The sequence below is a fragment of the Variovorax sp. P4_B10 genome (assembly GCF_056402375.1).
Window position 1 is genome coordinate 57,672 of the sequence record NZ_JBFUHN010000030.1, and the last position, 54,221, is coordinate 111,892.

Annotated in this window: 60 protein-coding genes and 1 pseudogene (1 of these 61 only partly in view); 34 read left to right on the top strand and 27 right to left on the bottom strand. The window is 67.0% G+C overall.

Going from position 1 to position 54,221, the window contains the following annotated elements; translation table 11 throughout:
* Positions 1-31 precede the first annotated feature (31 nt).
* From AC1DXX_RS15750 to tnpB, 4 genes and pseudogenes are all read right to left on the bottom strand, one after another.
* Positions 32-2,101 (bottom strand): hypothetical protein, encoded by a 2,070-nt coding sequence (locus AC1DXX_RS15750; protein WP_478135137.1) that lies wholly within the window; start codon positions 2,099-2,101, stop codon positions 32-34.
* Positions 2,102-2,306: 205 nt separating this feature from the next.
* Positions 2,307-2,921: a hypothetical protein gene (locus AC1DXX_RS15755; protein ID WP_478135211.1), complete on the bottom strand. Its 615-nt coding sequence runs from the start codon at positions 2,919-2,921 to the stop codon at positions 2,307-2,309.
* 190 nt (positions 2,922-3,111) lie between these two features.
* Positions 3,112-3,558, bottom strand: a pseudogene (locus AC1DXX_RS15760) (transposase domain-containing protein); the annotation flags it as partial.
* A 57-nt stretch (positions 3,559-3,615) separates the two neighbouring features.
* Positions 3,616-3,846: an IS66 family insertion sequence element accessory protein TnpB gene (gene tnpB / locus AC1DXX_RS15765; protein WP_478135210.1), complete on the bottom strand. Its 231-nt coding sequence runs from the start codon at positions 3,844-3,846 to the stop codon at positions 3,616-3,618.
* A 449-nt stretch (positions 3,847-4,295) separates the two neighbouring features.
* Between tnpB and AC1DXX_RS15770 the strand changes: the two genes are divergently transcribed.
* Together AC1DXX_RS15770 and AC1DXX_RS15775 are read left to right on the top strand one after the other, a co-directional pair.
* Complete coding sequence (locus tag AC1DXX_RS15770) at positions 4,296-5,135, top strand: intradiol ring-cleavage dioxygenase (RefSeq protein WP_478135138.1); 840 nt, start codon at positions 4,296-4,298, stop codon at positions 5,133-5,135.
* Between the two features lie 107 nt (positions 5,136-5,242).
* Positions 5,243-6,001 carry a sulfite exporter TauE/SafE family protein gene (locus AC1DXX_RS15775; RefSeq protein WP_478135139.1) on the top strand — a complete coding sequence of 253 codons (759 nt, stop codon included), beginning with the start codon at positions 5,243-5,245 and terminating at the stop codon, positions 5,999-6,001.
* A gap of 81 nt (positions 6,002-6,082) precedes the next feature.
* Here AC1DXX_RS15775 and AC1DXX_RS15780 read toward each other — a convergent pair whose 3' ends face one another.
* The 5 genes from AC1DXX_RS15780 to AC1DXX_RS15800 form a co-directional block, all read right to left on the bottom strand.
* The gene (locus AC1DXX_RS15780) at positions 6,083-6,442 is read right to left on the bottom strand and encodes a DUF1428 domain-containing protein (RefSeq protein WP_478135140.1); all 360 of its coding nucleotides are present in this window, start codon (positions 6,440-6,442) and stop codon (positions 6,083-6,085) included.
* A 67-nt stretch (positions 6,443-6,509) separates the two neighbouring features.
* Positions 6,510-7,982: a DHA2 family efflux MFS transporter permease subunit gene (locus tag AC1DXX_RS15785; RefSeq protein WP_478135141.1), complete on the bottom strand. Its 1,473-nt coding sequence runs from the start codon at positions 7,980-7,982 to the stop codon at positions 6,510-6,512.
* A 34-nt stretch (positions 7,983-8,016) separates the two neighbouring features.
* A complete protein-coding gene (locus tag AC1DXX_RS15790) occupies positions 8,017-8,436 on the bottom strand; it encodes a VOC family protein (protein ID WP_478135142.1) in 420 nt (139 codons plus the stop codon).
* A gap of 13 nt (positions 8,437-8,449) precedes the next feature.
* The gene (locus tag AC1DXX_RS15795; RefSeq protein ID WP_478135143.1) at positions 8,450-8,977 is read right to left on the bottom strand and encodes an SRPBCC family protein; all 528 of its coding nucleotides are present in this window, start codon (positions 8,975-8,977) and stop codon (positions 8,450-8,452) included.
* A gap of 46 nt (positions 8,978-9,023) precedes the next feature.
* Positions 9,024-9,458, bottom strand: coding sequence for a VOC family protein (locus tag AC1DXX_RS15800; RefSeq protein ID WP_478135144.1), 435 nt, complete (start codon positions 9,456-9,458; stop codon positions 9,024-9,026).
* A 130-nt stretch (positions 9,459-9,588) separates the two neighbouring features.
* Here AC1DXX_RS15800 and AC1DXX_RS15805 point away from each other — a divergent pair, with 130 nt between their 5' ends.
* Positions 9,589-10,242: a TetR/AcrR family transcriptional regulator gene (locus tag AC1DXX_RS15805; RefSeq protein WP_478135145.1), complete on the top strand. Its 654-nt coding sequence runs from the start codon at positions 9,589-9,591 to the stop codon at positions 10,240-10,242.
* A 15-nt stretch (positions 10,243-10,257) separates the two neighbouring features.
* On the opposite strand, the gene AC1DXX_RS15810 is transcribed toward AC1DXX_RS15805, so the two are convergent.
* Genes AC1DXX_RS15810 through AC1DXX_RS15835 form a run of 6 tightly spaced genes read right to left on the bottom strand, consistent with a single transcriptional unit; the run spans position 10,258 to position 17,024 of the window.
* Positions 10,258-10,749, bottom strand: a complete 492-nt coding sequence (locus AC1DXX_RS15810) for a MarR family winged helix-turn-helix transcriptional regulator (RefSeq protein WP_478135146.1) — start codon at positions 10,747-10,749, stop codon at positions 10,258-10,260.
* 37 nt (positions 10,750-10,786) lie between these two features.
* A complete protein-coding gene (locus AC1DXX_RS15815) occupies positions 10,787-12,553 on the bottom strand; it encodes an acyl-CoA dehydrogenase family protein (protein ID WP_478135147.1) in 1,767 nt (588 codons plus the stop codon).
* 37 nt (positions 12,554-12,590) lie between these two features.
* A complete protein-coding gene (locus tag AC1DXX_RS15820) occupies positions 12,591-13,583 on the bottom strand; it encodes a Bug family tripartite tricarboxylate transporter substrate binding protein (protein WP_478135148.1) in 993 nt (330 codons plus the stop codon).
* A gap of 30 nt (positions 13,584-13,613) precedes the next feature.
* Positions 13,614-14,378, bottom strand: a complete 765-nt coding sequence (locus AC1DXX_RS15825; protein WP_478135149.1) for an SDR family NAD(P)-dependent oxidoreductase — start codon at positions 14,376-14,378, stop codon at positions 13,614-13,616.
* Between the two features lie 22 nt (positions 14,379-14,400).
* A complete protein-coding gene (locus AC1DXX_RS15830; protein WP_478135150.1) occupies positions 14,401-16,254 on the bottom strand; it encodes a feruloyl-CoA synthase in 1,854 nt (617 codons plus the stop codon).
* Complete coding sequence (locus tag AC1DXX_RS15835) at positions 16,251-17,024, bottom strand: crotonase/enoyl-CoA hydratase family protein (protein WP_478135151.1); 774 nt, start codon at positions 17,022-17,024, stop codon at positions 16,251-16,253. The genes AC1DXX_RS15830 and AC1DXX_RS15835 overlap by 4 nt, the downstream gene beginning before the upstream one ends.
* Positions 17,025-17,127: 103 nt before the next feature.
* Between AC1DXX_RS15835 and AC1DXX_RS15840 the strand changes: the two genes are divergently transcribed.
* Positions 17,128-17,994 carry an amidohydrolase family protein gene (locus AC1DXX_RS15840; protein WP_478135152.1) on the top strand — a complete coding sequence of 289 codons (867 nt, stop codon included), beginning with the start codon at positions 17,128-17,130 and terminating at the stop codon, positions 17,992-17,994.
* A gap of 17 nt (positions 17,995-18,011) precedes the next feature.
* On the opposite strand, the gene kefC is transcribed toward AC1DXX_RS15840, so the two are convergent.
* On the bottom strand, positions 18,012-19,862 hold the full coding sequence (kefC, locus tag AC1DXX_RS15845; RefSeq protein WP_478135153.1) for a glutathione-regulated potassium-efflux system protein KefC: 1,851 nt from the start codon (positions 19,860-19,862) through the stop codon (positions 18,012-18,014).
* Positions 19,863-19,864: 2 nt separating this feature from the next.
* Positions 19,865-20,614 carry a glutathione-regulated potassium-efflux system oxidoreductase KefF gene (kefF, locus tag AC1DXX_RS15850; protein WP_478135154.1) on the bottom strand — a complete coding sequence of 250 codons (750 nt, stop codon included), beginning with the start codon at positions 20,612-20,614 and terminating at the stop codon, positions 19,865-19,867.
* A 65-nt stretch (positions 20,615-20,679) separates the two neighbouring features.
* Between kefF and AC1DXX_RS15855 the strand changes: the two genes are divergently transcribed.
* Both AC1DXX_RS15855 and AC1DXX_RS15860 read left to right on the top strand, forming a co-directional pair.
* On the top strand, positions 20,680-21,300 hold the full coding sequence (locus AC1DXX_RS15855; protein WP_478135155.1) for a ParA family protein: 621 nt from the start codon (positions 20,680-20,682) through the stop codon (positions 21,298-21,300).
* Positions 21,301-21,482: 182 nt separating this feature from the next.
* On the top strand, positions 21,483-21,953 hold the full coding sequence (locus AC1DXX_RS15860) for a MaoC family dehydratase (RefSeq protein ID WP_478135156.1): 471 nt from the start codon (positions 21,483-21,485) through the stop codon (positions 21,951-21,953).
* 162 nt (positions 21,954-22,115) lie between these two features.
* On the opposite strand, the gene trmL is transcribed toward AC1DXX_RS15860, so the two are convergent.
* On the bottom strand, positions 22,116-22,577 hold the full coding sequence (trmL, locus tag AC1DXX_RS15865) for a tRNA (uridine(34)/cytosine(34)/5-carboxymethylaminomethyluridine(34)-2'-O)-methyltransferase TrmL (protein WP_478135157.1): 462 nt from the start codon (positions 22,575-22,577) through the stop codon (positions 22,116-22,118).
* A 152-nt stretch (positions 22,578-22,729) separates the two neighbouring features.
* Complete coding sequence (locus AC1DXX_RS15870) at positions 22,730-23,443, bottom strand: ComF family protein (protein WP_478135158.1); 714 nt, start codon at positions 23,441-23,443, stop codon at positions 22,730-22,732.
* Positions 23,444-23,466: 23 nt separating this feature from the next.
* Between AC1DXX_RS15870 and AC1DXX_RS15875 the strand changes: the two genes are divergently transcribed.
* The 8 genes from AC1DXX_RS15875 to AC1DXX_RS15910 all read left to right on the top strand — a co-directional run bounded on the left by AC1DXX_RS15875 (position 23,467) and on the right by AC1DXX_RS15910 (position 29,898).
* Positions 23,467-24,381: a biotin synthase gene (locus tag AC1DXX_RS15875; RefSeq protein WP_478135159.1), complete on the top strand. Its 915-nt coding sequence runs from the start codon at positions 23,467-23,469 to the stop codon at positions 24,379-24,381.
* 180 nt (positions 24,382-24,561) lie between these two features.
* Positions 24,562-25,038, top strand: coding sequence for a DUF2244 domain-containing protein (locus tag AC1DXX_RS15880; protein WP_206179726.1), 477 nt, complete (start codon positions 24,562-24,564; stop codon positions 25,036-25,038).
* A gap of 59 nt (positions 25,039-25,097) precedes the next feature.
* Positions 25,098-26,276, top strand: a complete 1,179-nt coding sequence (gene coxB, locus AC1DXX_RS15885; protein WP_478135160.1) for a cytochrome c oxidase subunit II — start codon at positions 25,098-25,100, stop codon at positions 26,274-26,276.
* A gap of 43 nt (positions 26,277-26,319) precedes the next feature.
* Positions 26,320-27,960: a cytochrome c oxidase subunit I gene (ctaD, locus tag AC1DXX_RS15890; RefSeq protein WP_478135161.1), complete on the top strand. Its 1,641-nt coding sequence runs from the start codon at positions 26,320-26,322 to the stop codon at positions 27,958-27,960.
* A gap of 14 nt (positions 27,961-27,974) precedes the next feature.
* Complete coding sequence (locus AC1DXX_RS15895) at positions 27,975-28,091, top strand: cytochrome oxidase small assembly protein (protein WP_007836360.1); 117 nt, start codon at positions 27,975-27,977, stop codon at positions 28,089-28,091.
* A gap of 29 nt (positions 28,092-28,120) precedes the next feature.
* Positions 28,121-28,747 (top strand): cytochrome c oxidase assembly protein, encoded by a 627-nt coding sequence (locus tag AC1DXX_RS15900; RefSeq protein ID WP_478135162.1) that lies wholly within the window; start codon positions 28,121-28,123, stop codon positions 28,745-28,747.
* Positions 28,744-28,956 carry a DUF2970 domain-containing protein gene (locus AC1DXX_RS15905; RefSeq protein WP_478135163.1) on the top strand — a complete coding sequence of 71 codons (213 nt, stop codon included), beginning with the start codon at positions 28,744-28,746 and terminating at the stop codon, positions 28,954-28,956. Before AC1DXX_RS15900 ends, AC1DXX_RS15905 begins: the two co-directional genes overlap by 4 nt.
* A gap of 60 nt (positions 28,957-29,016) precedes the next feature.
* Entirely contained in the window at positions 29,017-29,898 is an 882-nt protein-coding gene (locus AC1DXX_RS15910) for a cytochrome c oxidase subunit 3 (RefSeq protein WP_478135164.1), read from the top strand.
* Positions 29,899-29,972: 74 nt separating this feature from the next.
* Here the strand turns inward: AC1DXX_RS15910 and AC1DXX_RS15915 are convergent, their stop codons facing one another.
* Positions 29,973-30,203, bottom strand: a complete 231-nt coding sequence (locus AC1DXX_RS15915; RefSeq protein ID WP_042582813.1) for a twin transmembrane helix small protein — start codon at positions 30,201-30,203, stop codon at positions 29,973-29,975.
* 27 nt (positions 30,204-30,230) lie between these two features.
* On the opposite strand from AC1DXX_RS15915, the gene AC1DXX_RS15920 reads away from it, so the two are divergent.
* From AC1DXX_RS15920 to AC1DXX_RS15945, 6 genes are read left to right on the top strand one after another with little or no spacing between them, the layout of a single operon-like run.
* Positions 30,231-31,073, top strand: a complete 843-nt coding sequence (locus tag AC1DXX_RS15920) for an SURF1 family protein (RefSeq protein WP_478135165.1) — start codon at positions 30,231-30,233, stop codon at positions 31,071-31,073.
* On the top strand, positions 31,057-31,740 hold the full coding sequence (locus AC1DXX_RS15925) for a hypothetical protein (RefSeq protein ID WP_478135166.1): 684 nt from the start codon (positions 31,057-31,059) through the stop codon (positions 31,738-31,740). Before AC1DXX_RS15920 ends, AC1DXX_RS15925 begins: the two co-directional genes overlap by 17 nt.
* 7 nt (positions 31,741-31,747) lie before the next feature.
* Positions 31,748-32,962, top strand: coding sequence for a COX15/CtaA family protein (locus AC1DXX_RS15930; protein ID WP_478135167.1), 1,215 nt, complete (start codon positions 31,748-31,750; stop codon positions 32,960-32,962).
* A complete protein-coding gene (gene cyoE / locus AC1DXX_RS15935; RefSeq protein ID WP_478135168.1) occupies positions 32,959-33,864 on the top strand; it encodes a heme o synthase in 906 nt (301 codons plus the stop codon). Before AC1DXX_RS15930 ends, cyoE begins: the two co-directional genes overlap by 4 nt.
* An 11-nt stretch (positions 33,865-33,875) precedes the next feature.
* Positions 33,876-34,493: an SCO family protein gene (locus AC1DXX_RS15940; protein ID WP_478135169.1), complete on the top strand. Its 618-nt coding sequence runs from the start codon at positions 33,876-33,878 to the stop codon at positions 34,491-34,493.
* Between the two features lie 13 nt (positions 34,494-34,506).
* Positions 34,507-35,349, top strand: a complete 843-nt coding sequence (locus tag AC1DXX_RS15945; protein ID WP_478135170.1) for a DNA alkylation repair protein — start codon at positions 34,507-34,509, stop codon at positions 35,347-35,349.
* Between the two features lie 43 nt (positions 35,350-35,392).
* On the opposite strand, the gene rpoH is transcribed toward AC1DXX_RS15945, so the two are convergent.
* Positions 35,393-36,334: an RNA polymerase sigma factor RpoH gene (gene rpoH / locus AC1DXX_RS15950; RefSeq protein ID WP_478135171.1), complete on the bottom strand. Its 942-nt coding sequence runs from the start codon at positions 36,332-36,334 to the stop codon at positions 35,393-35,395.
* A 281-nt stretch (positions 36,335-36,615) separates the two neighbouring features.
* Between rpoH and AC1DXX_RS15955 the strand changes: the two genes are divergently transcribed.
* Positions 36,616-37,194, top strand: a complete 579-nt coding sequence (locus AC1DXX_RS15955) for a DUF1003 domain-containing protein (RefSeq protein ID WP_478135172.1) — start codon at positions 36,616-36,618, stop codon at positions 37,192-37,194.
* Between the two features lie 78 nt (positions 37,195-37,272).
* Here the strand turns inward: AC1DXX_RS15955 and AC1DXX_RS15960 are convergent, their stop codons facing one another.
* Together AC1DXX_RS15960 and AC1DXX_RS15965 are read right to left on the bottom strand one after the other, a co-directional pair.
* Complete coding sequence (locus AC1DXX_RS15960; protein ID WP_478135173.1) at positions 37,273-38,397, bottom strand: sensor histidine kinase; 1,125 nt, start codon at positions 38,395-38,397, stop codon at positions 37,273-37,275.
* A gap of 195 nt (positions 38,398-38,592) precedes the next feature.
* Entirely contained in the window at positions 38,593-39,057 is a 465-nt protein-coding gene (locus AC1DXX_RS15965) for an Mpo1 family 2-hydroxy fatty acid dioxygenase (RefSeq protein ID WP_478135174.1), read from the bottom strand.
* Between the two features lie 189 nt (positions 39,058-39,246).
* Here AC1DXX_RS15965 and AC1DXX_RS15970 point away from each other — a divergent pair, with 189 nt between their 5' ends.
* On the top strand, positions 39,247-39,933 hold the full coding sequence (locus AC1DXX_RS15970; protein WP_478135175.1) for a response regulator transcription factor: 687 nt from the start codon (positions 39,247-39,249) through the stop codon (positions 39,931-39,933).
* A gap of 11 nt (positions 39,934-39,944) precedes the next feature.
* A complete protein-coding gene (locus AC1DXX_RS15975; protein ID WP_478135176.1) occupies positions 39,945-41,774 on the top strand; it encodes an ATP-binding response regulator in 1,830 nt (609 codons plus the stop codon).
* On the opposite strand, the gene ftsY is transcribed toward AC1DXX_RS15975, so the two are convergent.
* On the bottom strand, positions 41,737-42,957 hold the full coding sequence (gene ftsY / locus AC1DXX_RS15980; RefSeq protein WP_478135177.1) for a signal recognition particle-docking protein FtsY: 1,221 nt from the start codon (positions 42,955-42,957) through the stop codon (positions 41,737-41,739). The genes AC1DXX_RS15975 and ftsY overlap by 38 nt on opposite strands.
* A gap of 29 nt (positions 42,958-42,986) precedes the next feature.
* On the opposite strand from ftsY, the gene AC1DXX_RS15985 reads away from it, so the two are divergent.
* Both AC1DXX_RS15985 and AC1DXX_RS15990 read left to right on the top strand, forming a co-directional pair.
* On the top strand, positions 42,987-44,438 hold the full coding sequence (locus tag AC1DXX_RS15985) for a M16 family metallopeptidase (protein WP_478135178.1): 1,452 nt from the start codon (positions 42,987-42,989) through the stop codon (positions 44,436-44,438).
* A gap of 14 nt (positions 44,439-44,452) precedes the next feature.
* A complete protein-coding gene (locus AC1DXX_RS15990) occupies positions 44,453-45,799 on the top strand; it encodes a M16 family metallopeptidase (protein WP_478135179.1) in 1,347 nt (448 codons plus the stop codon).
* Between the two features lie 3 nt (positions 45,800-45,802).
* Here AC1DXX_RS15990 and AC1DXX_RS15995 read toward each other — a convergent pair whose 3' ends face one another.
* A complete protein-coding gene (locus tag AC1DXX_RS15995; RefSeq protein WP_478135180.1) occupies positions 45,803-46,714 on the bottom strand; it encodes a LysR family transcriptional regulator ArgP in 912 nt (303 codons plus the stop codon).
* A gap of 76 nt (positions 46,715-46,790) precedes the next feature.
* Here AC1DXX_RS15995 and AC1DXX_RS16000 point away from each other — a divergent pair, with 76 nt between their 5' ends.
* The 7 genes from AC1DXX_RS16000 (at position 46,791) to pcp (ending at position 51,889) form a co-directional block, all read left to right on the top strand.
* Positions 46,791-47,429 (top strand): LysE/ArgO family amino acid transporter, encoded by a 639-nt coding sequence (locus AC1DXX_RS16000; RefSeq protein WP_478135181.1) that lies wholly within the window; start codon positions 46,791-46,793, stop codon positions 47,427-47,429.
* 35 nt (positions 47,430-47,464) lie between these two features.
* The gene (locus AC1DXX_RS16005) at positions 47,465-48,109 is read left to right on the top strand and encodes an RsmD family RNA methyltransferase (protein WP_478135182.1); all 645 of its coding nucleotides are present in this window, start codon (positions 47,465-47,467) and stop codon (positions 48,107-48,109) included.
* 43 nt (positions 48,110-48,152) lie between these two features.
* A complete protein-coding gene (coaD, locus tag AC1DXX_RS16010; RefSeq protein WP_478135183.1) occupies positions 48,153-48,656 on the top strand; it encodes a pantetheine-phosphate adenylyltransferase in 504 nt (167 codons plus the stop codon).
* Between the two features lie 6 nt (positions 48,657-48,662).
* A complete protein-coding gene (pxpB, locus tag AC1DXX_RS16015) occupies positions 48,663-49,325 on the top strand; it encodes a 5-oxoprolinase subunit PxpB (RefSeq protein WP_478135184.1) in 663 nt (220 codons plus the stop codon).
* Positions 49,322-50,320, top strand: coding sequence for a 5-oxoprolinase subunit C family protein (locus AC1DXX_RS16020; RefSeq protein ID WP_478135185.1), 999 nt, complete (start codon positions 49,322-49,324; stop codon positions 50,318-50,320). Before pxpB ends, AC1DXX_RS16020 begins: the two co-directional genes overlap by 4 nt.
* A 65-nt stretch (positions 50,321-50,385) precedes the next feature.
* Complete coding sequence (gene pxpA / locus AC1DXX_RS16025; protein ID WP_478135186.1) at positions 50,386-51,120, top strand: 5-oxoprolinase subunit PxpA; 735 nt, start codon at positions 50,386-50,388, stop codon at positions 51,118-51,120.
* A gap of 85 nt (positions 51,121-51,205) precedes the next feature.
* Positions 51,206-51,889 (top strand): pyroglutamyl-peptidase I, encoded by a 684-nt coding sequence (gene pcp, locus AC1DXX_RS16030; protein WP_478135187.1) that lies wholly within the window; start codon positions 51,206-51,208, stop codon positions 51,887-51,889.
* 8 nt (positions 51,890-51,897) lie between these two features.
* On the opposite strand, the gene AC1DXX_RS16035 is transcribed toward pcp, so the two are convergent.
* The gene (locus AC1DXX_RS16035) at positions 51,898-52,608 is read right to left on the bottom strand and encodes an alpha/beta fold hydrolase (protein WP_478135188.1); all 711 of its coding nucleotides are present in this window, start codon (positions 52,606-52,608) and stop codon (positions 51,898-51,900) included.
* 145 nt (positions 52,609-52,753) lie between these two features.
* On the opposite strand from AC1DXX_RS16035, the gene AC1DXX_RS16040 reads away from it, so the two are divergent.
* A complete protein-coding gene (locus AC1DXX_RS16040) occupies positions 52,754-53,395 on the top strand; it encodes a Yip1 family protein (protein WP_478135189.1) in 642 nt (213 codons plus the stop codon).
* A 31-nt stretch (positions 53,396-53,426) separates the two neighbouring features.
* Positions 53,427-54,122, top strand: a complete 696-nt coding sequence (locus AC1DXX_RS16045) for a histidine phosphatase family protein (RefSeq protein ID WP_478135190.1) — start codon at positions 53,427-53,429, stop codon at positions 54,120-54,122.
* A gap of 18 nt (positions 54,123-54,140) precedes the next feature.
* Here AC1DXX_RS16045 and AC1DXX_RS16050 read toward each other — a convergent pair whose 3' ends face one another.
* A protein-coding gene (locus AC1DXX_RS16050) for an N-acyl-D-amino-acid deacylase family protein (RefSeq protein ID WP_478135191.1) crosses the window boundary here: on the bottom strand, positions 54,141-54,221 show its final stretch. 1,518 nt of this gene lie beyond the right edge of the window; 81 of the gene's 1,599 nt are visible here — the last part of the coding sequence; its start codon lies off the right edge, out of view — the gene reads right to left on this strand; its stop codon occupies positions 54,141-54,143.

The following is a 54,221-nucleotide window of genomic DNA, read 5'->3' on the forward strand; positions in this document are numbered from 1 at the left end:
GGCGCTTCAAACAGGAAGGCCGCGATAGTCCTTACTCGGACGCATCAAACTGCGGGCCGAACGCTTCGACGGCATCTTTCGCCGCCGCCTCCACGTCCATGACGTAGTTCTGAAGGGAAAGCGTCTTGCTGCCAATTCGGATGTGTCTGTCGAAGGGCTGCAACTGTGCCATTTGCTGGCGGATGATGGTCTCGCCCCGCAAGTAGTCGACCAAGTCCTGAGCCTGAAATTCAGGGCCGCGCCAAAAACTTACGTACTGCTCTGCGCCTAGCCTGATTTTTCCTCGTAGGACGACGTTCATCAACTCGTGCGCCTGCCGGACTGGGTGCGCTCTGGAACTATAGCCATTGAACACGCGGTTTGCTGTAATGATGGCTGAGTGGACGTTCTCTGTTGTCGGCACATCCCAACCCAGCCATGCCGAACACGGGTGGAACGAATTTTTGCATTCAAGGACGAACAGATGGCCGTCACGCCAGCAAAGGACGTCTGTTTCCCGTTCGCCTTCGATGTTGAATGAAAAGTTCTCTCGCACGCGGAACCCTGCATCAGTCAACGCCTGCACGACAGCCCGCTGCATTGGGTCTGTGGGCCCAAGGACGACCTTACGCAATCTGTTGGCAGTGACGATATTGCGCACTAGGTTTGAACGAAATATGAGCGCTGGTGCAATAACAAAATGCTCTCCCGCCTTAATGAGAGGTCGGTACTGCAGGTCGATAAAATTCTTGTGCTCTTTCTTGTGCTCTTTCTTGTGCTCTTCCAGTGTGAGCAGTCTGACCGCTTCTTCGGCCTTCTCAGGTGACAGCACGTTCCCCAGTAGCTGAACCAATTCTTGCTGCCGCATGATAGGCAGGACCGACCTCATCCTCAGAGCTTCTCTCTCTTGCTCATTCTGAATCGACTTAAGCTTCTCGTCGTAGACCGCATGCATAAAACTGAACATCCGCTGCACTTTGATGACGTCACGGACAGTCAAGAGTTCACTCACCCGCATTGACGCGCCTTCCTCAGGCCTGAAGTTCTCAATGCCAATCCCAATCAGACTGGCAATTTCGCCGACGTAGTACTCGTCCGTCGATATCGGAAGAAAGAATTGCTCGTCGTGCACTATCTTGAAGACTAGGCGTTCGATGGGTCGAGGGCGAAGCTCGACAAGCTCGCCCATCCCGATGTCGAAAGCACCTGCGATAACACTCTCCATCGTGGTCAAGGGTTGACCGGAATCGTGAAACTGCTGAAGGACTCGCAGTGCGCGGTTGGTATCCTGGATACCACTCTGGATATACCCAAGGCGGATGGACTTTTCAAGCATCTCGTCGGTTGAGAAGACGACGAGTACCTCTCCTTGCCGCCTCACCTCATACGGCATACCATCGACAAGCGCTTCGGCCTCAAGGAGCTCGTTCAACCGGGCCGCGTCTATGAGCAGGTTCGCATAGATGTTCTCGAACGGGTCGAGCAGTTTCTCGTCCACATGTTGCCAGAGCTTCGGGTCGGTACCGACTTCTTCACGCATCAGCTGGACGATGGATGAGAAACCCTGTGCGAGGTCCTCTTGCGACCAGTGCTCTAACCTCTCGGCAGTCTGTGCCCGGTCCCCCACCCAGTTGCGCGCAAACGCCTGGTTAACAATGTACAGAAGAGTTTTGAGCACAACGCGCTTGCGGGCCTTCAGGCGAATCACCAGACTTTCTCGCAGCCTTCGGGCCTCGGGCGCAGCGTCTAGCAGCACGCGCACGGAGTTCAGATAGGCCAATCGGTCCGGACGTAGCTGCAGTTGAAGCCGTGATATCAGAGCCAGGGCAGCATCCAAGACCTTGACAATGCCCCCCGAACGGAATTCATAACGTGATGCCCGGAACAAGCCCTCTCGTCGGATGCGTGCGGTGGAACCGTCGGCGTCCCACAGCATCAGCGACAGCATCACGGCCACGGCCTCCTTGTGTTTATTTCGCTCCAAGTTCTCGCCCAAGGCTGAGATTGCCGCCTTGACGTCGGCCTTCGTTGCAACGACTGGCGCGCCTACTTGCGCAACGGCCAGCATGGCGGCGATAGTCTGAGACGCTGCGAGCGCAGCTGCGTTCTCTATGATGGTCATTCGTGCTTCTTGTTGAGCAACATTCTGGGGATACCTAAAGTCATTTCCCTCGGTTCAGCCGCGTTGCTCGTTCCCAACGCCGGCAATTCATGGCAACAAAGGGCGGTCTACGATGAAGCGAGCAATGGCTGGGCTGGCTTATTGAATACACCGATGTCAGGCGCAAGCCGAAGCTGAAGCGGAAGTATCTGGCACACCAACGAACTCAAGGCGTGGGCGTAGATGGCTCGTAGACTGACTGGCAGTCTGGGTGTTGCCAGCAGAACGTGTCGAACAGGAGTGGCGAGCCGCCAGCTTCTGAAACGACGCAGCGCGCGAGTGCCTGATAGAAGTCATAAGCCCGCTGTGTATGGATGTTCCCCATGGAGAACGGCCCGCTCAAGCCGATGCCGCCGAAGGTCTCGCTCAATATGTGGAGACTCTTGCGGTCCAGCGGGATATGGCCGAAGTCGCGGCAGCATGCGTGCAACAAGTCGCCTTGAGTGCCCTTTACCGGCTTCCAGCCCTTAATTGCCATCCATCGCACGAACAAGTCGACCAGTTTGTATCGATGAGCGATGGACAGCGGATTCGCTAGCGCGTTTGATTGCCAATGTGCGCACAAGGAGTCAGTCAACTCCGCATGCAACGTGTCGAACTCCGCTTGGCTATGAGGCACGACCCCCTGCGATGCATCCATTCTCAAGCGGAATGACTCCTTTCCGGCCCAATTGTTGTAGCTTTGCAAGGGCCCCGTTGGTCCCGTCCCGCCATTTGAGATGGCGCGGATGGTAGAGCTACCGACACCAAAGTCTGTTGTTTCGCTGTTGGGGTTTGCCAAGAACTTCCGCGCCTGCTGCAGATACGCGGCGTATCGGTTGGTCCATTCGCGGGAGAGATGAATAGGGATGTCTGGCATTCCAGTAAGGTGAGCAGCGGACGAAGTGAAGTGCTCTGACTTTAACGTCTGCTGCGCAGTAAGCGCGGTGCCCCCGTCTTGACTGCAGTCGCAGATCAGGCTGCCGACGGCAGTCGAGCTTCTCGGCCATGTCCTCGCCGATGCGCTGCAGGGTGCAGCCGCAGCTGCAGGTGGTGCTCTCAGGCTCGTGGCGGATCTCCCGGCGCGGCAAGTGCGCGGGCAGCGGCTGGCGCTTAGGTTGCTGCTTCTCGTGCTGCGCAGATGGCGCGGCCTGAAGCTGCGCCAGCTCGCGCTCCATCGCCGCGAGGTCGGCGTCGATCGTCTCTTCCAGCAGGCTCTTCTGTTCAGCGTTGAAGGCTTCAGACTTGGCGGCAAACTTCAGCCGCTTGAGCACAGCCATCTCATGCGTGAGCTTGTCGATGGCGGCCTGCTTGAACGCGATCTCGTGGTCACGGCGTGCGATCTCGAGCTTGTCGGCCGCGGCTTCTCTTCTGAGCGAGAGGATCATCTCGCGCAGTTGCTGCGCGTCCAGGTGGTCAAGGTCGGCCGTGTCGATCACGGACGGTGATGGTGCCCCGGTGTACTCACGCGCGCATCAGCACATTCGGCGATTGCACTACAGCACGCTGATCACCCCAGCTTCGCCGACGCGCTGCCACGGAAGCCCGAGCACCAGCGCATCGAACTGGGGACGGGTCAAGCTGAGGGTAGTGCCGCTGTCCTTGGGCCAGACGAACTTGCCCTGATGCAGGCGTCGTGCCGACAGCCAGATGCCAATTCCGTCATGCACCAGAACCTTCATCCGGTTCGCGCGTCGATTGGCGAATAGGTACCTCCCTCGGCAGATTCACATCTAGTGGCCGGAGATCTGGGCCCATTCGCAGTTATCGACGTTGCTTACAGGTGAGTCGCAGAGGCCGGCGGGCACTCGCGCGTTCGCCTAGCCACTCTCGCTGGTCAGTTGGTGGCTGCCTTACTTGCCGTCATAGCGGATCAATGATTTGCCCGCCTTCTGGTCCATCAGCTTGCTCCCCGTGGGGCAGCGACCTCGTTTAGCCTTCTGGGCCAGCACTCTATTGCCAAGTTCAGAACTTTAATCCGCTGATCCAGCACTTTATTCAGTGGTTCAGGGCTCTATTCCTCGGAGTCAGGAGCCAGATGATTTCGGCCCAGTGCAGGGTGCGACCGTTCCGCTGAGCGGAAAAATCATTTGCGCCGTGGTGCTTTCGGGCGTGCCGCGTGCGGCCTACAGTGCGCCGTACCCCAGAGAGACAGGCCGACAAGGAGACAGCCACGATGCGCAACCTCAACCAGGACAACATCACCCAGGCCGTGCTCGCGCGCTTCGCCGACACGCCCAGCCCACGCCTGCACGAGATCATGACCAGCCTCGTGCAGCACCTGCATGCCTTTGCGCGCGAGGTGAAGCTCACCGAAGCGGAGTGGTTCCAGGGCATCCAGTACCTCACCGCCACCGGCCAGAAGTGCGACGACAAGCGCCAGGAGTTCATCCTGCTGTCGGACGTGCTGGGCCTCTCGATGCTCACCATCGCAATGAACAACGACAAGCCGGCCGGCTGCACCGAGGCCACGGTGTTCGGCCCGTTCTACTTCGAGGGCGCACCCGAATACGAACATGGCGACGACGTGGCCAACGGCGCCGCGGGCGCGCCCTGCGATGTGTACGCCACGGTGCGCGGTCTCGATGGCGAGCCAGTGGCCGGCGCGGTCGTCGACGTGTGGCAGGCCGACGAAGGCGGGCACTACGACGTGCAGCACGAGGGGCTCGATCATTCCGAGAACCGCGGCCGCCTGCGCACGGCGGCCGACGGCGCGCTGCATTTCCGCAGCGTGCTGGCCGAGGCCTACCCCATCCCCGTCGACGGGCCCGTGGGCGACCTGCTGCGCGCGACCCGGCGCCACCCCTGGCGGCCCGCCCACCTGCATTTCAAGATCGAGGCACCGGGCTACGAGCAGCTCATCACCCATGTGTTCCGCGAGGGCGACCAGTGGCTCGACTCCGACGCGGTGTTCGCGGTGCGCCAGTCGCTGGTCGCGCCCTGGAAGAAGCAGGACAACGGCCGTTGGCGTCTCGATTTCGATTTCGTGCTCAACCCGTTGAAGCAGCCTGCCTGATCGCGCCCCCCGGGAGACAAGTCCCAGGTACGACGCATCGAGCCTCATCCTGCTACGCTCGAAAAGCCTGCCGCCACGGCAGGCTTTTTTCTGCGCCCGTCACTCTCATGGTCTTTCCCCTCATCACCGACCCGCATTTCTATGCAGTCGCCATCCCCGCCGTGCTGCTGCTCGGCATCAGCAAGAGCGGCTTCGGCGCCGGCTTCGGTTCGCTCGCGGTGCCCTTGATGGCGCTCGCGGTGACGGTGCCGCAGGCCGCCGCCATCCTGATGCCGCTGTTGCTGCTGATGGACGTGCTGGGGCTGGCCGCATTCCGGCGCGACTTCGACCGCTCGCTGCTCAAGTTCCTGATTCCGTTCGGGCTGATCGGCACGGTGATCGGCACGCTGCTGTTCCGGGTGCTGTCGGCGCACACGGTGGCGGGCATCGTCGGCGTGTTCACGCTGCTGTTTCTCGCGCAGCGGCTGGTGTTTCCGCCCAAGCCCGACGATCCGCTGCCTTCGCGCGCGGTGGGCTCGGTGCTCACGGTGGTGTCGGGTTTCACGAGCTTCATCGCGCATGCCGGCGGCCCGCCGATCAACGCCTATGTGATTCCGCTGCGGCTCAAGCCGGTGGTCTTCACGGCGACGATGGCGTACTTCTTCTTCGTGGTGAATCTCAGCAAGTGGATTCCCTACGCGTGGCTCGGCCTGATCGACTTCCGCACCATGGCCACCTCGCTGGCGCTGATGCCCCTCGCGCCGCTCGGCGTGTGGGTCGGCATCCGCATCGCGCGGCGCATCGATGCGACCTGGTTCTATCGCTTCGTGTACCTGGGCATGCTGCTCACAGGCCTGAAGCTCGTCTACGACGGGTTCATCGGCTAACCCCCAGGCTTCGCGCACCCTCTTGCAGGGGGCAGCACCAGCGGCCCGGCAAAGCCGGTTCCGCGGTGTTTCGCGAAGGGATCAGAACTCGACGATCGATTTGAAGCCGCCGAAGATCATCCTCTTCGCATCGAACGGCATGGTCTTCGGGTCCATTGCCGTGATGCGCGGGTCGGCCATGACCTTCTTGTTCACCGTGTCGCGGTGCTTGCGCGACTTGTAGACGATCCACGAGAAGGCCACGGTCTCGTCGGCCTTGAGCTTCACGCTTTGCGGGAACGAGGTGAGCTTGCCGGGCTTCACGTCGTCGGCGATGCACTCCACGTATTCGAGCGCGCCGTACTCCATCCAGACCTTGCCGGCCTTGCGCGCGAGCTTGCGGTAGGCCTCGACCTTCTGGGTGGGAATGGCAACGATGAAACCGTCGACGTAGCGAGCCATGGGGGGCCTCCTGAATGAAAGATAGAACCGTTGAAGGAAAAACAGCGGCGGCTGCATGGCGTCGTGTTCACGATGCCGTTTCGCCCGCCGTCCTGCTGCGGGGTGCCGCTTCCTCGTTGTTCTGCGTCTGCCCCGGCGGTGCGGTGCGAAGCAGCAGGGCCCCGATCAAGCCCGCCGCCGCCGCGAACACGGCGCCGACGAGAAACGCAAGGTTGTAGCCGCCGGTGAGCGCGAGCGGAAGCTGTGCGCCGGCCGCTTCCATCGCGCTGCTGCGCGCCGCCGCCGCGCTGGCCAGCACGGCCAGGCCGAGTGCGCCGCCCATCATGAAAGCGGTGTTGACCACGCCCGAGGCCAGGCCCGAATCGGCTGGGTCGACCTCGCTCATGGCCGCGAGCAGCACCGGGTTGAACGCCATGCCGGCGCCCAGGCCCAGCAGCATCATGCCGGGCAGCACGTCGGTCACGAAGCTGCCGTTGACCGGTGCGCGCGCGAACAGCGCGAGCCCGATGGCGGCGAGCCAGAGCCCGGCCGCGAGCGGCTTGCGGATGCCGAAGCGCATCACCAGCTTGGCCGACAGCCCCAGCGAGAACACCGCCATGATCACGTTGGCCGGCAGGAAGGCCAAGCCGATCTGCATCGGCGTGTAGTTCAGCACCAGCTGCATGTAGAGCGCCGAGATGAAGAACCACGCGAACATCGCCGCCGCCCACAGCACGCCCACCACGTTCGCGACCGACACGCTGCGCAGTCGGAACAGGCCGAGCGGCATCAGCGGATGCTGTACGCGGGCCTCGATGGCGATGAACACGGCCAGCAGCACCACGGCCGCGCCGAGCAGGCCCAGGGTCTGCGTGGAGCCCCAGCCGGCCTCGTTGCCGTTGACGACGCCGTAGACCGCGAGCATGAGCGACAGCGTGACGGTGACCGCGCCGGCCACGTCGAGCTTCTCGCCGTGCGCCTGGCCGCGTGCACTGGGCAGCAGCGCCACGCAGAGCGCGTAGACAGCCACGCCGATCGGCAGGTTGACCAGGAAGATCCAGTGCCAGCTCAACGTGCTGGTCAGCAGGCCGCCCAGCAGCACGCCGATGCTGCCGCCGCCGGCGCAGACGAAACCGTAGACGCCCATCGCCTTGGCGCGGTCGGCCGGMTCGGTGAAGAGATTCATGATCAGCGAGAGCGACACGGCCGAGACCACCGCGCCGCCCAGTCCCTGCACCGCGCGCGCGGCGATCAGCAGCCCCTGCGAGTTGGCGATGCCGCAGGCCAGCGAGGCAAGGGTGAAGAGCACGAGGCCGATCAGGAAGAGCTTGCGGTGGCCGTAGAGGTCGCCGAGCCGGCCCCCCAGCAGCAGGAAGCCGCCGAAGGTCAGCATGTAGGCATTCACCACCCAGACCAGCGAGGTCTCGGTGAAGCCGAGGTCGGTGCGGATCGAGGGCAGAGCCACGTTCACGATCGTGGTGTCGAGCACGATCATCAGGACGCCGAGGCAGAGCACCATCAATGCGAGCCAGCGCTTTCGGTTGTCGAGTGTTTCGGTCATGGAGTGGATTCCTGCAAATCGCCTGCGAGGCGTATCAGACCAATGGCTTGCCACCGTTGATCAACCAAGGTGTTCCGAAGCGGTCGGTCACCATGCCGAAGCCTTCGACCCAGAAGGTCGGGGCGAAGGGCATCGCGACCTTGCCGCCGTCGGCGAAGGCGTCGAACACGCGCCGTGCTTCGGCGACGGTGTCGAGGGTCAGCGCAACGCCGAAGCCCTTCATGCCTTCGTAGGCCTGGCCGGGCATGGTGTCGGAGGCCATCAGCATGCCGTCGCCGTAGGCGAGCGCCGCATGCATGATGCGCTTCGCGGCGCCGGGCGGGAACTGCTCGGCGCCGGGCGCTTCGCCCATGGTCATCATCATCTGCATGGTGCCGCCGAGCGTCTTTTCGTAGAAGCGCATGGCCTCTGCAGCGTTGCCGTCGAACGAGAGATAAGCGTGGATGGGAGACATGAGGTTTCCTTGGTTACTTTTCGGTGGCCGTCTTGAGATTGGCGAGACCTGCTTCGAAGTCCTTGCCGATCATCTGGTCCATGTTGAAGAAGATGCCCATGAGCTTCGCGACGTAGGGGCTCGGGCCGTGCATGGCCCAGGTGACCTGCGTGGCGTCGCCCTGCGGCTGCAGCGTGAACTCGGCCACGTTGTGGCCTTCGAAGGGCTTGATGAAGTCGAGCTTGATCGCGATCTTCGAGGAGGGCGTCGACTCGGTGATTTCCATGCGGCCCGCGCCGGCCTTGTCGTTGCCTTCCCAGGCGTAGGTCGCGCCCTTGCCTGCGGGCGTGCCGCCGAAGGTGCGCTTCATGCCGGGGTCCAGCTTCTCGTAGGGCGACCAGGCACCCCAGCGGTGGAAGTCGTCGATCAGCGGAAAGATCTTCGCAGCCGGCGCCTGGATGCGCGTCGTGCGTTCCACGCGGAAGGTGTCGGGTCGTGTCGCCCCGTAGATGAGCAGCACGGCGATCAGGGCGAGGACGACGAGGGCAATTTTCTTGAGCATGAAGGAGGTACTCCGGAGGCAAAGGTGTCGGGCGGTCGGTTGACGGTCAGTTGGCGGTCGCCACCACCAGCAGCCAGCCCACGCCGAAACGGTCGGTGAGCATGCCGAAGCTGGAGGTGAAGAAGGTCGGGATCAGCGGCTGCATCACCTGGCCGCCATCGGCCAGCGCGTCGAACCGCTTGCGGGCGTCGGCATCGGTGGGGGCGGTGATCGACAGCATGATTCCCTTGAACTCCGCCTGGCCCGAGCAGCGGCCGTCGGAGAACATCAGCTCGGTTTCGCCGATGCGCACCACCGAGTGCATCACCTTGTCGGGGCTGGGCGTGGCGCCGGCGCAGCCGTCCCCTTTGTCCATGGATGCATCCGCCGGCGCTTCGCTGTAGCGCATGAGCTGGACCACTTCGGCGCCGAGCGCCTTCTTGTAGAACGCGATCGCTTCGTCGCAACGGCCTTCGAAGGACAGGTAAGACTGGACTTTCATGGCATTTCCCTTTCGCAGGAGAGGTTTCACGGATGCGCAGCGGACCCTGCGCGAATACGATGGAACTACTTTGTGTACACCGTCCACAAAGAATAGCAGGGATAATGGACAGTGTCCACATGGAATTGCAATGAAGCTCAACAACGTCCCCGACAGCCTGCCGCCCGCCAGGAGCACCTATCGCCATGGCGATCTGCGCCGGGCGCTGCTCGAGGCGGGCGTCGAACTGGCGCGCGACGGCGGCCCGGATGCGGTGGTGCTGCGCGAGGCGACGCGGCGCGCGGGCGTGGTGCCGAATGCGGCCTACCGGCACTTCGGGAGCCGGCATGAGCTGTTGCTGGCGGTGCGTGCGGCGGCGCTTTCGGCCGCAGCCAAGGCGATAGAAACCGAACTGGCCGTGCTGCCCTGCGACCAGCCGCCCGCCGACTTCGCGCGGGCGCAGGTTCGCGCCATCGGCACGGCCTACCTGCGGTTTGCGCAGGCCGAGCCCGGCTTGTTCCGTACGGCGTTCGTGGTGACCGAGGAGGGGGAGGGCGAAGTGGGCCCCGAGAGCGCGGGAGCGAGCGGGATGAACCCGTTCCAGTTGCTCGGCGCGGCGATCGACCGGCTGGTGGATGCCGGCGTGCTGGAGCCGGCGCGGCGCCCGAACGCCGAATACCTCGCATGGTCGGCGGTGCACGGGCTCGCGCTGCTGATCATCCACGGGCCGTTGCGGGCGCTCGATGCGCAGACCACCCATGCGCTCGGGCAGCGCCTCATCGACATGGTCGAGCGGGGGTTGTAGGGCCCCCCCGGGACTTCAGAGATAGATTTTCTGCAGCAGCTTGATCAGCGTCTCGCGCTCGCGCACGCTGAGCTTGGCGCTGGCATCGGCCTCGAGCTGCACCACGGCCTGCTCGGCTTCGCGGACCAGCGTTTCGCCGGCGGGCGTGAGATGCAGCCCCACCGCCCGGCCATCGTGCGGATGCGGCCGGCGCTCGATCAGGCCCCGGCTGTCCAGCGTGGCCACCAGGCTCACGAGGTTGGGCGGCAGGATGTCCAGGGTGCTGCAGAGCTGGCGCGAGGTGGCGCCCGGGTTGTGCGCCAGCAGCGAGAGCACCGAAAAATCGATCTGCTTGAGTCCGTAGGGCGCCATGCGCTCCGAGAAAAAGCCGCTGACGATCAGCCAGGCGCGGCGGGCGTTGTAGCCGACCAGGGCTTCGAGCACGCGGGCATCGAGCCGGTCCGGCCTGCCTGGCGCCGTCGCGGCGGGCTCGTTCTTTGCGGAAGTTTTTTTCGGGGAGGGAGGCATGGCCCCGAGCGTAACCGCCCGTGGCGGTGCCGCAAACCTAGTTGGCGACACCGTCCGTTGCCGCGGCATGCGCCAGGGCGACAGTCTCGCAGGCACGCTTGACGATGCCGAGCCGCATGTCGAACTCGGGCAGCACCCAGCGCCGGAAGGCCGCCGCCGCACGCGTTTGGCTGGCACGGTCCGGGGAGGCTTCGCCTGCTGCATCGATCCGTGCCCAGGCCCACGCCATCATCGTGAGCATCACCACCCGCAGGTAGTCGTCGGCCACTTCGTACGGCAGCACCGGGTTGGCATGCGCGGCCATCGCGATGGTGGTGCCCAGGTAGCGCAGCTGCGCGAGCCGGCGCTGCACGTCGGCGTCGGCTTCGCGCGAGGCATCGAGCGTGTCGCGCAGTTCGAGCAGCACGGCCGACATGGCGGCGCCGCCGTCGGGCAGCACCTTGCGCACCAGCAGGTCGATGGCCTGGATCTCGTTGGTGCCCTCGTAGATCATGGTGACGCGCGCGTCTCGCACGACTTGCTCGATGCCCCATTCGCGCACGTAGCCGTGGCCGCCGAATACCTGCAGGCATTCGCTCGCGCCGTGGAAGGCCTGGTGCGTGCAGGCCGCCTTGAGCACCGGCGTGACCAGCGAGCACCAGCGCTGCGCGCGTTCGCGGGCCTTGGGATCGGCGTCGTGCGCTGCAATGTCGAGCATCAGCGCGCTGCGGTAGGCGAGGGTGCGCGCACCGTCGATCCAGGCACGCTGCGTGTCGAGAATGCGGCGCACGGCCGGGTGCTCGGCGATCAGGTCGGCCGCTTCGCCACCCCGGCTTGCGGGCGCGGCGCCCGGTGCGCGCATCTGGCGGCGCTCGGCCGCATAGGCATCGGCCTTCTGCCAGGCGGCATCGAGCAGGCCGATGCCCTGCAGCGCCACATGCAGGCGCGCCGAATTCATCATCACGAACATGGCGGCCAGGCCGCGGCCCGGTTCGCCGACCAGCCAGCCGGCAGCTTCGTCGAAACGCATTGTGCAGGTGGGGCTGCCGTGCAGGCCCATCTTTTCCTCGATGCGCTCGCAGTGCACCGCGTTGCGCGTGCCGTCGGGCAGCACCTTGGGCACGAGTGCCAGCGACAGGCCCTTGGGCCCGGCGGGCGCCTGTACTTCCGATCCATGCAGCCGGCACAGCACCAGGTGCACGATGTTCGACGTCAGGTCGTGCTCGCCGCCCGAGATGAAGATCTTGCCGCCGCTCACGCGGAAGCTGCCGTCGGCCTGCGGCACGGCGCGGGTGCGCACCTGGCCGAGGTCGCTGCCCGCATGCGCTTCGGTGAGGCACATGGTGGCGAGCCATTCGCCGGTCGCGATCTTCGAAAGATAGCGCGCGCGCAGTTCGTCGCTGCCGTGGTGCTTGAGGCAGGCATAGGCGCCGTGCAGCAGCCCGGGTGCCATCGTGAGGCCGTGGTTGGCGGCCGCTAGCCATTCGTAGAGCACGGCTTCGAGCACCGCGGGCAGCCCCTGGCCGCCGTCTTCGGTGGCGGCCGAGAGCGCAGGCCAGCCGCCATCGACGAAGGCCTGGTAGGCCTCGCGAAAGCCCGGCGGCGAGACGACCTGGCCGCCCTCGAAGCGACAGCCGACCTCGTCGCCCTCGCGGTTGATCGGCGCCACCACTTCGCCGACGAAGCGCGCGGCTTCCTCCAGCACCTGGGATTGCAGCGCCTCGTCGACCTCGGCGAAGGGCGTGAGCGCCTGCAGGCGCCTGGGCCCGTCGAGCACTTCGTTCAGCAGGAAACGGACGTCTTCGGGGCGGGGTCGGTAATCCATCGGTGTCGATTCAGCGCGGGCAAGCAAGCGAGGCGGGTCAGGACTCGGCGGTGAAGCCGATCTTCTTGACCAGCGGACCCCAGCGTTCGTATTCGGACTGCAGCGACTTCTTCATGTCCTCGGGCGAGGAGCCGTGGGCGATCAGGCCGACCGACAGCAGGCCGTCGGCCACGGCCTTGTCCTTGAGCGCGGCCTGGATCGCCGTGCTGGCGGCGGCGATGACGGCCGTCGGCGTCTTCGCCGGGGCGAAGAAACCGAACCATTCGTCCGCCACGATTTCCGCGAAGCCCTGTTCGGTGAAGGTCGGCACGTCGGGCAGGTAGGCTGGGCGCTGCGCCCCCGAGGTGGCGAGCACGCGCAGCTTGCCGGCCTTGACGAAGGGCAGGCAGTCGCCGACGGGCGTCATGCTCGAGGCGATCTGGCCGCCCACCACGTCGTTGATCGCCGGCAGGGAGCCGCGGTAGGGCACGTGGCGCAGGTCGGTGCCGCTGTTCAGGCCCAGCAGCGCGCCCAGGAAGTGCGGCGTGGAGCCCGCGCCCGGCGAGCCGTAGCTGGCCTGGCCAGGGTTGGCCTTGGCCCAGGCGACATAGTCCTTCAGCGTCTTCACGCTGGCCGGCACCATCGGACCGACGGCCAGGCCGTGCGTCATCACCGCGCCGATGGAGATCGGCGCGAAATCCGCGATGCCGTAGCTCAGCTTGGTATAGATGTGCGGATAGGTCGACAGCGCGGAGGCCTGTGCGAGACACAGCACCGAGCCGTCGGCCGGCGAGGTCTTGAGCGTGTCGAGCGCGATGCGCCCGCCCGCGCCGGGCTTGTTCTCGACCACCGGGTTGTTCTTGGTGAACGGCGTGTCGCCGATCTTGTCGGCCACGCGGCGCGCCACGCTGTCGCCCGCGCTGCCGGCCGGGAAGCCGTAGTAGATCTTCACCTGCTGCTGCACCGCCTGGGCAAGTGCGGCGAGGGGATGCAGGGCGGCGAGCGCGGCGGTGCCGCCGAGCGCCGTCACGAACTGACGTCGGTTGGTCATGGTCTTGTCTCCTGGTTGTTGGGGCTGGAATCAGCGCGGCGCCATGCGCAGGGCACCGTCGAGGCGGATCACCTCGCCGTTCAAGTGCCCGTTGGTCACGATGTGGCAGGCCAGCTCTGCGAATTCCGAAGGCTTGCCCAGGCGCGGGGGAAACGGAATCGACGCGGCGAGCGATTGCTGCACGGCTTCGGGCAGCTCCAGCAGCAGCGGCGTGGCGAAGAGGCCGGGCGCGACGGTGCACACGCGGATGGCATGCTGTGCGAGGTCGCGCGCCATCGGCAGCGTCATGCCCACGAGGCCGCCCTTGGAGGCGCTGTAGGCCTGCTGGCCCACCTGGCCGTCGAAGGCGGCGACCGAGGCGGTGAAGAGCATCACGCCCTTCTCGCCGTTGGCTAGCGCTTCCAGCTTCGCGCAGCGCGCGGCGAAGAGGCGGGCCATGTTGTAGCCGCCGACMAAGTTGATGTTGACCACGCGCACGAAGTCTTCGAGCGGCGCCGGGTTGCCGTCCTTGCCGACGATGCGCTTCGCGCTGCCGATGCCGGCCACGTTCATCAGGATGCGTGCGGGGCCGTGGGCGGCGGCGGCTTTGTCGAGTGCGGCATTGACGCTGTCGGTGTCGGTGATGTCGCAGACGCAGGCGACGCCGCCGATCTCGGCTGCGACCTTCTCTGCGAGCGCGGCGTTGCGGTCGAGCACCGCGACCTTCGCACCCAGGCGCGCCAGTTCGCGCGCGGTGGCTTCGCCGAGGCCCGATGCGCCGCCGGTGACGAGTGCGGCTTGTCCTTCGATCTTCATGGTGTTTGTCTCCTGGATGGGTTCAGCGGGGCTTCAAGGTGAAGGGCAGGGTGCCGGCATGCAATGCTTCGACGATCTCGGCGCGGTGCTTGAGCACGGCGCGCTGGTTGATGGAGCCCTTGTCGGTCACTTCGCCCTTGTCGATCGAGGGCGGCTCGGCCATCAGGTGCAGCCGTGCGATGCGGTTGGCGCTGCCGGTGCCTGCGGCCGCCAGCGTGTTGGCCACCTCCTGGAAGTGCGCCTGTACCGGTGCGCTTTCGAGCACCTGCTGCATCGTTGCGTCGGCGCCCAGGCCGGCGAGTTGCCGCACTTTTTGTGTCGGGAAGATCAGCGCGCCGACTTCCTTCAGGTTGATGCCGGTCAGCACCGCGTCCTGCACATAGGGCGCACCGGCTCCGATGATCTTTGCGCGCAGCGGGCCCACGCTCACGAAGGTGCCGGTGGCGAGCTTGAAGTCTTCGGCGATGCGGCCGTCGAAGCGCAGGCCGCGATGGATGTTCTGGTCGTCGATCCACTTCACCGCGTCGCCGGTCGAGAAGAAGCCTTCTTCGTCGAAGGCTTCGGCCGTGGCCTCGGGCGCCCGCCAGTAGCCGGGCGTGATGTTGGGGCCGCGGTAGCGCACCTCGGTCTTGCCGTCGACTTCGATCAGCTTGAGCTCGATCCCGGCGGCCGGCAAGCCGATGTCGCCCGACTTCACTTCGGGGCCGGTCACATAGAGCGCGAAGGGGCCCGACTCGGTCATGCCGAGGCCGGTGCCCATCACGATGCGCTCGCCGACCTCGGCTTCCTGCGTCTTGTGCAGGCTGTCCCACACGGGCTGCGACAGCGCCGCGCCCGAGTAGAAGAACATCTTCACGCGCGACAGCAGGTTGCGGCGCAGCACCGCGTCGGTTTCCATCGCATGCGCGATGGCCTCGAAGCCGGTCGGCACATTGAAGTAGATGGTGGGCGCGATCTCGCGCAGGTTGCGCAAGGTCTCGGCCATGCCCGAGGGCGTGGGCTTGCCGTCGTCGATGTAGAGCGTGCCGCCGTTGTCGAGCACGATGCCCACGTTGTGGTTGCCGCCGAAGGTGTGGTTCCAGGGCAGCCAGTCGATCAGCACGGGCGGCTCTTCTCCCAGCGCGGGGATCGACTGGCGCAGCTGCTGCTGGTTGGCGCACCACATGCGGTGCGTGTTGATCACCGCCTTGGGCATCTTGGTCGAGCCCGAGGTGAAGAGGAACTTGGTGATGGTGTCGGGGCCGGTGGCGCGCATCGCGGCGTCGATGGCGGGTGTTGCCGGCGTGGCGGCGAGGAGGTTGAACGCGATGGTGGCCCGGCCTTCGAGCCTGCCTTCCGCAAGCACGACCTCGGTGCCTGCCGGCACGGCGGCTTCGATGGCGCGGCCGTAGCGCGCGGCATCGGCGGCGAACACGAGGCCCGGCGTCAGCGTTTCCAGCACATGGCGCAGCTTCTCGAAGTCCTGGCTCACGAGCGAGTAGGGCGGCGACACCGGGCAGTAGGGCACGCCGGCGTAGAGGCAGCCGAGCGCGAGCAGCGCGTGCTCGATGCCGTTCTCGCTGAGGATCGCTACCGGGCGCTCCGCGCCCAGGCCGCGGTCGAGCAGCGCCTGTCCGATACCGCGTGCCTCTTCCAGCGCCTGCGCATAGGACACGCGCAGCCAGTCGCCGGTGCTGCCGTCGGCCAGTCGTTCGCGGCGAGCGATGAAGGTGCGCTCGGGCGCGGCTTCGGCCCAGTGCGCGAGGCGGTCGGTCATGCGCTCGCGGTAGGACGCGAGCTGCGTTTCGGCCTGCAGGTACTGCGTGCCCGGCGCGCCGTCGCGCAGCACTGCGCGCGTGACGCCGAAGGCCAGCGGGCGGTATCGAATGGTGGTCATTCCTTGCTCACTTTGGCCCCGCGGCCTTCGAGGAAATCGCGCACGCGCGCCTTGGCCTCGGGCGCGCTCTGGACGATGCCGGACATCAGCGCCTCGGTGAAGAAGCCGTGGTCGGCCGATTGCTCGGCGATGCGCGGCAACGCGTGCATCAGCGCGTAGTTGGTGAGCGGCGCGTTGGTGGCGATGCGCCTGGCGAGTTCGAAGGCCTTGTCGAAGGCCGTGCCCTCGTCGACGAGGTACTGCGCGAAGTTGGCGCGCTCGCCGTCCTCGGCGTTGTAGACGCGGCCGGTCATCATCATGTCGGTCATGCGGGCCACGCCGATCAGCTTCGGAATGCGCACCGAGCCGCCGCCGCCCACGAAGATGCCGCGCGAACCTTCGGGCAGCGCGTAGAAGGTGGAGCGGTCGGCCACGCGGATGTGGCAGGCGCTCGCCAGTTCGAGGCCGCCGCCGACCACCGCGCCATGCAGCGCGGCGATCACCGGCACCGGGCCGTGCTGGATGAGGTCGAGCGCGGCGTGCCACAGGCGCGAGTGCTGCATGCCCTGGCCGGCATCGCGCTCCTTCAGTTCGCTCAGGTCGAGGCCGGCGCAGAAGTGCGGGCCCTCGCCGTCGAGCACCGCGGCGCGCACCGTGGAGGGCAGCTTCTCGAAGGTATCGCGCAGCGCGAGGATCAGGCCGTCCGACAGCGCATTGCGCTTGGCGCCGCGGGTCAGGCGGACGATGGCGACGTCGTCGCGGATGTCGAGGTGGAGGTCGGGATTGGTCATGATTGCGTTTCGGTGTGAGTTGAATTATGGTTATGATAAATAATCAATTCAAGGCACTTGAAGGCCTCGAATCCTAGGGATTTACCCGTACTGGAGACACGACATGGACCACCAGAACCTGATCGCCATCGACATCCACACCCACGCCGAAGTGAGCTGCTGGAACCCGTTCGACAACTACGGCGAGGAATACGACCGCGCCGCCGACAAGTACTTCGGCTCGAGCGGCCGCCCGACCATTGCCGAGAGCGTGGCGTACTACCGTGAAAGAAAGATCGGCCTCGTGATGTTCATGGTCGATGCCGAATCGAACATGGGCCGCCGCCGCATCCCGAACGAGGAGATCGCCGAGGCCGCGCAGAAGAACAGCGACATGATGATCGCCTTCGCGAGCATCGATCCGCACAAGGGAAAGATGGGCGCGCGCGAGGCGCGGCGCCTGATCGAAGCGCACGGCGTGAAGGGCTTCAAGTTCCACCCGACGGTGCAGGCCTTCCATCCGTACGACAAGATGGCCTGGCCGATCTACGAGGTGATCGCCGAGTACGGCCTGCCGGCCATCTTCCACACCGGCCACAGCGGCATCGGCTCGGGCATGCGTTGCGGCGGCGGGCTGCGGCTGGAATACAGCAACCCGATGCACCTCGACGACGTGGCCATCGACTTCCCCGACATGCAGATCGTGATGGCGCACCCCAGCTTTCCCTGGCAGGACGAGGCGCTGAGCGTGGCCACCCACAAGCCCAACGTGTGGATCGACCTGTCGGGCTGGAGCCCCAAGTACTTTCCGAAGCAGCTGGTGCAGTACGCCAACACGCTGCTCAAAGACCGCATCCTGTTCGGCAGCGACTACCCGCTGATCACGCCCGACCGGTGGATGAAGGACTTCGAGGTGGCGGGGTTCAAGCCCGAGGTGATGCCGGGGATCCTGAAGGGGAATGCGGTCAGGCTGCTGAAGCTGGAAGGCTGAAGGGAAACCGGGCTTTTTTACGAATCCGCCTCTTCCTTCTCCTCGAACCGGTCCCAATCGCGCCCAGAGCGGCGCTGCCGCTCCTCACGCTCGCGCGCCATCTGCTCCTCGAACTGCTGGCGGCCTTCCTTGTTGGCCGCGATCAGCTTGGCTCGGTCCTTGTAGTGCGGGTAGATCTCGTCGCCGAGCTTGATGTTCCGCTGCCGGAATCGCATGGTCGATTCGCGGGCTTCGTGCGCCGGCCAGCCCAGCGCCTCGAGCGCCGAGCGGGCGCTGCGCAATGACGACTCGAACACCTCGCGTTCGATGTCCTTCACGCCGCGGTCGCGCAGCTGGAAGAGGTGGGTCACGTTGCGGGCGCGCGCGACGATGCGGGCCTGTGGAAAGTGCTCCGTCACGAGGTCGACGATCTCGAGCGACTGCTCGATGTCGTCCACCGCCACCACGATGGCCTTGGCCGAGCCGGCGCCCGCGGTGCGCAGCAGGTCGAGCCGCGTCGCGTCGCCATAGAACACGCGAAAGCCGAACTGGCGCAGGCCTTCGACGGTGTCGGCATCGTGGTCGAGCACCGTCACGCGCAGGCCCTGCGACATGAGCATGCGGCCGACGATCTGGCCGTAGCGGCCGAAGCCGCAGATCAGCACCTTGGCGTCCTGCTGCTCCGAGATTTCTTCCAGCTGCGGGCCGCTGGAGCGGCTGTAGCGCGGCAGCACGAACTTGTCGAGCAGCACCAGCAGCAGCGGCGACAGCAGCATCGACAGCGCCACCGCGCCGATCAGCAGCGAGGTGGTTTCGGGCGGCAGCACGTCCGGCCCCGCGGCCTGGAACACCACGAACGCGAACTCGCCGCCCTGTGCGAGCAGCAGCGTGAACACCGGCCGCTCCTGGTAGGCCAACCCCATCGCCTTGGCGAGCGCGTAGATCACGGCCAGCTTGACGACCATGAAGCCGACCACCAGCATCGCCATCAGCCCGGGGCTCGCGATCAGCACGCCGAAGTTGATCGACATGCCCACGGCGATGAAGAACAGGCCGAGCAGCAGGCCCTTGAAGGGCTCGATGTCGGTCTCCAGCTCGCGCCGGTATTCGCTTTCCGCCAGCAGCACACCGGCGAGGAAGGCACCCAGCGCCATCGACAGGCCCACGAACTGCATCAGCGCCGCGATGGCTACCACCAGCAGCAGCGCCGCGGCGGTGAAGATCTCGGGCGTGTCGCTGCGCGCGATCCAGCGCAGCAGCGGCCGCAGGGCGAGCCGGCCGCCGAGGATGATGCCGGCGATCACGCCGACGATCTTCAGTGCTTCCAGTGCGCGGCCCAGCCCGCTGAGCGATGGCTCGGCTGCGGTGGCGCCCGCCAGCAACGGCAGCAGTGCCAGGATCGGGATGGCCGCCACGTCCTGGAACAGCAGGATCGAGAAGCCGGCCTGGCCGCTCGGCGTCTTGAGCAGGTTGCGTTCGCCGAACACCTGCAGCGCGATCGCGGTGGACGAGAGCGCGAGGCCGAGCGAGGCCACCAGCGCCACGCGCCATTCGGCGCCCACGGCCCAGCCGACGGCAAAGAGCACGGCGGCGCAGCTCAGCACCTGCGCCGAGCCCCAGCCGAAGATGGGCCGGCGCAGGTTCCACAGGCGCTTGGGTTCGAGCTCGAGCCCCACGAGGAACAGCATCAGCACCACGCCGAATTCGGCGAAATGCAGCACGTCCTCCACGCTGGACACGAGGCCCAGCCCCCAGGGGCCGATGGCGATGCCGGCGACGAGGTAGCCGATGATCGAACCCAGGCCCAGGGCCCTGGAAAGCGGCACCACCAGCACGGCGGCGCTCAGGTAGATCAGGCTGCTGGTCAGCCAGGCGGGTGCGTGTTCCATGCTCAGGCCATGCCTTCTTCGTTGTTCTTTTCTTCGTTGGCGGCGGACATGGAGGCGAGGCCTCGGGCCATCGCGGAGTGGAAGGCGCCGGACGCTGCCTTGCCCATGTCATCGGACTCGGCCGGACGGTCGGTTTCGGGCACGGGGCAGGCCACGCAGGCGTCGAGTTCCTCGAGCTCGGGCCATTGGGGGTAGCTGCCGAGGCGCTGGGCGAAGACGTCGACGTGTGCCGCCACCTCGGCCTCGGCGGCGCTGCGTGCGCCGTGGAAGACCAGCGGCGGCAGGAAGCGCATGCCGCAGAGCGCGGCGGTCTGCTCGTAGGGCGGCAGGAAGGCGTCGAAGAAATAGCGGTGGTAGCTCTGGGGGTGGTAGCTCGGCTCGGGGCTGCCCGTGGTGGCGACCAGCCAGAGGTCCTTGCCCTGCAACGCGGTGCCGCCGGGTCCGTAGGCCCATCCGTAGCTGAGCACGTCGTCGACCCAGAGCTTCTGCAGCGCCGGCATCGAATACCACTGGATCGGGTGCAGCAGCACCACCAGGCTGGCCCTCGCGAGCCGGGCGTGTTCGGCCTCGACGTCGATGGCGAAGTCGGGGTAGCTGCCGTAGAGGTCGTTGACATCGACCCCCGGCACGCCGCGCGCGGCGGCCAGCATCCGCCGGTTCACGCGCGAGTCGCGCCAGTGCGGGTGGGCTGCAAGGACGTAGATGCCCCCGGCGTCGCCGGCGGGGTTTCCCGGGGATGTTGTTGTCGTCATCCCGTGAACATAACGTATGTCCGGGCGACTACCATCCTCCTGTCCCAGCTCTGGAGGAGAACTTCATGCCGGTGGTTCTGGTCGCCAACCCCAAGGGTGGTGCGGGCAAGTCGACGATCGCGACGAACATCGCGGGCTACTTTGCGAGCCGCGGTCATGCCGTGATGCTGGGCGACGTGGATCGCCAGCAGTCCTCGCGGCTCTGGCTCGATCTGCGTCCGCCGATGGCGAGGCCCGTTTCCACCTGGGAGGCGACCGGCGGCAGCACGGTGGTGCGGCCGCCGCGTGGCACCACGCATGCGGTGCTCGACACGCCCGCCGGCCTGCACGGCTGGCGCTTCAAGGAGGTGCTGGCGCTGGCCGACCGGGTGATCGTGCCGCTGCAGCCGAGCATCTTCGACATCTACGCCACCCGCGATTTCCTCGACCGGCTCATGGAGCAGCGCCGCGCGGAGAAGACGCGGATCGGCCTCGTGGGCATGCGCGTGAATGCCCGCACCCTGGCCGCGGACCGGCTGAACGAATTCATTGCGGGGCTCGGCGTGCCGGTGCTGGGCGAGCTGCGCGACACGCAGAACTACGTGCAGCTCGCGGCGCGCGGGCTCACGCTGTTCGACATCGCGCCGGGCCGTGTTCAGCGCGACCTCGAACAATGGCAGCCGATCTGCGAATGGCTCGAGGCCTGAGAAAGCGTGAATAACACGGCCGGGGGCAAGCCCGGAACACCGCGGAACCGGCTTTGCCGGGCCGCTGGTGTTGCCCCCGGTAGGGGGTGGGCGTTGCGACACGAAGTGCGCGCAGCCTGGGGGCGAGCCAATACTCCGGTTGTCGCAAGCCCGACAGCCGCCCCCGCGCCCTTGGCGCCAGAATGCCCCGCATGACCAAAAAGACATTCCAGACCCTTCAGGATCTTGCCGCCTGCGTCGGCCAGGAGGTCGCCGTGAGCGACTGGATCACCATCACGCAGGAGCAGGTCAACCTGTTCGCCGAGGCGACGGGCGACCACCAGTGGATCCATGTCGACGTCGAGCGGGCCAAGGCCGGCCCCTTCGGCGGGCCGATCGCCCATGGCTTTCTCACGCTGTCGCTGCTGCCGCGCTTCTACGAGACCGCGTTCGACGTTGTCGAGTCGCGCATGGGCGTGAACTACGGGCTGAACCGGGTGCGCTTCATGTCGCCGGTACCGGTCGGCAAGCGGCTGCGGGCGCGCATGAAGCTGCTCACCGCGGAGCCGATTGCCGACGACGGCATCCAGATGACCTGGGAAGCCACCATCGAACTCGAAGGCGCGGCCAAGCCGGCCTGCGTCGCCGAGTCGGTGGTGCGCCGCTACCGCTGATCGCGCCTTACATCCGGCGGCCGGCCACTTCGCCGTAGGCGGCGGCGCCTTGCCGGGTGATGCCGAGCGCGCTGGCGCGCACCGCGGCACGGTCGACATGGCCGGCGGTCCGCTGGGCCACGCCGGTGCCACCGTTGCTGATCTGGAGCGGCTGGTGTTCGATCAGCCGAACCCGTTTTGCCGCCAGGCTTCGAACACCGTGACCGCCACGGCGTTCGAGAGATTCAGGCTGCGCTGCCCTTCGCGCATCGGCAGCCGCAGGCGCTGCGGTTCGGCGAAGCTGTCGCGCACCGCGGGCGGCAGTCCGCTGGTCTCGGAGCCGAACACCAGCCAGTCGCCCGGCTGGAAGCGCACGTCGTGCACCGCGCGCGTGCCGCGGGTGGTGAGCGCGAACATGCGCCCGGCGGCCGGTTGTTCCGCATCGATCAGCGCCTGCCAGTCGGCATGGCGCTTCACCTCGGCGTACTCGTGGTAGTCGAGCCCGGCACGGCGCAGCAGGCGGTCGTCCATCGAAAAGCCGAGCGGCTCGACCAGGTGCAGCGTGCAGCCGGTGTTGGCGGCGAGCCGGATCACGTTGCCGGTGTTCGGCGGAATTTCGGGGTGGACCAGGACGATATGGAACATGTGCCGATTGTCATGTCAGTGCGCCACCGCGCTGGCGCATGAAACCGACATGGCCAAGGCCAGGGACACCGCGGAACCGGCTTCGCCGGGCCGCTGGTGTCGCCCCGGCGAGGGGGGCGTAGCGACACGAAGTGCGCGAGGGGGTGTTTCAATCACCTCGGGTCGGTCCGGGCCAGCACGACCGCGGTGATGTGGGCGGCGCCGGCCAGGCGCAGTGCCTCGGCGGCTGCGAACAGCGAGGCGCCGCTGGTCATCACGTCGTCGACCAGCACGATGCGCTTTTCGCGTACCTTTTCCGCGCGCAACGGCTCCACCGCGAAGGCGCCGCGCAGGTTGAGCAGCCGATCGGCCCGCGCCAAGCCGCTCTGGGCCGGTGTTTCGCGCGTGCGCAGCAGCAGCTTCACGTCGGTCTTGGCCGGCGCCATGCGGCGTGCGAGCTCGAGCGCCTGGTTGAAGCCGCGCTCGCGCAGCCGGCCGGGCGCGAGCGGCATCGGCAGCACGATGTCGCATTGCTCCAGCGCCGGCTCCACCCAGGGCGCGCTGCGCAACAGGGTCGCGAAGGGGCCGGCCCAGCCGGCGTCGCCGCGAAACTTGAACCGGGCGATGGCATCGGGCCAGGGCCATGCATAGGTGCAGGCCGCAAGGCAGGCATCGAGCGGCGGCGGGTGCCGCACGCATTCGCCGCATCGCGTCACGCCTTCCGGCACGGGCAGCGCGCAGCCGCTGCAACGCGCGGTCGGCGGGGCGAAACGCGCGACGCAGGCATCGCACACCGGCTGTGCGGGCCAGGCACGGCACACCTGGCACTGGCTGGGCAGCCGTGCGAGCAGCGAGGTGAAAGGCCTCAGGGCCCGATGGCTGAACATGGGCTCAATATACTCACGGCCCCATGGCCACCGACCCCGCAAGAAGACCGCCGACCATCGACCCCACGGCGGCCGCCCGCTGGCGCCGGCTTGCGCCTGCCGAAGGCTCGCCCTGGCTGCACGAGGAAATCGGCCGCCGCATGGAAGACCGGCTGCAATGGATCAAGGCGCAGCCCCGCACCTGGGCCGACTGGGCACCCCTGCGCGGCGGCCTCGAGGCGCACGAACTGTTGGCGCGCCGCTATCGCGATGCCGCTTCCTTCGTGATCGAACCCGAACCGGCCCTGGCCGGCAAGACCGGCGAGGCGCTGGCCGCGCCCTGGTGGAGTGCCCGCCGCTGGCAGGGCGGCAAGGCCCGCTTCGATGCGCCGCCCGAGGACGGCGTGGACCTGCTGTGGGCCAACATGTCGTTGCACATGGCGGCCGACCCCGAGGCGTTGATCGCGCAATGGCACAGGCTGGTCGCGACCGACGGTTTCCTGATGTTCTCCTGCCTCGGCCCCGACACCGTGCGCGAGTTGCGGGCGCTGCATGCGCGGCTCGGCTGGCCCGTGGCGGGCCATGAATACACCGACATGCACGACTGGGGCGACATGCTGGTGCATGCCGGCTTTGCCGAGCCCGTGATGGACATGGAGCGCATCGTGCTGACCTGGGCCACCCCCGAGGCCGCATTGGCCGAATTGCGCACGCTCGGGCGCAACCTGCACCCGGGCCGCTTCCCGGCGCTTCGGGGCAAGGCCTGGCACAGGGCATTGAAGAGCGCACTGCCCGAGCTGGCGCCGGCCGAGGAGGGCGGTGGCCGGATCGCGCTGACCTTCGAGGTGATCTACGGCCATGCGTTCAAGCCGGCGCCGCGCGTTGCGCTGTCGGCCGAGAGCGCGGTCTCGCTGCGCGAGATGCGCTCGATGCTGCAGCGTGGCCGGCCGGGCGCCTGAGCGGCCCGGTTAGTAGTGACCCGTAGGCGTCCCGCCCGGCCCGCGGTCGCCGGTATCTACCCGCTACAATCCGCCGTTGCGTGAAACTCGCGGGTATTGTCCCGCGATCGAGGGGCTGTCTGAACCCGTTGGACAAGGGGTTTTGGCAACCGTCGACGCACCGATTTGCTGAACTCGCCCGTGTCGAATTCCGTGTTTCGTTTTGCCACCGTCTCAGGCCAGAGCATCCACTGGTTCCTGAAGCGGAACTGCTCGGTGACGCCGAGCCAGCTGGGCTGGCTCTACGCCTCGCTGTGCGTGGTATCGCTCGGTATCGGTACGGTGTTCTGGCTGCACGGTGCGCCGCTGGTGCTGCCGTTTGCCTGGCTCGAACTGGCCGCCGTGGGCTTCGCGTTCATGCTGTACGCGCGGCACGCGACCGACGGAGAACGGATCGCGCTGCAGGGCGGGCGGCTGGTGGTGGAGCTCGAGGACGGTGGGCACTACGAACGCACGGAATTTCTTCCGCACCAGGTGCGGATCGAACCGCAGACCAGCGATCGCTCGCTGATCGAGGTCTCGGGACAGGGTCGATCGGTCAGGGTGGGGCGCTATGTACGCCCGGAGTTGCGTGCGGCATTGGCCCGCGAGATTCGCATGGCGTTGCGTGGCGCCTGAGGGGCTCGCGCAGTGCTGCACGGTTGGGTTTGTCGAAAAATTGAAGAAACGTGAACACGATGAAGAGCATTTGGCGCAATAAGTACAGGCCGGCGAATCTGTTGCTGGCGGCCGGCGCGGCTTTCAGCAGCGCGGCGCACGCAGTCAACGATCTGCCCGGCGGCCCCTCGGTGCGTCAGCTGAATCTTCCGGTCGGTGTGACCAAGATCGCGCAGGAGCAGCACCTGCTCCACACGATCATGATGATCCTGTGCACGGTCATCTTCGTCGCCGTGTTCGCGGTCATGTTCTATTCGATCTGGAAGCACCGCAAGTCGGTCGGCCACAAGGCGGCCAACTTCCATGAATCGGTGGTGGTCGAGGTCATCTGGACCATCGTGCCTTTCCTCATCGTGATCGTGATGGCGCTGCCCGCCACCAAGGTGCTGGTGGCCCAGAAGGACACCACCAACGCCGACCTCACGGTCAAGACCACCGGCTACCAGTGGAAGTGGGGCTACGACTACCTGAACGGCGAAGGCGAGGGCCTGGCCTTCATCTCCACGCTCGACAGCTCGCAGCGCGCCATGTCCGATGCAGGCGCCAAGGGCGCGATGCCCGACGACTACCTGCTCAAGGTCGACAACCCGCTGGTCGTGCCGGTCAACAAGAAGGTCCGCATCATCACCACCGCCAACGACGTGATCCACGCGTTCGCGGTGCCGCAGCTCGGCCTCAAGCAGGACGCGATTCCCGGCTTCGTGCGCGACACCTGGTTCCGTGCCGAAACCGTGGGCGACTACTACGGCCAGTGCCAGGAGCTGTGCGGCAAGGAACACGCCTACATGCCCATCCACGTGAAGGTGGTCTCGGCCGCCGACTACACGACCTGGGTGACCACCAAGCGCAAGGAAGCCGCGGCCAAGCTCGACGACCCGACCAAGGTCTGGGCGTTGCCCGAGATGCTGGTGCGCGGCGAGAAGGTCTACGCCGCCAACTGCGCCGCCTGCCACCAGGCCAACGGCAAGGGCGCGGGCCCGATCAAGCCGCTCGACGGCGCCGCGAAGGTGACCGACGCCGACCACAAGGTGCAGCTCACGGTGCTGCTCAACGGCCAGAACAACGGCGCGATGCCTTCCTGGAAGCAACTGAGCGACACCGACCTCGCGGCAGTGGCCACGTACACCAAGAACAGCTGGTCGAACAAGACGGGCCAGCTGGTGCAGCCGGCCGAAGTGCTGGCCCTGCGCGGCAAGTGATACGGCAGCGCCCCGCGAAGAAGAAATTGCAAGGAACAACGAAATGAGTGCAGTCCTCGACCCCCACGGTCACGCAGCCCACGGCGACCACGCACACGACGAGCATCACGACCACCACGCGCCCACCGGCTGGCGTCGCTGGGTGTTCGCGACCAACCACAAGGACATCGGCACGCTCTACCTGCTGTTCAGCTTCACGATGCTGATGGTGGGCGGCGTCCTGGCGCTCCTGATCCGCGCTGAGCTCTTCCAGCCCGGCCTGCAACTGGTGAACCCGGAGCTTTTCAACCAGTTCACCACCATGCACGGCCTGATCATGGTGTTCGGCGCCATCATGCCGGCCTTCGTGGGCTTCGCGAACTGGATGATCCCGCTGCAGGTGGGCGCCTCCGACATGGCGTTCGCGCGCATGAACAACTTCAGCTTCTGGCTGCTGATCCCGGCGGCGCTGATGCTGGTGGGTTCGTTCTTCATGCCCGGCGGCGCACCCGCTGCGGGCTGGACGCTCTACGCGCCGCTCACGCTGCAGATGGGCCCCTCGATGGACGCCGGCATCTTCGCGATGCACATCATGGGCGCCTCGTCGATCATGGGTTCGATCAACATCATCGTGACCATCCTCAACATGCGCGCCCCCGGCATGACGCTGATGAAGATGCCGATGTTCTGCTGGACCTGGCTCATCACCGCCTACCTGCTGATCGCCGTGATGCCCGTGCTCGCAGGCGCCATCACGATGACGCTGACCGACCGCCACTTCGGCACCAGCTTCTTCAACCCCGCAGGCGGCGGCGACCCGGTGATGTACCAGCACATCTTCTGGTTCTTCGGCCACCCCGAGGTCTACATCATGATCTTGCCGGCCTTCGGCATCATCAGCCAGGTCGTGCCTGCCTTCGCACGCAAGCGCCTGTTCGGCTACGCCTCGATGGTGTACGCCACCTCGTCGATCGCCATCCTGTCGTTCATCGTGTGGGCGCACCACATGTTCACGACCGGCATGCCGCTCACCGGCCAGCTGTTCTTCATGTACGCGACCATGCTGATCGCGGTGCCCACGGCCGTGAAGATCTTCAACTGGATCGCGACGATGTGGCAGGGCTCGATGACTTTCGAGACGCCCATGCTGTTCGCGGTCGGCTTCATCTTCGTGTTCACGATGGGCGGCTTCACCGGCCTGATCCTCGCGGTCGCGCCGATCGACACTCAGCTGCAGGACACCTACTACGTGGTGGCCCACTTCCACTACGTGCTGGTGGCCGGCTCGCTGTTCGCCATGTTCTCGGGCTTCTACTACTGGGTGCCCAAGTGGACCGGCGTGATGTACAACGAAACGCGCGGCAAGGTGCACTTCTGGTGGTCGCTGATCTCGTTCAACGTGACCTTCTTCCCGATGCACTTCCTGGGTCTTGCCGGCATGCCGCGACGCTACGCCGACTACCCGATGCAGTTTGCCGACTTCAACGCGCTGGCGTCGGTCGGTGCCTTCTTCTTCGGTTTCGCCCAGCTGTATTTCTTCCTTTTCATCGTGCTGCCCACCATGCGCGGCCAGGGTGAGAAGGCTTCGCAGAAGCCCTGGGAAGCCGCTGAAGGCCTCGAGTGGGAAGTGCCGTCGCCGGCGCCGTTCCACACCTTCGAAACCCCGCCCAAGCTCGACGCGACCGCCACCAAGGTGATCGGCTGATCGACCGCACGACGATGACGACGCCTGAACAAAGAAAGAACAACCGTCGCATGGGGCTCACGCTGGCCTCCATCGCGGTGATCTTCTTCATCGGCTTCATCGTCCGCATGGTCTTCTTCAGCGGTCGTTGACGTCCTCCCGAACGCGAGCATCACGCATCATGAGTCTCGGCCAACGCATCCGTCGCGCCAATGTCCGCATGGTTGGCAAGCTGGCCGTCGTGACCTGCGGCATGTTCGCCTTCGGCTATGCGCTGGTGCCGATGTACCGCGCGATCTGCGAGATGACCGGCATCAACATCCTCGCGCTCTCCGAGCTCGAGGTGCCGGGCGGTGCGAGCGGCGGCAAGAATGTGCGCGTGCCCGACAACACGCAGGTCGACATGACCCGCACGATCAAGGTCGAGTTCGACTCCAACGTGCGTGGCGGCCTCTGGGACTTCAAGCCCGCGGAGCGGACCATCGAGGTGCATCCGGGCCAGCTCAACACCGTGATGTACGAGTTCCAGAACGTGCAGAACCGCCGCATGGCCGCGCAGGCCATTCCGAGCTATGCGCCACAGCAGGCCGCACCGTACTTCAACAAGCTCGAGTGCTTCTGCTTCAACCAGTACACACTCGATCCGGGCGAGAAGAAGCAGTGGCCGGTGGCCTTCGTGATCGACCCGAAGATCTCGAAAGACGTCAAGACCATCACGCTGTCGTACACCTTCTTCGAGGTGGGCGGCAAGACGCCGGCGGCGCCGGTGGCTGCCGTGTCGAATACCGCCAATGAGCCGCGATCGTGACCGCTCCGTCGAACAAACCGAAGGCTTCGCTGTGGGACACGGTGAAGGCGGTGGGCTGGTCGTTTTTCGGCGTCCGCAAGAACAGCGCCTACCAGGAAGACCTGGGCAAGCTGAACCCGCTGCACATCATCGCAGTGGCGTTCGTCGCAGTGATCGTCTTCGTCGTCGGGCTGATACTGCTGGTGCGCCATGTGGTTGCCGGTGCCTGACGAAACCCACGACAAGCAGAATCCATTGAATCGAGAGAAGAAAGAAAGCCAGGAGCTGATATGAGTTCAACCACCCACGGCACCACGCCCTACTACTTCGTGCCCGGACCATCGGCCTATCCGGTCATGGCCGCGACCGGCCTGTTCTTCGTGATCCTCGGTGCAGCTCAGTGGATCAACGGCCACGAGTGGGGCGCCTGGTCGCTGCTGGCCGGCATGCTCGGCTGGCTCGGCACGCTCTTCGTGTGGTTCCGCGCCGCTATCGGCGAAAGCGAAGGCGGGCAGTACGGCCACAAGGTCGACCTCTCGTTCCGCTGGAGCATGAGCTGGTTCATCTTCTCCGAAGTGATGTTCTTCGGCGCCTTCTTCACCGCGCTGTGGTGGGCCCGCACCCATTCGCTGCCGGCGCTCGGCAGCCTGGACAACGCGATCCTCTGGCCCGACTTCAAGGCCGTGTGGCCCAGCGCCGCCGCCGGCGTGACCGGTTCGCCGGCCGGTATCGTCGAGCCGTTCCAGACCGTCGGTCCGTTCTGGCTCCCCACGATCAACACCGCGCTGCTGCTGAGCTCGGGCGTGACGCTCACCATCGCCCACCACGCGCTGCGTGCCGGCCATCGTGCGCAGACCATCCGCTTCATGTGGCTCACCGTGCTGCTCGGCATGCTCTTCCTGGGCGTGCAGGGCTACGAATACCACCACCTGTACACCGAACTGAACCTGAAGCTCAGCTCGGGCGCCTACGGTTCGACCTTCTTCATGCTGACCGGCTTCCACGGCCTGCACGTGTTCATCGGCATGCTGATGCTGCTGTTCATCACCCTGCGCTTGCAGAAGGGGCATTTCACGCCCGAGCGCCACTTCGGCTTCGAAGGCGCGGCATGGTACTGGCACTTCGTGGACGTGGTGTGGCTGGGTCTCTACACGCTGGTCTACTGGCTTTGAGCGAACCTCGCGGCATTCCGGAAAAAAGGCGCCGTAAGGCGCCTTTTTCATGGTTCTCGTGGAACGAGCACCATCTACTTGCCGAGCGGGAGCCCGGTGGGCTGGATGTAGCCGAGTTTCCAGGCGAGCAGCATGCAGAGGAACAAAAACACCGAGAGGCCGATCCGAAAGGTGAGCGCGCGCGCCATGCCGCCGCTCTTGGCGCGCCCGTTGCGACCGTCCTTCAGCATGAAGTACAGCGCAAAGGCGAGGCTCGCGAAGATGCCCACGAAGACCAGGGCGACGAAATATTTCATGACCCGCATTATCGGCCGCACGCCCCGTTCTCTCCAGTGACCCCCGAACCCCTGAACACCGCCGCGCCACCTCGTCGTGGCCGCCGCGGCCGCTTCTGGCTCCTTACCGTCGCGGCCATCCTGGCGGTGGCCGCCACCGTCTCGCTGGGCCGCTGGCAGCTCTCGCGCGCCGCGCAGAAGGAGGCGCTGCAGGCCAGCATCGATGCCCAGAAGCAGAAGCCGGCGCTCGATCAGGCGGCGTTCCTGGCGCTCGAGAAGGCCACCGACTCGCTGCACCGGCCGGTGCGCCTGCGCGGCCTCTGGCTCACGCCGCAGACGGTCTACCTGGACAACCGCCAGATGCATGGCGTGCCGGGCTTCTATGTGCTGACGCCCTTTGCCCTCGAAGGCACCGAGCAGGCGGTCATGATTCAGCGGGGCTGGGTGCAGCGCAATTTCGTCGACCGGACCCAGCTGGGCGCGGTCGAGACACCCGCCGGCATCGTCGAGGTCACGGGCCTGATCGAGCCGCCTCCGAGTCATCTGCTCGAACTGGGCACACCGGCTGCCGCCGCGCCGGCCCCTGCTGCGTCCGCGGCCGCCCCGGCACCGGCCGCCGAGGGGTCTTCGCCCATCCGGCAAAATCTCGACCTGGAGGCATTCCGTGCCGAGACCAAGTTGCCGCTGCGAACCGACGTGTCGCTGCAGCAGACCGGGCCGGCCTCCGAGGGCCTGCAACGCGACTGGCCGGCCCCAGCGCTGGGCTTGGAGAGGCACTACGGTTATGCATTCCAGTGGTTCGGCCTTTCGGCCCTCGTCGTCATCCTCTATGTCTGGTTCCAATTCATCACCCCCTTCCGCCGCTCACGGCGCCGTGCACGCGATGAACGCCGCCTCTGACGAACCGCTGGGCCTGACGGTGCACTCGATGCCGTCGCCCAACCAGGCGCTCGATGGCGCCGAGGGACGGCGCACGGTCGTCGGGCGCTGGAAGATGATCGCCGTGATGCTGATGTGCGCGGCACCGGTGATCGCCTCGTACTTCACTTACTACGTGATCCGCCCCGAAGGCCGCAGCGTCTACGGCGTGCTGATCGATCCGCAGCGCGAGCTGCCCAAGCTGGCCGCCACCGACCGCAACGGCGCACCGGTCGACATCGCGACGCTCAAGGGCCAATGGCTGCTGGTCGCCGTGGCCGATGCGGCCTGCGATGCGCTGTGCGAGCAGCAGCTCTACCTGCAGCGGCAACTCCGCGAAAGCCTGGGCCGCGAAAAAGACCGCATGGACCGCGTCTGGCTCGTGAGCGATGCGGCGCCTGTGCCCGAGCGCCTGAACAACGGCCTGCATGGCGCGACGGTGCTGCGCGTGCCGGCCGACCAGTTGGCCAAATGGCTCGCGCCCGTTTCGGGCCACGCCCTCGCTGAGCATCTCTACGTGGTCGACCCGATGGGCAATTGGATGATGCGTTTCCCCGCGCGCATGGACGCCGCGGGCGCGAGCCGCGCCAAGCGCGACATCGACCGCCTGCTGCGCGCTTCGTCGTCCTGGGACGAGCCTGGCCGCTGATTGCCCCATGGATACGAGCGCGCTCTACGACCTCACACCGATCGCCTGGCTGATGGCGGCCGGCGTGCTGATCGCGCTCGGGCCGCTGGTCTGGGTGTGGCGCCGCAATGCGGGGTTGGGCCCGGCGCGGCGGCTGCACGCGCTGACGGTGCTCACGCTGTTCCTCACCTTCGACCTCACGCTGTTCGGCGCCTTCACGCGCCTCACCGATTCGGGCCTCGGTTGTCCCGATTGGCCCGGCTGCTACGGCAACGCCAGCCCGGCCGGCGCGCGGCACGAGATCGCGATGGCGCAGGCGGCCCAGCCCACGGGCCCGGTCACGCACAGCAAGGCCTGGGTCGAGATGGTTCACCGCTATCTCGCAACCGGGGTCGGTGTGTTGATCCTCGCGCTGGCGGGCGCGACCTGGATCGTGCGCAGGCGGCAGCAGCGCTTGCCCGCGCCGCAGGCCGATGGCGATCACGCCACGCTCAGCGCATGGTGGCCTGCGGCGACGCTGGCCTGGGTCTGCCTGCAGGGCGCTTTCGGTGCGATGACCGTCACCTGGAAGCTCTTTCCCGCGATCGTCACGCTGCACCTGCTCGGCGCCATCGTGCTGCTCGCGTTGCTGTGCATCCAGGCGGTCCGCTATCGGCAGGTGGCCGCAGACCGCTTGCCGACCCCGGTGTCGCCGGCCCTGCGCAACGGATTGATCGCAACCACCGTGCTGCTCGTGCTGCAGATCGCGCTCGGCGGCTGGGTCAGCACCAACTACGCGGTGCTGGCCTGCACGCAGTTTCCGACCTGCCAGGACAGTTGGTGGCCGGCGATGAATTTCGTGCAGGGTTTCGAGATCTGGCGCCACCTCGGCGTGACCGGCGACGGCCAGCCGCTCGATTTCTCCGCGCTCACGGCCATTCACTATGCGCATCGGCTGACGGCCTATGCGGTGTTCATCGCCCTGGGCGTGCTTGCCTGGCATCTGCGCCGCACCGAGTCGCTGCGCCCGCAGGCCCGCTGGCTCGCGGGCCTGGCGCTGCTGCAGCTCGCCACCGGCCTCGGCAATGTGCTGCTTGGCTGGCCCCTGGCCGCGGCCGTGCTCCACACCGGCGGCGCCGCGGCGCTCGCCGTGGTGCTCACCTGGGCGCTCTGCGAGAGCCGCCGCGAAGCCGTGGCGACCGTGACCGTGCGTGCCGACGACAATGCACGCGGTACCCCCAACCCGAAGAAAGCCGCCGCGTGAGCACCCCGATCCCCGTTCAGCAAACCAGCACCGCGAACGTGCTGCGCCAGTTCTACGCGCTGACCAAGCCGCGCGTGGTGCAGCTGATCGTGTTCTGCGCGCTGATCGGCATGGTCCTGGCCGTGCCCGGCGTGCCTTCGTGGGCCGACGTGCAGCGCGGGGTGCTGGCCTGCATCGGCATCTGGCTGGTGGCCGGTGCCGCGGCGGCGTTCAACTGCCTGGTCGAGAAGGGCATCGACGCCAAGATGAAGCGCACCGCCTGGCGCCCCACGGCGCGCGGCCAGCTCAGCGACATGCAGGCGCTGGTGTTCTCGGCACTGCTGTGCGGGGCCGGTTCGGCGCTGCTGTGGTTCACGGTCAACCCGCTCACGATGTGGCTGACCTTCGCCACCTTCGTCGGCTACGCGGTGATCTACACCGTGATCCTCAAGCCGCTGACGCCGCAGAACATCGTGATCGGCGGCGCCTCGGGCGCCATGCCGCCGGTGCTCGGCTGGGCCGCGATGACGGGCGACGTCGGCCCCGAGGCGCTGATCCTCTTCCTCATCATCTTCCTGTGGACGCCCCCGCACTTCTGGGCGCTGGCGCTCTACCGCGTCGAGGACTACCGCAAGGCCGGGCTGCCGATGCTGCCCGTCACGCACGGCAACGAGTTCACCCGGTTGCAGGTGCTGCTCTACACCTTCATCCTGTTTGCGGCCTGCCTGATGCCCTTCATCTACGGCATGAGCGGCTGGCTGTATCTTGCCGTTGCCGTTGCGGTGAGCGTCGGCTTCACGGGCTACGCCTTCGCGCTCTGGCGCAACTACTCCGACACGCTGGCGCGCAAGACCTTCCGGTTTTCGCTGATCCACCTGAGCGTGCTGTTCGCGGCGCTGCTCGTCGACCACTACCTCCATTGAATACCGTCCCCATGAACAAGCGCAACGCTCTCAAACTGATCGCCGGAACCGCCGGCTGGATGGGCGCGGCGGCGGCTCTGGGCGTGGGGCTTTCGGCCTGCAGCGAAGCCAGGCCGAGTTTCAATGCGGTCGACATCACGGGCGCCGATTACGCCAGGGATTTTTCGCTGAAGGACGCCGACGGCAAGGTCCGCACCATGGCCGACTTCAAGGGCAAGGTGGTCGTGCTGTTCTTCGGCTACGCGCAGTGCCCCGATGTCTGCCCGACCACGATGACCGAGATGGCGCAGGTCAAGCAGCAACTCGGCAAGGACGGCGACAAGCTGCAGGTGCTGTTCGTCACGGTCGATCCGGCGCGCGACACGCCCGAAGTGCTCAAGGCCTACATGGGCGCGTTCGACCCGACCTTCGTGGCGCTGATCCCGACGCCCGACGAACTCACCGCGACCGCCAAGGACTTCAAGGTCTACTTCAAGAAGGTCGATGGCAAGACGCCGACCAGCTATTCGATGGACCATTCGGCCGCGAGCTTCGTCTACGACCCCCAGGGCCGGCTGCGGCTCTATGCGCGCTATGGCGCCGGCGTGCCATCGATGCTGTCGGACCTGAAGGCGTTGCTCAGTTCCTGAGGAGGGCCGGCCCGTGGATGCCGTTGTTGCCGTTGTCGCCCCGGTCGATCACCTGAAGGCGCGCAAGGGCGCCTTTCGCATTGCGCTGATCCCGCCCGAGGTGCTGCGCGCCCTCAACGACGGGCTGCTCGAGACCGTCAACCTCAACGAGTTCATGGCGCTCGAGTTGCCGCAGCTGGCGCGCAGCGTGGCCGGCCACATCGGCCTCGACGCGGCGAGCGAGCGGCTGGTCGACACGCTCGCCATGCTCGGGGCCTTCAAGCCGATGCAGCGGCACAGCCACATTGCGCGTGCGCTCTATGACCTGACGGCGCTGCATGCCGAGCGCGATGCCGTCGCGCACCGGCTGGCCACGCATGCGAGCGACGTGGCGCGCTGCTGGGCAGCGCAGTGGGTCACGCTCTCCGGACTGTCTTTGCCTGCGCAGCTGGACGCCGTGCGCCGCTTCGCCGCCGATCCGCATTTCGGCGTGCGCGAGATCGCCTGGATGGCGGTGCGCGATGCGGTCATCGCCTCGCTGGACGAAGCGCTGGCGCTGCTGCAGCCATGGGTGACCGATGCCGACCCGAACATCCGCCGCTTCGCCAGCGAACTCACGCGTCCGCGCGGCGTGTGGTGCGCGCAGATCGAGGCGCTCAAGGCCGAGCCATGGCGCGCCTTGCCGCTGATCGAGCCGCTGCGGGCCGACAGCAGCCGCTATGTGCAGAACTCGGTCGCGAACTGGCTCAACGACGCCAGCAAGACGCAGGGGGAATGGGTCGAGACGCTGTGCACGCGGTGGCTCGCGGAATCCGATGCGGACGCGACGCGGTACATCGCGAAGCGGGCCTTGCGGACCCTGTCCAAAGCGCCATGAAAAAAGCCCGGCATTGCCGGGCTTCCTGGGGGGCGGGGACGGCTTACGCGTAGTCCGCCAGCGCCTTCTTCATCTTCTTCATTGCAGCGACTTCGATCTGGCGGATGCGCTCGGCGCTCACGCCGTACACCGCAGCCAGGTCGTGCAGCGTCATGCCGCCCGAACCGTCGTCGTTGACCTTGAGCCAGCGCTCTTCCACGATGCGGCGGCTGCGGTCGTCCAGCGCTTCCAGCGCGGTGGCGATGCCGTCGCTCGACAGGCGGTCGCGCTGCTGCGATTCGAGCAGGGCGGTCGGTTCCTGCGTGGCGTCGGCCAGGTAGGCGATCGGGCCGAAGGCTTCGTCGCCGTCGTCCGACGGGCCCGGGTCGAGCAGCACGTCGCCGCCCGACAGGCGGGTTTCCATCTCCAGCACTTCTTCGGGCTTGACGTTGAGCCGGGTCGCCATTTGCGACACCTCGTCGGGGCTCAGCGTGTCGCGGTGCGTGCCGTTGTCGGCCGCGGCCGAGTCGGCCTTGAAGCCCTGCTTCATCGAGCGCAGGTTGAAGAACAGCTTGCGCTGGGCCTTGGTCGTCGCGACCTTGACCATGCGCCAGTTCTTCAGGATGTACTCGTGGATCTCGGCCTTGATCCAGTGCATGGCGTAGCTCACCAGCCGCACGCCCTGGTCGGGGTCGAAACGCTTCACGGCCTTCATCAGGCCGACGTTGCCTTCCTGGATCAGGTCGCCGTGCGGCAGCCCGTAGCCCAGGTATTGGCGGGAGATGGAGACGACCAGGCGCAGGTGCGACAGGATCAGCGCACCGGCGGCGTCGAGGTCGTTCTGGTCGCGCAGCTTGCGTGCGAAGCCCTGCTCTTCTTCGAGCGTGAGCAACGGCAGGCGGTTGGCGGCCGAAATATAAGCATCCAGGTTACCCAGCGGGGGCACCATCGACCATGGATTGGCGACGGCCAGCTGGTTGGCAGAGGCTCCAGACAGGGATGTCATCAGGGGAAACTCCTTTGTGTGGGTCATATTAGCACTCGGTTAGAGGGAGTGCTAAACCAAGGGTTCCTTTGAGTTTCTATCGAGCCGATAGCCGCAGACTGTCGCCGGTCGGATCTCACTGACTCCTGAACGGAAGCCGACCGGGCCAGATGTCGAGGGGAACGTGGGGCGCGTTGGTGCGGAAATCAACCCACGAGCACGGAAATCCAGGCCAGATCGACCAGAATGCCCCTCTCACACGACGCCGTCTCCTTCCGCGCGCTCAAGATCAGGAGGTCTTCATGCATCAACCTGACGAAATCGCCAAGAGGCTGCTGGGCGCACCCTACGAAGCACTGGACGAGGCGGCCAAGAAGGTCGCGCGGCATGTTGCGGCGCGGACTCACATCGCGCACAACGTCGCCACAGACCTCACGGCCAGGGAGCGCCCCTTCGGCCAGCGTGCGGCGGACGCCGTGGCCTCGTTTGGAGGCTCCTGGACGTTCGTGGGACTTTTCGCCGCAACGATGCTCCTGTGGGTTGTTCTCAACGCCATCCTGTTGGCCGGCGGCGGAAAAACCTTCGATCCCTACCCCTACATACTGCTCAATCTCTTCCTGTCCATGCTGGCGGCCATTCAGGCGCCGATCATCCTGATGTCGCAGAACAGGCAGTCCGAGAAGGATCGCGCGAGCGCAGACCACGACTACGAGGTCAATCTGAAGGCCGAACTGGAGATCATGCTGCTTCACGAAAAAATCGATCTGCTGCGGGAGAAGCAGTGGGCGGAATTGCTGGAAATCCAGAAGAAGCAGCTGGAACTCTTGACTGCGCTGGCGCCAGCGTCGCTCTCACCTGAATCCGGGAGGAATGCATCATGAGCAACGGATGCGCCAATCACCGCGCGCAGGATTTTTCGTTGGGGAGTCGTTCGGGATTCGAGAAAACCGGAGTGCCCGTCACTGGATCGAGTGGCGCGGCAGGCAAATGGTGAAAACGCAGCCGGTGCCTGGCACATCCCGGGCAGTCAGGGTGCCGAGGTCGGCCTCGACGCTTTGGCGCGCGATGGAAAGACCCAGGCCAAGACCCGTCTTGTCATGACTGTGCTGATTGAAGGGCGCGAACATCTTGTCGGCGCTCCCGGGTGGCAGCCCTCCGCAGTGATCTTCGACTTCGATCAGTACCTGCCCGCCAATGGCATACGCCTTCAAGGCGACATCGGTGTGGGGATGCGTGAACTTGAATGCGTTCTGCAGGAGGTTTGCCAATGCGGCGAGCAGCAGTTCGCGATTTCCACGGATGGCCAGGAGGGCGTCGACGGGCGGCACCTCGAAGACGCAACCTGCGGCGCTTGCAATGAGCTGGGCCGCGGTTTCGGCGTCGTGAATGAACGAGGCGACGGAAAATGTCTGCCGTTGTTCAGGCAGGCCACCGCGCACCTCGGCGAGCGCCCGGCTGATCAAGGTGCCCATCGCGGACAGGCTGCGCTTCAGGACGGTCCCGGTGGCGCCGCTCACTGCCATGTTGCCGAGTTCGAGAGCGTGGATCGCAAGGGTTGCCGTGCCCAGAGAATTGCGCAGCTCGTGAACCAGGAATCCGAAACGCTCGCTTGCGTCGAGACTCTGCTGACGGGCAATTTGCGTATCCCGCTGGAAACTGAACTCGGTGACGGCGTCTGCAATGGCGTTGTCCAGGCACCGGTTCAACGTCCGGAATTCCGCGACAGCGAACGGGGCGTCGCGTTCGAAGGCCAGGTCCGTGATCGCCTGGCAAAGGTCGCCGTAGTCGTGAACGACCTGGTCCACCGTGTACCCCAGCTTCAGCAACTCCTTGCCATGGGCCGTAGCGGCCACTCCCATTTCCGACAAGGCCAATGAATCTCCCCCTGAGGGCCCAGAGATTCGGATGCTGTCCGCAGGATTGTCAGTTTCTTCCGCCGCAAGGGTTCGTATCAATTGCCCAAGGAACAGCGGTATGCCGTTTGCCAATTGTTGTTCGGTCGCGGCACGCCGGGGTCTCTGCGCAACCTTCGATTTGCACCGTGAAATCAACTCTTCCCGGTTGTTGGTGAGAAAGTTGCGCATAGTCCGGGACCTCAACGGCTTTCGCCTGATTCATTCAATGAATGCCGCCAGCCTTTGCTTCGAAGGCGCGCTGCGCCATCGTTGGCTGTCAAGGGGGAACAGTCTGTGCGATGGCGCACATACGCGCCGTCCAGCGCTCGACTTCGGCGCAATGGCCGCAGCGCTCCGGCATTGTCCGGCCGGTTGGTCGAAAAACTACCAGCGAACGCCCAGCTTCACGAAAAGCTTCGACAGAACGAACAAGGGCCCGACCCAGAGGTACTGGATATCTTCGAAGAACGAAGGTTTCTTGCCCTCGATCTTGTGGCCCACGAACTGGAAAATCCAGGCCACCACAAAGATGGCAGCTGAAATCGGCAAGACAAGGCCGTCCATCGCATGCACCAGCGCCAGCGCCAGCACGGTGAGGGCGAACATGGTCAGCAGGAAGGCCGGGGCGCGCAGCAGGGCGTAGTAGACGAGGCTGGCGGCCACGAAGACGTAGGCCACCCAGGGATGGAGCGCGAAGAGCAGGCCGACGATGCTCAGCATGATCGCCGGGATGGCCACGAAGTGGATCAGCTCGTTGGTCGGGTTGCGGTGGCTTTCCTCGTAGTGGGCGAGCAGGCGGTCGACCTTGCGGTCGCTCGATGCCAGTGGAGCGGCAGCGGTATCCATCATGGTGAGTCTCCGGAGGCGCCGTGCGGTGCGGCGAGACTTCGATGGTGCCACGGCGGCTGGTGATGGCAAGTGCCACTGGAAAAGTAGCAATTCCGGCCCTCTGGGCGTGTCGTGGCATGACTTTGGGCACTGTTTCCGTATCTTTGCGCCGCTAAGATCAAACGCGTGGCTCCCTTCGATTCCTCTTCCATGCCTTCGCCCGTGACAGCGGGGGCCGGCCTGCCCACCCGCGTACCGACCGCGATCCTGGTCGTGGACGATCACGACCTGCTTCGGCTGGGGGTCTGCGCACTGGTGCAGGCGCAAGCCACCTCCGCCGGCGCGCGCATCGAGGTCTTCGAGGCCGGCAACGTCGCCGATGCTCTCGCGCTGTACGCGACCCACCAGGCGTCGATCGGCCTCGTTCTGCTGGACCTGGCGCTGCCCGACACCCATGGCCTGAGCGGCCTGGCCGAGTTCCGCCTGCGTTTCCCCGCCGCGCGCATCGTCGTGCTGTCCGGCACCGGCAACAGCACGCTGGCGCAGGGCGTGCTTGCCCTGGGGGCCAGTGCCTTTCTTCCCAAGTCGGCCGACCTGAAGGAAGTGGTGAGCTTCATCCGCGCCTGCGGCCTGCTCGACCCCGGTGCGGCGGACAACCCGCCTCCGGCCGTGCCGAAGGCGCTCACCGGTTACGCCGAGTTCGCCCATGCCAGCGCCTGGCAGGAGCTCACGCCGCGCCAGATGCAGGTGCTGCAGTGGGTGCTCGAAGGCAAGGCCAACAAGGAAATCGCCCAGCTCGCGAACCTGAGCGAGGGCACGGTGAAGAACCATGTCTCGACCATCCTGCTGCTGTTCGGCATGCGCTCGCGCGCCCAGTTGATCAGCACCCTGCATTGAACGGGCCGGCCTTGGCGTCGAACGATCCGCACGCCGATCACGCCCTCGGCCAACGGGTCCTGCGGGAGCACGTCGCCTCGGTGTACGACACCTACGGCGCCTCGACGCTGACCCACATGGCGTTCGTGGTGATCTTCGGCTGCATCATCTATTCGCAGCTGGGCAATCCGAGCCTGCTGTTCTGGCTGGGCGGCCTGATGATGGCCGACATCTACGTCTTCTTCACGCCGCGCTGGACCCCCTCGCGGCCCGCCCGGGAGAGCGCGTACTGGGCGCGGAAGATCTCCCGCATGGTCACGCTGGTCAGCATGATCACGGCAGTGGTGCCCTGGCTCATCGTGCCGTACGACAACCTGCCGATGACCTCGCTGCTGATGGCGGTGATCGTGGGCAGTTGCGCCCGGGCGTCGCAGTCGCTCTGGCCGCTGAAATCGGCGCTGTTCGGCTACACGCTGCCCATGTCGCTGGGCCTGATCACCGCGCTGGCGTGGCAGGGCGATGGCCTGCATCTCTTTCTGGCCACGGCCGGCGCGGCCTACCTGCTGCTGACCTTGCGTGCGGGCATCGGCCAGCACAAGCTCTTGACCGAATCGCTCATGCTGCGCTTCGAGAACGAGGCCCTGGCCGCCCGGCTCGGCGAACAGATCGCCGCCACCGAGCGCGCCAGCGAGGAGAAAACCCGCTTCCTCGGCACCGCGAGCCACGACCTGCGCCAGCCGCTGCATGCCATCGCGCTCTTCGGCGCCGCGCTCGAGAACGAGCTGCGCGACCGTCCCGAAGGCCGCAATGCCGAGCGCCTGATGCGCGCGGTGAATGCGCTGGGAGCCTCGCTCGACACCATGCTCGACGTCTCGCGGCTCGATGCCGGCGTGATCACCCCGGCGCCGCAGCCGGTCCAGCTGGACGCGTTGTTCCTGCCGCTCAACCACACCTTCTCGGCACGGGCCGAGCAGAAGCAGTTGCAGCTGCGCGTGCGTGCCAGCGGCCTGTGGGTCCACAGCGACCCGCAGTTGCTGCACCGCATGCTGTCGAACCTGATGGACAACGCGCTCAAGTACACCGCGCAGGGCGGCGTGACGGTGATGGCGCGCGAGCGCGGCGACGCGGTGTGGGTCGAGGTGCGCGACACCGGCATCGGCATCGCGCCCGAGCAGTCGGGCCGGATCTTCGAGGAGTTCTACCAGGTCGACAATCCCGGCCGCGACCGCTCCCGGGGGCTCGGCATCGGCCTGTCGATCGTGCAGCGGCTGTCGCGCCTGCTCGGCCATCCGGTGCAGATGCATTCGCGTCCGGGGCGGGGCACGCACTTTCGTGTCGTGCTGCCGGCTGTCGAAGCGCAGAGCGGAGGGCTGGCCCCGTCGTTTCCGCCCGAAGTCGCCGAAGTGCAGGAGCAGCAGCGCAGCGTCATGCCGGTCCTGCCCGGTCGGGTGCTGCTGCTGGACGACGAGCTCGAGATCCGCGAGGCCATGAAGGGGTTGCTGCGTTCCCACGCGATCGACGCGCACGCCGTGGCCGACGAGGCCGGCGCTGCGGCGGCCCTGCGGAAGGCCCACGGGGAGGGGCGTCCCTTCGATCTGCTGTTGTGCGACTACCGCCTGGCCGACGGCGTCGACGGGCTCGACGCCGGATTGCGCCTCAGCCAGGGACAAGGCGAAGGCGCCGGGGCTCCAATTCCGCTGCTGTTGATCACGGGGGAAACTTCACCCGACCGCCTGCAGCGGGTGCGGGAGTCGGGGGTGCAGGTGTTGTTCAAGCCGGTGGTTGCGGCTGTGCTGCTCCAGGCGATGGCCGCTTCTTTTTTGTCTATCCGAGCAGCGCCTGCGCGAACTCGCGCGCGTTGAAGGTCTCGAGGTCTTCGAGCTTTTCCCCCACGCCGATGAAGTAGACCGGAATCGGCCGCTCGCGCGCGATGGCGCAGAGCACGCCGCCCTTGGCCGTGCCGTCGAGCTTGGTCACGACCAGGCCGGTGAGGCCCAGCGTCTCGTCGAAGGCCTTGACCTGCGCGAGCGCGTTCTGCCCGGTGTTGCCGTCGATCACCAGCAGCACCTCGTGCGGCGCCGTGGCGTCGGCCTTGGTGACGACGCGCTTGATCTTTTTCAGCTCGTCCATCAGGTGCAGCTGCGTCGGCAGCCGGCCGGCGGTGTCGACCAGCACCACGTCCTTGCCGCGCGCCTTGCCGGCATTCACCGCGTCGAAGCTCACGGCCGACGGATCGCCGCCTTCCTGGCTCACGATCTCGACCGTGTTGCGGTCGGCCCAGACCAGCAGCTGCTCGCGCGCCGCTGCCCGGAAGGTGTCGGCCGCGGCCAGCAGCACCGAGGCGCCTTCATTGGCGAGGTGCTTGGTGAGTTTGCCGATGGAGGTGGTCTTGCCCGCGCCGTTGACGCCGGCCACCATGATCACGGTAGGCGTGAACTGGCCGATGACCAGCGGCTTCTCGAGCGGCTTGAGCAGGTCGGCGACGGCGTCGGCCAGCAGCAGCTTCACCTGCGCCGCATCGGTGGCCATCTGGCGCTTGACGCGGCCCCGCAGGTCGTCGAGCAGGAATTCGGTCGCCTTGACGCCGGTGTCGGCCATCAGCAGGGCGGATTCGAGCTCCTCATACAGCGCATCGTCGATCTGTGCATTGACGAACACGGCCTGGATGCCGGTGCCGGTCTTGCGCAGGCCGGTCTTGAGCTTGTCGAGCCAGCCTTTGCGCTCGGCGGCCGCCGCCGCTTCGCTGATGGGCGTCGGGACAGGGGCAGGGGCCGGGGCCGGAATGGGTGCCGGTGCCGGTGCCGGGACTGGCGCAGGCGCCGGGGAGGGCGTTTGCGGCGCAGCCGGGGCCTCGACCACCGCAGGCGCTTCGGCCGGCGCGGGCGGCGTCTCTTCGGCCGCAGGCTTCGCGCCGAACCAGCTCGAAGGCGAGAACACCGAGCGTGCCGGGGCAGGCTCGGCAGCAGGTGCGGGTGCGGGTGGCGGGGGAGGCGCCGGCGCGACCGGGGTTTCGGCAGGCGGTTTTTTCTTGAAGAAACTGAACATCAGGAGCTTTTTACAATCCGACCCATTCTATGAAACACCTCTCGCCACGCAGTGCTGCGTCTGGTGCGGTGCTGGCGGTGGCGCTCACGGCGTCCCTGGTCATGCCTGCGCAGGCCCAGTCCACACCGGCTCCCGCAGCTTCTTCCGCCGCCACCGCGGCAGCACCGGGCCCCCAGCAATTCACCCTCGCGAACGGCATGACGCTGATCGTCCAGCCCGACCGGCGCGCACCGACGGCGGTGCAGATGGTCTGGGTTCGTGTCGGTTCCATGGACGAGGTCGACGGCACCTCCGGCGTCGCACATGCGCTCGAACACATGATGTTCAAGGGCACCAGGGACATCAAGCCCGGCGAGTTCTCGCGCCGCGTGGCGCAGCTCGGCGGCCAGGAAAACGCCTTCACCACGCGCGACTACACCGGCTACTACCAGCAGATTCCGGTCGGCAGCCTCGAGCAGGTGATGAAGCTCGAGTCCGACCGCTTCGCCAACAACCAGTGGCCCGACGACGAGTTCAAGCGCGAGATCGAGGTCGTCAAGGAAGAGCGCCGCCTGCGCACCGAAGACCAGCCGCGCGGGCTGCTCGGTGAACAGCAGAATGCGGCCGTATTCATCGCCTCGCCCTATCACCGCCCCGTGGTTGGCTGGATGAGCGACCTCGACGCGATGACACCCGGGGACGTGCGCGATTTCCACAAGCGCTGGTACGTGCCCGCCAACGCCGTGCTGGTGGTGGCCGGCGATGTCGATGTCGCGCAGGTCCGCGCACTTGCCGAAAAATACTATGGCCGCATCCCGTCGCGCGCGGTGCCCACGCGCAAGCCGCGCATCGAGCCGGTGCAGCGCGGCATCCGCCGCCTCGAGTTCAAGGCGCCCGCCGAGCAGGCCTATGTCTCCCTGGCCTTCCGCGTGCCGCAACTCGCGAACATCGACGACGCCAACAGCGACGCATGGGCACTGGTCGTGCTCTCCGCCGTGCTCGACGGCTATGCCGGCGCGCGGCTCGACCGCGCGCTCACGCAGGGCCCCGACCGCGTGGCCGACTCTGCCGGCGCCTATTCGGGCTTCGTGGGCCGCGGCCCGCAGCTCTTCGTGCTCGATGGCGTGCCCGCTGCCGGCAAGAGCGCGGAGGTGGTCGAAGCCGCGCTGCGCGCCCAGGTGGCGCGCGTGGCCAAGGACGGCGTGGGCGAGGCCGAACTGGCCCGCGTCAAGACCCAGTGGGTCGCGAGCGAAACCTACAAGCGCGATTCGGTGATGGCGCAGGCGCGCGAGCTCGGCAGCAACTGGATCCAGGGCCTGCCGCTCGACGCGAGCGAGCGCATCGTCGCCCGGCTGCAGGCCGTTACCGCGGCCCAGGTACAGGCCGTGGCTGCCAAATATTTCGGCGACGACCAGCTCACCGCCGCGACGCTGCGTCCATTGCCGCTCGAAGCAAAGCCCCGTGGCCGTGGCTTTGCGGCGCCCGCAGGCGAGCTGCACTGAAAGATTCCGACGCCATGAAAACTCTCAAGAAGATGGCGCAGTGCGCCCTGTTCGCAGGCACCACTGCCGTTCTCGGCCTCACCGGCGCGCAGGCCGCGCTGCCCATCCAGCACTGGACGCTCGCGAACGGCGCCAGGATCTATCTCGTGTCGACCAATGCGCTGCCGATCGTCGACGTGCAGGTCGACTTCGACGCCGGCAGCCGGCGCGACCCGGCGCCGCAGGCGGGGCTGGCCAGTGCGACCTCGGCCATGGTCGAGAAGGGCGTGCGCGCCGGCAAGAACGGCGAGCCGGCACTCGACCAGAACGCGCTCGGCGAAGCCTGGGCCGATCTGGGTGCCAGCTTCGACGTGAGCGCGGGCACCGACCGCACCAGCTATTCGCTGCGCACGCTGTCCGCCCCGGCGCTGCTGAACAAGGCGGTCACGCTGGCCTCGCGCGAGATCGGCGAGCCGGCCTTCCCCGACGACGTCTGGCAGCGCGAGCGCGAGCGCATCAACGCCGCGATCAAGGAAGCCAACACCAAGCCTGCGACCATCGCGGGCCGCGCGTTCGGCCAGGACGTCTACGGCGTGCATCCCTACGGCCAGGAGGTCACCGAGGCGACGCTGGCGCGCATCGACACCGCCGCGATGCGCCAGCGCTACCAGCAGCTCATCGTGCCGTGCCGCGCCAAGCTCAGCATCGTGGGCGCTGTCACGCGGGCCGAAGCCGAGGCCATGGCCGCCACGCTGCTCTCGCGTCTGCCCGGCCCCGAGGCCTGCACGCCGCTGCCGACGATCGCGCCGGTGGCCGCGCTGACGGCGCCGAAGGACGAGCGCATTCCGTTCGGTTCCGCCCAGGCGCATGTCTTCATCGGCCAACCCGGCTACCCGCGCAAGGACCCCGACCACTTCGCGCTCAACCTCGGCAACTACGTGCTCGGCGGCGGTGGTTTCGTCTCGCGCCTGACCAACGAGGTGCGCGAGAAGCGCGGCCTGACCTACAGCATCTACAGCGGCTTCGCGCCGGGGCTCGATGCGGGCGCGTTCCGCGTCGGTTTCCAGACCCGGCCCGACCAGGCGGAAGAAGCCGTGAAGGTGTCGCGCGAAGTGCTTGCCAGGTTCGTGGCCGAAGGTCCGACCGAGAGCGAACTCAAGGCTGCAAAAGACAACCTGATCGGCGGCTTTCCCTTGCTGCTCGACAGCAACCGCAAGCTCATCGGCAATGTCGCCAACATTGCCTGGCACGACCTGCCGCTGGACTACCTCGACACCTGGACCACGCGCATGAACGCGGTCACGGCGGCCGACGTCAAGGCGGCCTTCGCGCGCAAGCTGCAGCCCGAGCGCATGGTGACGGTGGTGGTGGGCGGCAAGTAGCCGCTAGGCCAGCGCGTGCGGGCCGCTGTTCGCGGCCGCCCGCACCGCCGCACCCAGACGCCTGAGCAACTGGGGCGCCGCGCGTGCCTGTTGCCAGTAGAGCGGCACCGGCAGCGTCGAGCCGGGGGCCAGCTCGACCAGCTTTCCTTCGCGAATCGCATCGGCCACCATGCTGGCCGGATGCATGCCCCAGCCCATGCCCGCGCACGCTGCCTCGACGAAAGCGTTCGGCGAAGGCACCCAGTGCCGCGGCGTCTCGACGTTGCGATGGCAGATGCGGCGCACCCAGCGCGCCTGCAGCCGGTCCTTGCGGTCGAACACCAGGCTCGGCGCGCTCGCCAGGGTTCGCGCGCCCACGCCTTTGGCGAAATGCCGGCGCATGAAGTCCGGGCTCGCCGCCGCCACGTAGTGCATCGTGCCCAGCGCCTCGCTGTTGCAGCCGGCGACCGGCTGGGCGAGGGCTGTCACTGCCGCGAGCACGGCGCCGCTGCGCAGCCGCTCGGCCGTGTGGTCCTGGTCGTCCACCGAGAGGTCGAGCAGCGCGGCTTCCTCCTGCGAGGCGAAGGCGGCGGCCGCGGCCATGAACCAGGTCGCAAGGCTGTCGGCATTGACGGCCACCCGCACGGTGACCCGCTCGCCGGCCTCGCCGCGGCCCATGCCGAGGCCGGGCAGGGCGTCGCGCAGCTCGTGCTCCAGCATGCCCACGCGCTCCACGTGCCGGCACAGCTGCAAGCCCGCCTCCGTTGCGACGCAGGGCTGGCCGCGCACCAGCAGCGCGCCGCCGGTGCGCTCTTCGAGCAGCTTCACGCGCTGGGACACGGCCGACGGGGTGACGTTCAAGGCCCGGGCCGCGCGCTCGAAGCTGCCTTCGCGCACGACGGCGGCCAGGGCATGGAGAGCGGCGTAGTCGAGCATTCGGTATTAAGTAAAACTGAATTGAAGTTAGCAGGTTTAGTTTGAGTTAATTTCCGCCGCGCGGCAAGCTTGCGCCATGCCTGCCGAACTCGTCATTGCCGCCTTCCTCAACGGACTCTTCATGAGCCTGGTGCTCATCGTCGCCATCGGCGCCCAGAACGCCTATGTGCTGCGCCAGGGGTTGCGGCGCGAGCATGTGAGCGCCGTGGTGCTGTTCTGCGCGGCCAGCGACGCGGTGCTGATCGGCGCCGGCGTGGCCGGCATGGCGCAGGCGCTCAAGGGCCGGCCCCTGCTGGCCACCGTGCTCGCGGGGCTCGGCGCGGCGTTCCTGTGCGCCTACGGGCTCAGGGCGCTGTGGCGCTCGCGGCAGCCCGGCGCCTTGCAGGCGGCAGGGCCGCAGGGTGCATCGCTTTCGCGCGCGGCCGTGGTGGCGCAGGCGGCCGGGTTCACGCTGCTGAATCCGCACGTCTACCTCGACACCGTGCTGCTCGTGGGCAGCGCGGGCGCGCAGTATGCGGGTTCGATCAAGCTCTGGTTCGTGGCGGGTGCTTCGGTGGCGAGCGCGCTGTGGTTCATGGCCCTCGGCTTCGGCGCACGCCTGCTCGCACCTGTGTTTGCCCGCCCACGGGCCTGGCAGATGCTCGATGCGCTGATCGGCGGCACCATGCTCGTGCTGGCCGCCATGCTGGCCCGGCGCGCGCTGACCGGGTTCTGAGGTCTGGCCCGGTGCGGCGGCGTTAAGCTCGCCGCATGCCCCAGAAAGCCGCCGCAGCCCCCCGTCCTCCATCGCCCAAGCGCCCCGCACGACCCAGCGAGGTCCGCATCATCGGCGGCCAATGGAAGCGCACCCGCCTTGCCGTGGCCGACAAGCCCGGCCTGCGCCCCACGCCCGACCGCGTGCGCGAGACGCTGTTCAACTGGCTCGCGAGCCTCGCCGGTGCCGGTGGCGGCGAACTGCCAGGCTGGCATTGCGTCGACGCGTTCGCGGGCACTGGCGCGCTCGGGCTGGAGGCCGCTTCGCGCGGCGCGGCGAACGTGCTGCTGTGCGAGCAGGACAGTGCGCTGGTTGCGCAGCTCCAGGCCGCCAAGACCAAGCTGTCGGCCGAGGCGGTGCGCATCGAGCGCGGCAACGGCGTCACGGCGCTCGAACGCACGACGGCCGGCAGCCTGCATGCCGTCTTCCTCGACCCGCCCTTCGAGAGCACCGCGCTCTACGAACCCGCCCTGCGTGTCGCTGCGCGCGCGCTGCGCCCCGGTGGCGCCGTCTACCTCGAAGCCCCCCGCCAATGGAGCGACGAAGAGCTGGCCGCTTTCGGCCTTGTAGTTTTTCGTTACTTGAAGGCGGGTGCCGTGCACGCGCATCTGCTGCGGCCGGCCTCGGAGGGGACTGCATAATCCGCCGAACAAGCCGCACCGGCAGCATGAGGAAGAAGCAACCATGGCCAGCAACGTCATCGCGGTTTACCCMGGCACATTCGACCCCATCACCCTCGGTCACGAGGACGTGGTGCGCCGTGCAACCCAGCTTTTTTCCAAGGTGATCGTCGCCGTCGCGGCGGGCCACCACAAGAAGGCGCTGTTCAACCTGACGGAGCGCATGGACATGGCGCGCGAAGCCGTCAAGCCCTACAGCGACCAGGTCACGGTCGAGAGCTTCTCGGGCCTGCTGCGCGACTTCGTCGTGGCGCGCGGCGGCAAGGCCATGGTGCGCGGCCTGCGCGCCGTGACCGACTTCGACTACGAGTTCCAGCTTGCGGGCATGAACCGCTCGCTGATGCCCGATGTCGAAACCGTCTTCCTGACCCCCAGCGACAAGTACCAGTTCATCTCCAGCACCTTCGTGCGCGAGATCGCCATGCTCGGCGGCGAGGTCAACAAGTTCGTCTCGCCCAACGTCGAGCACATGCTCGCCGCCAAGGTGCGCAGCCTCGGCCGTGAATAAGCCGCGATGAGCGGTTCGCCGCCACCCCGCCTGCATCTGCTCGGGGATGCAGCGCTCCTGTGCGAGCTGCCGGCACCGGCCACGCTGGTGCAGCAGCAGCGCATCTGGGCGCTGGCCGCGCTGGCCCAGCGCTGGCCCGGCGTCGGCGAGGTACTGCCGGGCATGAACAACCTCACGCTGACCTTCGATCCGACCGCGATCGATCTCGACGCGCTCATGGCGCAGGTGCTCCAAGCCTGGCCGAAGCTTTCCGCCAAAGCCGTCGAAGGCCGGCGGGTCGAGATCCCGGTTGCGTATGGCGGCGAGCATGGCCCCGACCTGGCCGATGTCGCGGCCCACACAGGCTTCACCCCGGCCGAGGTGGTGCGGCGCCACAGCGCGGGCGAGTACGTGGTCTACCTGCTCGGATTCCTTCCCGGTTTCGCCTTCATGGGCGGACTTGCGCCCGAACTCGCCACGCCCCGCCGCGCGGAACCGCGCACCGCCGTGCCCGCGCGCTCGGTCGGCATCGGCGGCGAGCAGACCGGCATCTACCCGCTGGTGTCGCCGGGCGGCTGGCAGCTGATCGGCCGTACCTCGCTCGAGCTGTTCGACCCGGCGGCCGAGTCGCCTACCTTGCTACGCCCGGGCGACCGCGTGCGTTTCGTCGTCGAGAGCTTGCAGACATGATCGTGGTCCAGAAGCCCGGCGTCCTGGCCTCGGTGCAAGACCTGGGGCGGCACGGCCATCGCCAGCTCGGCATCTGCCCCGGCGGCGCGCTCGACGTGCTCTCGCTCACGCTCGCGAACCGGCTGGTCGGCAATGCCGATGGCGCCGCGGGCCTCGAACTCACGATGGGCGGCTGCGCGTTGCGCTTCGAAGCCGACACGCGCATCGCACTGACCGGCGACGACTTCAGCGCACAGCTCGACGGCGTGCCGCTCTGGCCCTGCTGGAGCGTGCCGGTGACGGCAGGCCAGACCCTCAGGCTCATGGGCGCCAACTCGGCGGGTGTGAAGAAGGCCGGATTGCGCAGCTGGCTCGCCGTGGCAGGCGGCATCGACGTGCCGCCCGTGCTCGGCTCGCGCAGCACCGACCTCAAGGCCGGCTTCGGCGGCCACGAGGGCCGCGCCCTGCGCAAGGGCGACCGGCTGCCGCTGGGCGCATCGCGGCTCGATGCCGCACAGCGCGCGCGCCGCCCCTTCGGCCTGCGCAGCCCCGACTGGGGCCCGGAAGAAGACGACGCGGCCATCGCGTTGCGCGTGCTGCCCGGCCCCGAGTTCGAACAGTTCACGCTGGCCGCGCGCGATGTGCTGTGGGGCGAGCCGTGGCGCATCACCTCGCAGAGCAACCGCATGGGCAGCCGGCTCGCCGGCACCGAACTCAAGCGCAAGCGCAGCGGCGACATGCTGTCGTCGGGCGTGATTCCCGGCACGATCCAGGTGCCGCCCTCGGGCCAGCCGATCATCCTGATGGGCGACGCGCAGACCACCGGCGGCTACCCGCGCATCGGCGTGGTGATCCGCGCCGATCTGTGGAAGCTCGCGCAGGCGCCGCTCAACGGCAAGCTGCGCCTCGTGCAGGTCGACATGGCGCAAGCGCTCGCCGCATGGGCCGAGCAGCAGCGCTACCTGGCGCAGGTGGCACAAGGGCTTGCCGTGGCAGGCTGGCCGGGCCCGGCATAGACTGTGCGAGCGGGCAGCCGGTGGACCGCACTGGTGCCGGCGCCTGCAGAAGAAGGAACATCCCCATGCACATCGACCTCAATGCCGATCTTGGCGAAGGCGCCGGCAGCGACGAAGCGTTGCTCGGCCTCGTGAGCTCGGCCAACATCGCCTGCGGCTGGCATGCGGGCGACGCGAAGACCATGCGCCAGTGCGTGCGCTGGGCCATCGCGCATGGCGTGGCCATCGGCGCCCACCCGAGCTTTCCGGACCGCGAGAACTTCGGCCGCAGCACCATGCACCTGCCGCCCGACGAGATCGTGTCCAACGTGCTCTACCAGGTCGGCGCACTCGCTGCGATCGTCAAGGCCGAGGGCGGCCAGCTCACGCACGTCAAGCCGCATGGCCAGCTCTACAACCAGGCGGTGAAGGAGCCCGAACTCGCCGACGCATTGTGCGAGGCGGTGCGCCGATTCGATCCCTCGCTCAAGTTCTTCGGCCTCGCGGGCAGCAACATGATCGATGCCGCGCGCCGCGCCGGCCTCACGCCCGTCGAGGAAGTGTTCGCCGACCGCGGCTACATGCCCGACGGCAGCCTCGTGCCGCGCAGCCAGCCCGGCGCGCTGATCGAGAGCGAGGCGCAGTCGATCGCACAAACCCTCTCGCTGGTGCGCGACCACAAGGTGACGGCCATCGACGGCAGCACCGTGGCCGTCAACGCGCAGACCGTGTGCCTGCATGGCGACGGCGCCCATGCGCTCGCCTTTGCACGCCGCATCCGCGAGCGGCTGGAGGCCGAGGGCATCGCGGTTCACGCCTGAACCGCACCCGTCGTGGCGCCGTGCTGGCGCCAGGGAAATAGCGGGCCCCGGCGCGGGGAGGGTTTCTTGCGGTACCTTCGGCTTCATGACCAAGCCGAAGTCGCCCCAGTCCTCCCTGCCGTTGCGTGTGCTGCTCACGGGCTTCGACCCGTTCGAGCAGGCGTCGATCAACCCGTCATGGGAAGCGGTGCGTGCGCTCGATGGCTGGAAGGTCGGCCACGCCACGGTGCACGCGCGGCAGGTGCCTTGTGTCTTCGGTGAAGCCATCGCAACGTTGGCGAGCGCCATGGACGAGCTGAAGCCCCAATTGGTGCTGTGCGTCGGCCAGGCCGGCGGACGGGCCGAAATCACCCCCGAGCGCATCGCGATCAACATCGACGACGGGCGCATCGCCGACAACGCCGGCCACCAGCCCATCGACCTGCCTGTGGTGCCCGGCGCACCCGCGGCGTATTTCTCGACACTGCCGATCAAGGCCATGGTGCGCGACCTGCGCGCCGCGGGCGTGCCGGCCTCGGTGTCGAACAGCGCGGGCACCTTCGTCTGCAACCACATCTTCTACGGCCTGATGCACCGCATCGCGACGCATCCGGTGCCGGGCCTGCGCGGCGGCTTCATCCACATCCCCTACCTGCCCGAGCAGGCGGCGCTCTTTCCGGGTGCGCCGAGCATGTCGCTGGCCACGATGACCGAGGCGCTGCGCATCGCGGTGGCCACTGCGCTGGCCGTGACGCAGGACGTGGCCGAAAGCGGCGGCCAGCTGCACTGAGGCTCTGTTCAGGCTGCCGGAAACTGCTTCGACAGCCAGGCGTTCAGCGCCGCGTTGACGACCTCGGGCTTTTCCATCGTCAGCATGTGGCCGCACTCCGGCACCCATACCACCTCGGCCTGCGGCAGCAGCGACGCCATCTCGCGCGTGCATTCGGGCGGGGCCAGCCGGTCCTTGTCGCCGCACATCAGCAGCACCGGCGCGCCCAGCGAAGGCAGATGGGTGCGCGCATCGGGGCGCCGCATCACCGCACGGTTCTGGCGGATGAGCTGGGTCGCGCCGGCGCCGAGCACGATGTCGAGATAGCGCTGCACCAGCACTTCGTCGACGGCCTGCGCCGGATGGAAAGCGAAGTAGACGTTCGGCTCGATCACCTCGCGCAACTCGCCGCGCTCGAAGTACTCGATGGCGCCTTCGCGCAGCGTGAACATGTCGGGCGTCTCGGGCCGCGCGCTGGTGCCGAGCAGGGCAAGCCCCGCGATGCGCCCGGGCGCCTGGCGGGCTGCTTCCATCGCGACCATGCCGCCCATCGAGGCGCCGCAGAGCACCAGCGGGCCTGCGTGCTCGCGCAGCACGGCCGCGGCCATGCCTTCGATGGTGTCGTGCCGCGTCTGGGCGTCGCTCACGCGGGCTTGGAACGCGGGGGGAAGGGCAGGCAGCTGGGCTTCCCAGAGGCGCTCGTCGCAGGCGAGGCCGGGCAGCAGGACAAGGTTTGGCATGGGTGGATTTTGCGCGATCGCGGCAACCCGGCACAACGGCATAGGCTTCATGGCCAGCAGTCATCCGGAGCCCGGCTCGACATACTTTCCGGCGCTGCGCGACGCACGCCGCGCGCGCGTTTCCGCTTCATGCCGAGGACAACAAATGAACCTGGTTCAACGTGTGCAGGACATCCTGCTCAAGCCCAAGGCCACCTGGCCGGTGATCGACGCGGAGCCGGCCGATGCCGCTTCGCTCTACAAGAACTACGTGATGATCCTCGCGCTGATTCCGGCGGTGGCGAGCTTCATCGGCCTCTCGGTCATCGGGCTCGGCGCCTTCGGCGTGAGCTTCCGGGTGCCGATCGCGTCGGGGCTCGCCAACATGGTGGTGGGCTATGTGCTGTCGCTGGTGATGGTGTTCGTGCTGGCCCTGATCATCGATGCCATGGCGCCGACCTTCGAAGGCACCAAGAGCCAGATCGGCGCGCTCAAGCTCTCGGCCTATGCGAGCACGGCGGGCTTCGTCGGCGGCATCTTCAGCCTGCTGCCTTCGCTGTCGGTCCTGGGCGCGGTGGCCGCGCTCTACGGCATCTACCTGCTCTACCTGGGCCTGCCGGTGCTGATGAAGTGCCCGCCCGACAAGGCGATCGCGTACACCGCGGTGGTGGTGATCTGCGCCATCGTCGGCGGCTTCGTCATCGCCTGGGTGCTGGCGCTGCTCACGCCGTCCCCCGCGCGCCTCGGCATGGGCTTCGCGAGCGAAGCGGTGGCGGCCGTGCAACAGCTGGCGGCCGCAAAAACCTGAGCGTCACGCGCACGGTGGAAAATGGGCGCCGATGCCAACGCCCAAACCCGACACCACCACCGACCTGATCCTGATCCGTCACGGCGAAACCGCCTGGAACCGCGAACTGCGCTTCCAGGGGCATGCGGATGTGCCGCTCAACGACATCGGCCACGAACAGGCACGCCGCCTCGGCCTGCGGCTCGCGGGCGAAACGGCACAGCACCTCATCAGCAGCGACCTGATGCGCGCCCAGCAGACCGCCGCGCCCGCGGCACTGCAACTCTCGCTGCCGGTCGTGACCTCGGTGACGCTGCGCGAGCAGCATTTCGGCATCGTCGAGGGCATGCGGGCCGACGAGATCCAGAACCTGCATCCGCGGGCCTGGGAAGAATGGCTGGAGTTCCGCGAGGACCACGCCATGCCCGAGGGCGAAAGTGCGCGCGAGTTCCATGCGCGCATCGTCGCGGCGCTCGGCAGCATCGCCACCGCCCATCGGGGGCAGAACCTGATCGTCGTGACCCACGGCGGCGTGCTCGACATGGTGTGGCGCACCGCGAAGGGGCTGAGCCTCAGCGGGCCGCGCCAGAGCGACATTCCCAATGCCGGCTTCAACCGCATCCGCATTGCCGATCCCGCCGCACCCGAGGCGATCGAGATCGTCGACTGGGCCGACACGCGCCACCTCGCGGACCTGCCGCCCCAGCCGACCTACGACCAGCGGCGGCATCTCGACAACAAGGACTGAGGCTCTGCATCAGTTGCGTCAGACGCCGCAGCTGCCCGCCTTCGGCGTGCGCAGCAACGGCACGCCGGCGCCCGTGCCCGTGGGCTCGCCGCCGTCGAC

Bases quoted from the DNA above. Each gene is read 5' to 3' on its own strand.
- AC1DXX_RS15770 (WP_478135138.1), top strand. From the start codon at position 4,296: ATGCGCAACCTCAACCAGGACAACATCACCCAGGCCGTGCTCGCGCGC.
- AC1DXX_RS15930 (WP_478135167.1), top strand. From the start codon at position 31,748: ATGGATACGAGCGCGCTCTACGACCTCACACCGATCGCCTGGCTGATG.
- pxpA (WP_478135186.1), top strand. From the start codon at position 50,386: ATGCACATCGACCTCAATGCCGATCTTGGCGAAGGCGCCGGCAGCGAC.
- AC1DXX_RS16000 (WP_478135181.1), top strand. From the start codon at position 46,791: ATGCCTGCCGAACTCGTCATTGCCGCCTTCCTCAACGGACTCTTCATG.
- AC1DXX_RS15815 (WP_478135147.1), bottom strand. From the start codon at position 12,553: ATGGATTACCGACCCCGCCCCGAAGACGTCCGTTTCCTGCTGAACGAA.
- kefC (WP_478135153.1), bottom strand. From the start codon at position 19,862: ATGGAACACGCACCCGCCTGGCTGACCAGCAGCCTGATCTACCTGAGC.
- AC1DXX_RS15915 (WP_042582813.1), bottom strand. From the start codon at position 30,203: ATGCGGGTCATGAAATATTTCGTCGCCCTGGTCTTCGTGGGCATCTTC.
- AC1DXX_RS15805 (WP_478135145.1), top strand. From the start codon at position 9,589: ATGAAGCTCAACAACGTCCCCGACAGCCTGCCGCCCGCCAGGAGCACC.
- AC1DXX_RS15940 (WP_478135169.1), top strand. From the start codon at position 33,876: ATGAACAAGCGCAACGCTCTCAAACTGATCGCCGGAACCGCCGGCTGG.
- AC1DXX_RS15965 (WP_478135174.1), bottom strand. From the start codon at position 39,057: ATGATGGATACCGCTGCCGCTCCACTGGCATCGAGCGACCGCAAGGTC.
- AC1DXX_RS15955 (WP_478135172.1), top strand. From the start codon at position 36,616: ATGCATCAACCTGACGAAATCGCCAAGAGGCTGCTGGGCGCACCCTAC.
- AC1DXX_RS15780 (WP_478135140.1), bottom strand. From the start codon at position 6,442: ATGGCTCGCTACGTCGACGGTTTCATCGTTGCCATTCCCACCCAGAAG.
- AC1DXX_RS15800 (WP_478135144.1), bottom strand. From the start codon at position 9,458: ATGAAAGTCCAGTCTTACCTGTCCTTCGAAGGCCGTTGCGACGAAGCG.
- AC1DXX_RS16045 (WP_478135190.1), top strand. From the start codon at position 53,427: ATGCCAACGCCCAAACCCGACACCACCACCGACCTGATCCTGATCCGT.
- kefF (WP_478135154.1), bottom strand. From the start codon at position 20,614: ATGACGACAACAACATCCCCGGGAAACCCCGCCGGCGACGCCGGGGGC.
- pcp (WP_478135187.1), top strand. From the start codon at position 51,206: ATGACCAAGCCGAAGTCGCCCCAGTCCTCCCTGCCGTTGCGTGTGCTG.
- AC1DXX_RS15985 (WP_478135178.1), top strand. From the start codon at position 42,987: ATGAAACACCTCTCGCCACGCAGTGCTGCGTCTGGTGCGGTGCTGGCG.
- AC1DXX_RS15810 (WP_478135146.1), bottom strand. From the start codon at position 10,749: ATGCCTCCCTCCCCGAAAAAAACTTCCGCAAAGAACGAGCCCGCCGCG.
- AC1DXX_RS15895 (WP_007836360.1), top strand. From the start codon at position 27,975: ATGACGACGCCTGAACAAAGAAAGAACAACCGTCGCATGGGGCTCACG.
- AC1DXX_RS15775 (WP_478135139.1), top strand. From the start codon at position 5,243: ATGGTCTTTCCCCTCATCACCGACCCGCATTTCTATGCAGTCGCCATC.
- AC1DXX_RS15860 (WP_478135156.1), top strand. From the start codon at position 21,483: ATGCCCCGCATGACCAAAAAGACATTCCAGACCCTTCAGGATCTTGCC.
- AC1DXX_RS16040 (WP_478135189.1), top strand. From the start codon at position 52,754: ATGAACCTGGTTCAACGTGTGCAGGACATCCTGCTCAAGCCCAAGGCC.
- AC1DXX_RS15910 (WP_478135164.1), top strand. From the start codon at position 29,017: ATGAGTTCAACCACCCACGGCACCACGCCCTACTACTTCGTGCCCGGA.
- AC1DXX_RS15925 (WP_478135166.1), top strand. From the start codon at position 31,057: ATGAACGCCGCCTCTGACGAACCGCTGGGCCTGACGGTGCACTCGATG.
- AC1DXX_RS15995 (WP_478135180.1), bottom strand. From the start codon at position 46,714: ATGCTCGACTACGCCGCTCTCCATGCCCTGGCCGCCGTCGTGCGCGAA.
- AC1DXX_RS15990 (WP_478135179.1), top strand. From the start codon at position 44,453: ATGAAAACTCTCAAGAAGATGGCGCAGTGCGCCCTGTTCGCAGGCACC.
- AC1DXX_RS15960 (WP_478135173.1), bottom strand. From the start codon at position 38,397: ATGCGCAACTTTCTCACCAACAACCGGGAAGAGTTGATTTCACGGTGC.
- AC1DXX_RS16035 (WP_478135188.1), bottom strand. From the start codon at position 52,608: ATGCCAAACCTTGTCCTGCTGCCCGGCCTCGCCTGCGACGAGCGCCTC.
- rpoH (WP_478135171.1), bottom strand. From the start codon at position 36,334: ATGACATCCCTGTCTGGAGCCTCTGCCAACCAGCTGGCCGTCGCCAAT.
- AC1DXX_RS15900 (WP_478135162.1), top strand. From the start codon at position 28,121: ATGAGTCTCGGCCAACGCATCCGTCGCGCCAATGTCCGCATGGTTGGC.
- ctaD (WP_478135161.1), top strand. From the start codon at position 26,320: ATGAGTGCAGTCCTCGACCCCCACGGTCACGCAGCCCACGGCGACCAC.
- AC1DXX_RS15820 (WP_478135148.1), bottom strand. From the start codon at position 13,583: ATGACCAACCGACGTCAGTTCGTGACGGCGCTCGGCGGCACCGCCGCG.
- AC1DXX_RS15840 (WP_478135152.1), top strand. From the start codon at position 17,128: ATGGACCACCAGAACCTGATCGCCATCGACATCCACACCCACGCCGAA.
- AC1DXX_RS15970 (WP_478135175.1), top strand. From the start codon at position 39,247: ATGCCTTCGCCCGTGACAGCGGGGGCCGGCCTGCCCACCCGCGTACCG.
- AC1DXX_RS15855 (WP_478135155.1), top strand. From the start codon at position 20,680: ATGCCGGTGGTTCTGGTCGCCAACCCCAAGGGTGGTGCGGGCAAGTCG.
- AC1DXX_RS16005 (WP_478135182.1), top strand. From the start codon at position 47,465: ATGCCCCAGAAAGCCGCCGCAGCCCCCCGTCCTCCATCGCCCAAGCGC.
- AC1DXX_RS15750 (WP_478135137.1), bottom strand. From the start codon at position 2,101: ATGACCATCATAGAGAACGCAGCTGCGCTCGCAGCGTCTCAGACTATC.
- AC1DXX_RS15875 (WP_478135159.1), top strand. From the start codon at position 23,467: ATGGCCACCGACCCCGCAAGAAGACCGCCGACCATCGACCCCACGGCG.
- AC1DXX_RS15790 (WP_478135142.1), bottom strand. From the start codon at position 8,436: ATGTCTCCCATCCACGCTTATCTCTCGTTCGACGGCAACGCTGCAGAG.
- coxB (WP_478135160.1), top strand. From the start codon at position 25,098: ATGAAGAGCATTTGGCGCAATAAGTACAGGCCGGCGAATCTGTTGCTG.
- ftsY (WP_478135177.1), bottom strand. From the start codon at position 42,957: ATGTTCAGTTTCTTCAAGAAAAAACCGCCTGCCGAAACCCCGGTCGCG.
- AC1DXX_RS15835 (WP_478135151.1), bottom strand. From the start codon at position 17,024: ATGACCAATCCCGACCTCCACCTCGACATCCGCGACGACGTCGCCATC.
- AC1DXX_RS15870 (WP_478135158.1), bottom strand. From the start codon at position 23,443: ATGTTCAGCCATCGGGCCCTGAGGCCTTTCACCTCGCTGCTCGCACGG.
- trmL (WP_478135157.1), bottom strand. From the start codon at position 22,577: ATGTTCCATATCGTCCTGGTCCACCCCGAAATTCCGCCGAACACCGGC.
- AC1DXX_RS15795 (WP_478135143.1), bottom strand. From the start codon at position 8,977: ATGCTCAAGAAAATTGCCCTCGTCGTCCTCGCCCTGATCGCCGTGCTG.
- AC1DXX_RS16020 (WP_478135185.1), top strand. From the start codon at position 49,322: ATGATCGTGGTCCAGAAGCCCGGCGTCCTGGCCTCGGTGCAAGACCTG.
- pxpB (WP_478135184.1), top strand. From the start codon at position 48,663: ATGAGCGGTTCGCCGCCACCCCGCCTGCATCTGCTCGGGGATGCAGCG.
- AC1DXX_RS15830 (WP_478135150.1), bottom strand. From the start codon at position 16,254: ATGACCACCATTCGATACCGCCCGCTGGCCTTCGGCGTCACGCGCGCA.